Below are 57,671 nucleotides of genomic sequence, written 5' to 3' on the forward strand. Positions count from 1 at the left end.
GCTTGCAGACTCTCGAAGCCGGCGGCATTACTACAGAATATGTCACTCTGGAATATCAGGGCGGCGCTAAACTTTATGTTCCCGTGGCATCCCTGCATCTCATCAGCCGCTATTCGGGTGGCGCAGAAGAAGCCGCGCCAATCCATAAACTAGGCAGCGAAAGCTGGCAGAAAGCCCGCAAAAAAGCCGCCGAAAAAGTGCGTGATGTGGCAGCGGAGCTGTTGGATGTTTACGCCAAGCGTGAGCTCAAACCTGGCTTTAAATTCAAGCTCGATCGCGAAGCCTATGCCGATTTCTGTACCGGCTTCCCGTTCGAAGAAACCCATGATCAGGCGATGGCCATTAATGCCGTGCTGTCGGACATGTGTCAGGCCAAAGCCATGGACAGACTGGTGTGTGGTGACGTGGGTTTCGGTAAAACCGAAGTCGCTATGCGAGCGGCCTTCGTTTCGGTAGATAACAACAAGCAAGTGACAGTGCTGGTACCAACCACGTTGCTCGCTCAGCAGCATTTTGAAAATTTCCGCGACCGCTTTGCCAATACCCCGGTGCGGGTTGAAGTGCTGTCACGCTTCAAAACCGCAAAAGAACAAAAAGCAATTATGCAAGATGTCGCCGAAGGCAAAATTGATATCCTGATCGGCACGCACAAACTGCTCAACGCCGAAGTGAAGTATCAGGATCTCGGCCTGCTGATTGTCGATGAAGAGCACAGATTCGGTGTCCGCCAGAAAGAAAAACTGAAATCGCTGCGCGCCGACGTCGACATTCTCACACTCACTGCCACTCCGATCCCGCGGACACTGAATATGGCCATGAGTGGCATGCGCGATCTGTCGATTATTGCCACCCCGCCTGCCCGCCGTCTGGCGATCAAAACTTTCGTGCGCGAGCGTGAAGACCTGATTATCCGTGAAGCGGTATTACGGGAAATTATGCGCGGCGGGCAAGTGTATTTCCTGCACAACGACGTAGAAAGCATTGAAAAAACGGCGCAGGATCTGGCCACGCTGATCCCGGAAGCACGTATCACGACGGCGCATGGGCAGATGCGTGAACGTGAGCTGGAAAGAGTCATGAGCGACTTTTACCATCAGCGATTTAACCTGCTTGTCTGTACAACCATCATCGAAACCGGGATTGACGTCCCGACAGCAAACACCATTGTCATCAACCGGGCTGATCATCTTGGCCTGGCACAGTTACATCAGTTGCGTGGCCGTGTTGGCCGTTCACACCACCAGGCGTATGCGTATCTGCTGACGCCGCATCCCAAGCGGATGACCAAAGACGCCGTGAAGCGCCTGGAGGCCATTGCGTCACTGGAAGATCTGGGCGCCGGCTTTACACTGGCGACACACGATCTCGAAATTCGTGGCGCCGGTGAACTGCTGGGAGATGAACAATCGGGCCAGATCCAGTCGGTCGGCTTCACGCTGTTCATGGAAATGCTGGAACAGGCGGTCGAGGCACTCAAAGCAGGTAAAGAGCCGTCGCTGGACGACCTGCTGCGCGAGCAGACTGAAGTTGAGCTGCGCTTACCCGCGCTGCTGCCGGAAGATTATATCCCGGATATCAATACGCGCCTGTCCCTGTACAAACGTATTGCCAGTGCCGGCAATGAAGATGCGCTCAATGAAATCAAAGTGGAGCTGATTGACCGTTTTGGCCTGCTGCCGGATGCCGCCACGAACCTGCTCACCCTGAATATGCTGAAACTCAAAGCAGCAACCCTGGGGCTTCGTCGCATTGAGGCCGGAGAAAAAGGCGGCTATTTTGAATTTACTGAAAATGCTGCCATTGATCCCGGTTTTCTGGTTGGTCTGTTACAATCGCAGCCACAGCAGTTCAGAATGGATGGTCCGACTAAGCTGAAGGTCACGGCAACACTGACGGACCGCCGTGAACGCATTCAGTATGTTGACGGCTTCCTAACACAATTGGCTGAAAACACCCTATAATGGCTGGATACCAGTGCGGAGTATAACATTGAAAAATCTGATTTATTTACTGCTGCTTGTCATCAGCCTGCCAAGTTTTGCAGCACGACAATTTGACATTGAAGTCATTATCTTCAAGCGAAATATAGATCCGGAACAAACGGCTGAATCCTGGCCGGATCAGACGGAGCAAATCAATTACAGCGGCACAGTGCGACTGAACAATATGGCGCAACTGGCCAACAGAGGCATTACGCCCATGCCGGCCAGTCAGTTTAAACTGAGTGAACAGTATCAGCGCCTCAAGAGTCATGCCGGTTTTACCCCGCTGGCTCACTTTGGCTGGCGGCAGGGTGATCTCAGTAAGGCACAAGCCCCAACTTTCCGTTTAACAGCAGGCCGGGACTTTTCTGGTCAGTTTCTGCAAGACGGAACCTCTAAAGCAGAAGCGGCGCGCCGTGGGCTGAACAGCAGCGACATGACAGCCCCACCCAGCTTTGATCTTGCTTCCGGTGAGGAAACGCCGACAGAGCCTTCTCAAGAAGCGGCTAAACCTCTGTATGAGTTGGAAGGGAAAATTCAGGTCTATGTGAATCACTTTCTGTTCACCAATACCCAGCTGGATTTACGTGAACCAGGCCGCCGTGAAGTGGTTGTCGGTACTGAGCCACTAGACAGCCTGGATCCCAGCCAGAGCGGGACGGTTCAGTACGGACAGTTGCAGGAAGTGAAAAAGAAAATCGAAGTTGAAGAATTCCTCAAAGCATTCCGCTTTGATCAACAACGTAAAATGCGCAGCGGTGAAACCCATTATCTTGATCACCCGCTGATGGGAATGGTGGTACAAATCCGCCGACTCGATTCAGAATAACAACGTTTACGAGGGGCCATCTGGCCCCTTTTCCGTTTACTGTCTGCAGGAATCACTGATGAAGCTGGACTTCATGCTCACTACTCCCCGTCTTTACCTGCGGCCATACAAGATTGCAGATGTCGATGACAACCTGGCCGCGGTTCTGGAATCGCAGCCGGATTTATCGCCCTGGGTCGAGTGGTGCCATGATGGTTATGACCAACAGGATGCGCACGCCTGGCTGTCGGCTTCTCAGATGAACTGGAAAATCGACAGTGGCTATGAGCTGGCAGTTTTTACAAGCCGTGACGACAAGTTTGTCGGGACTGTGTGCCTGAATAACCTGTCTCAGCTGACCAATTCTGCTGAGCTAGGCTACTGGATACGAAGCAGTTGCCATCGTCAGGGCTATGCAACAGAAGCAATTATTGCTCTGGCCCGTTTTGCGTTTGACACGCTGGCACTGACCCGGCTGGAAATTGTGGTACACATCCGTAATACCCCCAGCCAGAAAACAGCTGAAAGCACAGGCGCGTTGTTTGAATCTCTGAGCCGAAACCGAATTTACACCCATGGCAAAGCCTGCGATGGCATGGTCTACTCACTGATTCCGCAGGACTTGTCACTCAAACGCAACAGGTTCGGCTAACAGACTCAGGTAACCACGAGATACCTGGCTATATTCAATATGAACAATACAAAAAAGGTAGGAATATCAGTGTTTAAAATTATTCTCGCGATCATTATTATCGGCTTGGTAGTTTTCTTCTTTCAACGCAGCCAAAGCAATAAACAGCTTTTAGTGCAGAATGCTGAAGAAGGCAAAGCGTTTCTTGAAGCCAATAAAAACCAGGAAGGGGTCAAAACGACAGCCTCTGGCCTGCAGTATACCGTGCTGAAATCAGGGACAGGCACGGTTCACCCTAAAGCCTCGGACAAGGTGACTGTCCACTACCACGGTACCCTGATTGACGGCACTGTATTCGATAGCTCTGTTGAGCGTGGCGAGCCAATCGCTTTCAACCTCAATCAGGTGATCAAAGGCTGGACCGAAGGGCTTCAGTTGATGGTTGAAGGGGAAAAAGTGCGTTTGTTTATTCCGGCCGAACTGGCGTATGGTAACCGCTCTATGGGTAAAATCGGTCCCGGATCGGTGCTGATTTTCGATGTTGAGCTATTAAAAATTAATTGATCCCCAAACCATCACCACCGCCCGCAGCATACGGGAATTGAGCGTAGCAATAAAAAACCGCCTGAACCGGCGGTTTTTTTGTTGAATCACTCAGTCCCCTGTTAATGAAGCTTGAGATTGGGACGGAGCACTCGGTTTATACGTCCCACCAGCATCATCAGGCTGGTTTTGAAGAAACCGTGCAGCGCGATATGGTGCATGCGATACAACGAAATATACATTACGCGGGCAATCCGGCCTTCAATCATCATCGACCCTTTGGTGAGATTTCCCATCAGGCTTCCGACGGTAGAAAAGCGGCTCAGGGAGACCAGCGAGCCATGATCAACAAAAACATAAGGCTTCTGCGCACGATCCGTCAGCTTAGCGACAATGTTCGAGAAACAACGACTGGCCATCTGATGCGCTGACTGCGCACGTGGCGGCACCAGAGTGCCATCCTTTTGCGTACAGGCAGCCAGATCCCCAATCACATAAATATCGTCGTCACGGGTGGTCTGCAGGGTATCTTTAACGACCAACTGGTTGATACGGTTGGTTTCCAGCCCTGCAATATCTTTCATGAAATCAGGAGCTTTAATGCCCGCCGCCCACACCATGAGTTTGGCCGGAATATGCTGACCGTCTTTGGTTGTCAGGCCGGTTTCGTCCGCTTTAATCACCATGGTTGCCGTGTGTACCTTGACTCCCAGCTTAGTCAGCTCGGTATGCGCAGCCGCTGAAATGCGTGGCGGCAGCGCAGGCAGTATACGCTCACCCGCTTCAATCAGATTCACATTCAGTCTTGAACTGTCCAGATCACCAAAACCATACAAACGCAGCTCTTTCACGGCATTATGCAGTTCCGCGGACAATTCCACCCCGGTCGCACCCGCACCGACAATCGCAATATCAACCGTTTTCTGCTCTTTGTTCGCATGCAGCTTCAGGAACTGATTGTTCATTTCAGTTCTGAATTTATGTGCCTGCGCCGGGCTGTCCAGGAAAATACAATGCTCTCGCACCCCGGGCGTATTGAAATCATTACATTTCGAGCCGATCGCCAGAACCAGAATATCGTACTCAAGCTCACGTTCAGGGAGCAGTAACTCATCGTGTTCATCAAACAGCGGATGCAAAGAAATGCACTTGCGCTCGCGGTCAATGTCTTTCAATGAACCCAATTGAAAATCGAAGTGATGGTTTTTAGCGTGCGCACGGTAACTCAGTGCGTCAACGCCTTCATCCAGCGAGCCGGTCGCCACTTCATGTAACAGTGGTTTCCACAAATGACTGCTGTTTTTATCGACCAGGGTAACGTTTGCCTTTCGTTTACGGCCTAAGGTTCGCCCTAGTTTGGTGGCCAATTCCAGGCCCCCGGCACCGCCTCCAACTACGATGATTCTCGTCACAGTCTTTTTCCTCTAGTTTTTATAAATCTTGCACAAACCGGCAGGAACCTTGTCCTGCCAGGTAAAAATTCTGACTGACGTAGAGTTGGGCAGCGGATCATTTCAATCCGTCTGCGGAGGGAGAGGCATATACTCAATGGGTTGCTTTAAATTGCTTTATTGCTTGTAAGTGCTGGGAGATTTTCTTGAATTTATGTGTTTGTGTATCGTCCCAGATCACTTGGTAATATGCGTCCAATGTTCTATTTATGGCTTGATTATCTAACACTTCATCATGAGTTGAAAGTATACAGAGGCACTTCCCGATATTTTTTTCTCTGAAATCAGACACGCATTTTGTTGCTATATCTGCGTACTCTTCCGGCCGATCAATTTTACCCTGCATATTTGTTTCAGGATGTAAATTTGGGTTAAAAATCGCTTGCTTTATACCGCAGATAAACCCGATTCGCTCAGCCCAATAACCGCCAAGCCCGACCCCGCAGATCAGCGGATGCAGGTCCTCACTGGCAGCAATGAGCTTATCCACTTCTTTCAGTAAGTGTTGCATATCGTGTTTGGGATGAAATGTACTATAAGTCACTGCGCGCACATCGGGATCGATAAATTGCAGCTGAAGTACTTTTTCGTGATTACCAGGGCTTGTGGAATCAAAGCCATGCAGATAGATGATCATAGTCACTCCTGATAAATGTCCGTAAAAAGATAAATCACTACACGGTATAGTGCATTATCCACAAATTTTAAGTGGTTAATTCGCTCACAGATATGCTTACTGCTGGATCAACACGGCTATCTCTTTACGGGTTTCGGTTAATTGATTCATCAGATACTGACGTTGAGAGGAAGATAAACTCTGATTCAGTTGTGCCATTAATGCGAATCGGCGCTGAAGGTATTGATCTAATTGAGACTGTACCGGCGCATAGCGAAGACCGACGACATCTTTTAATAATGTCTCGAATCTCGCATCAAATTCCGGCCGGTGACGTTGCGACAATAATGTTTGCCACTGCTGATAAAGACCGCTTCGCACAGAAAAAAAGACAGGTTCCATATCAAGCTGATGTTTTGCCAGCTCTCCGATCATGGCTTGTTGTTCTTTTGTGAGTGATCCAACCCATTCTTTGCTGAACTTTTCAAATCTGGCGGTGTACCGCTGAAGTTTTTCTTCCTGGCTTAACTTCTCTCTCTTGGTCCGAAGTTCATCCAAATCCTTATTGATCTTGCTGTTAATCTGGTCAATCTGGATATTACTCAGATACCGGAGCAGATTGGCCACCGGTGGGGTGAAGACGGAAACACTCTGCTCTGCCAGTGCCGTAAAGCTATCGTGGTAGCGCGCTATCTGGGCTGAAGTCAGCGGACGTTGCAGATCCTGCTGAAACTCGAGAATCTGCTGATGCAGCTTAGGTAACTCTTGCCGGCGGTGCACAGCCTGAGCCTGTAACAGCTCGCTTTCAAACCGGGATGCCTGCGCTGGCGTCAGACTGACATAATCATCCAGATACCAGGGAACCCAATAGTTCATGGTGTTATAGGCAAGACGGGCGGCACACCCCGAGAGAAAAACCAACAAACACAGGAACAGTAACGGACGATGCCAACGAGCACAGGCTAGACTCACGCGCACTTCCTCCAGAAAAACTGTCTGACAGATTTACCCTGCGATAGCAATCAGGCCGCAGCCAATTTTGCTAACAATGCTTTTGCCTCAATACGATAGGTGTCATCCTGCCACAAATTTGCGCCAGCATAATACCAAAGCATAGCCAAGAAATCGCACCAGGGGAGCCACCGTTGCACTGCTTCTGAGACAAGGTCCGGGTCACCTCCCTGATAACGGCAGTAGTGCTGCGCAGCAGTTACAACATCAAGGTGGTTGGCCTGAACCGTGAATGCCAGATCCAACATAGGGTCACCAGCTGCCGCATACTCCCAGTCAATCACGGCCAACTCTCCACACGGGCGCTGAATGAGATTGTAAAATCCCAAATCATGATGGCAACAGGTGTCAGGAAAGCCACTGTGAGGAATATGGCTGAAATAATGTGCACATACTGATGCCAGTTCCTCCCCGTGATCCTCCGGTGAGATGACAGCGAGATAGTGTTCAGCCCGCTGACGCACGGCTAAACGCCAACCGGGCAAAGGTAACCGGTGAATCCTGGCCTGCAAGGCCATCAGCACAGCTGATGATGGGGCGTGAACACAAACCTCCCCTGTTATCCATTCAACGAGTATACCGGCTGATGTTTTTGCAATAGGACGGGGAGCAAACGGACAAGGCTGCATCGCTGACAACAACCGGTACTCATATTCACGGTCAACACCGAATGCCTGACTGGCAGCGCTGACAGGACGCCAGACCGCTTGTCTGACAGAAGATGACGGGGATTGCAGCTCAAGCTGCCAGCATCGGTTACTGAGCCCGCCGCCTAAGGGACGGGCACGCAGTACATCGAAACCCGCGATGCGGGAGAATGGCCATTCTCCCGGCTCAAGCCACGATGAGTCAGGCACTTACCAGCCCAGCAAGCGTTTGGCTTCCTGCTTACGGATTTCAGTTTCATCCGCCCACTCAATCAGACCGGTTTCCAGATCCATCAGACGCATGGTCATTTTGTAATAGACGTCTTTATCGCTGCCGGATTGCTTCACGATACTGGCAAGGTTACCGTACATCATGTATTCCGCGCCAACCATCTTGCCAAACTGAATCGCCGTACTTTGATTGACCAGTTCATCGTTGTTCTGGAAGTTCAGTTGCTTACGCACTGCTTCTACTCGTGTCATATCGACAAAACGGAACTTGCCTGAGTTCAGCATGCGTGTGCTGATTGAATCGGTAATCGATTCAGTATCAATGTGCTCGCTGGTTTTATTTTTGATGCTGTCCACCACGATGATTGGACGCTTACCGGCTGTGATCGCGCCCACTGAACCCGATGCCAGCATGCTGTCTGTCATGTTTTCCGCAATCTTTTGCAGGTCAGTCGAGCCGAATTCAGAGGTCGTGGTTTCGACTCCCTGGGCATCTCCATAGGTTACCTGTTTTGCACAACCACCCATCAGGGCAGCAATTCCCACTAAAGCTATGACGCGTTTTTTCATTTCTAACCCTTAATCGGTTTTTATCATTCTCGGTATTATGGGATGATATCAGTCAGCCCACTAAACTTGCTTACCAGGTACTGGTCGCTTCACGGATATAAATACGGTAATTGGTAACATCCGCGCTTTTTGCCATGGCTTTGATGGTCATAGTGTCTTTACCGTGCAGAACAAACTGCCGCCATGGGCTTTCACTGCCGCTGACTTCCAAACCTTTGGCATCGTACCAGTAAAAACGGTACTGCAGCTTAATATCCGTATCTGACTTGCTGTTTACCGGCACACCCGCCTGAAGCAGGCCATTCTGACGCGAGACGATGGCTTTTTCGATACCAATCTGATTGGCCAGATAAGGATTTGCAATCACCACATACTGGTTACTGCTATCAATACTGATACCAGAGGTTGTGTTATCCGCGCAGGCGGCCAGCATCACAGTGAACAGTATTACCGCAAAATATTTCATTAGTTTTCTCCTAATAACACCGACCAGCCACGCATGGTCTGGCCCTGTCGGGAAATCCAGACCATAGTGGTACGGCCTGGTTGAACCTCAGCTTCCACCGAGCTGCCCTGCCATTGAACCTGATGGCGCCCGGGTAGCAAGTCTTCCTGGTATAAAGCAACCTGAGCGGGCAGCGTTTGCCAGCTTCTTGTATCCGGCTGCTCTGTTAATGCATTGAATATATTCGCCAACACATTACCAACTTCATCACCGTTTCGCGCTGCCGACTGTCTGACCTGCTCTTTGGCAATCACTCGCAGGCTCTGGCGCAATACCCGTACCGGCAAGGTTTCACTCAAACTCTGTTTGGCCATTTGATCAACATTGACCAAAGGCGGTGCAGTCAACAAACGGTTATTCAGGCTGAGTTTGCCCGGCAATACTGCCGGACGCGGCGGGTAATATGGCAGTGCCAGATTGTAAAGCACACTCTGACCCTGGCTATCATAGAGCCAAAGCGGTAATCGCCAGCCTTCAGGCGCCTGTACCACACCCTGTTCATCTAAAATAATCAGGCGACCGGTTCCTGACTGAGGTGATTGCCAGGGACCATACTTTTTGGCCAGCAACTGCTGATCATCTGTCATGCCCAACCGCTCAGCCAGCCTTTGCACCGCCTCTGCCACATAAGGATTATCTGGAGCGACTGCTAACGCCCGTTTGAAATCAATATAGGCATCATTCAGATTACCATCCGCTTCAAACAACATACCTGACAGATAAAACAAATAGCCATTCTGCACCGCAGCCAGCGTTTGCCCGGCATTCGGATAACGCGCGAGTACCGAACCAATATTATCTGCCAGCCCCTCTTTTTGCAGTTGTCGTTCTGCTGAAGCTAATTCAGATTCACGTTGCTGTTTTGCTGCTTCCTGCACCTGATTGGCTCGACGCATTTCAACCAGCGCACCATCCAGGTCCCGATTATGAATGTAGTTCAGCGCCAGATATAAATGCAAAAATCCCAGTTCATAATCAGAGGCTTGGTAACTGATCATATTGTCATTGGTGAACAGTGATCCCGCCTGATTCAACCCTTCAGACACCTGAATCCGGGCAGCATCTTGCTGCTCTTTCACCGCGTTGTCCGATTTCTGCAGCGCAGCAAAGCTGGCGGTGTAATCGCCTGCCAGCAACGTCAGCCTGCCCCGTTCCATACCATCAAGAATCGCCCCTGCAGGCTCATCAGGCAGCTTGTCTAATGCGCCCTGAATCTGGCCTTGAGACAAAGCCTGTCTGCTCGATGTGGTGCTGGCACTGTAATGACTGAACAGGCTGTGCCCGGATAAATTGGCACAGCCAGAGAGAATAAAAGCGCAAAAGAAAACAACGGTTTTGTACCGGAAATGTTTTTTCATTCGATTCTGTTGATCATCTGGCCGTCAACGCAAATCACTGCTGTCGACAGGCCATGAAGATTCACCCGTCTTAACCAACCAGCATCGGGCCGAGCGGACGACCACCCAACAGGTGCATATGAACGTGATACACTTCCTGCCCGCCGTGAGGATTACAGTTCACAATCAGGCGGTAACCGTCTTCTGCAACCCCTTCCGCTTCTGCCAGTTTGCGGGCAACAGTAAACAAGCGCCCCATCATTGCCTCATCTTCCGCTTCAACATGATTCACTGTTGGGATCAGTTTGTTAGGAATGATCAGGATGTGGCTTGGCGCACGGGGGTTAATATCGCGAAACGCAGTCACCAGATCGTCCTGATACACCACATCTGCCGGGATTTCCTTACGGATTATTTTGCTGAAGATAGTTTCTTCTGCCATGACTTTCTCCATCTGTTGATTTCCACCCTTGCGAGTATGCGTGAGTCGCGTAATCAGAGCAATATTGAACGTCGTTTTAAACCAACTTTTCAGCGATTATTTCACTGCAAAATCTTCATTTTGTTACACCTGCCAAAGTATGTGCAAATCGTATCCGGTTATCCTCGTAAGCATGTCTGACTAGCAAAGTACGATGATATTTTGATGACACCGTCACGGCTTGGAGAACACTTATTTTACGTCGTAAAGCAAACGTTGTATGAGTGGACAAATAAAAATACCAATAAAAATAATCACACTGGCAAGTAAGGAAATGCCCGGGATGCGTCAGACCCGGGATGTTTTAGGGACGATAGTGCAATGAAAAAACAGACTTCTGTCATCCGGCGTATGTACGCAGGTTTCGCCGTGATGATCGGCCTCTTCGCAACCACCAGCACACTGACACTGATGGAAACCAAGACCATCTATGGTCAGTTGGAATCGGTCAACACCGAGTCCGTTCCGTTAGTCACCATTTCCAGTCAGGCCAATGTGGAACTTCTGGTTGCCGACAAAGTGTTTAAAGATTTCCTGACCACCAATGATCAAGATCGAATGCAGCAATATGAAAGCCAGTTTACTGAGTCTTACGATCATTTCAGACAGACTCTGGCCACGCTGATTGATACCGCGAAAGATTACCCAACACTGAGCAGCCAGTTAGAAGCCTTAAAAGCATTGGAAGACAGATACTTTACCCAGGCACAGGTTGCCATGAGCAACTACCGTGATCAGTTAGCCGCCAATGAAGCTCGTCAGCAATCCATCCGCCGCTTTCAGCAATTGCATCGTGACCTCAACGTACGTATGAAAGATGTCATTGCCGATCGCAGCCGGGTGTCTGAACTGATGCTGGCAAAAAGTTACTTCGACAAACTGGGCCAGACAGAATCCATCACCTCTGATGCGCTGGCATCCAGCGATGTTGAAACGATCAATGAAGCGATAAAAAACAATAAGCGTCTGGTGAACCATCTCAGCAATTCTTACCGCACTCTGACCTCGATGATCCCTGACCTCAAGCGGACGTTCGACTCTTCCATCGAGCAGTATAATCAAGACATCGGCCAGTCCGGCGGTGTGCTGGATGTGCATTTTAACTATATTCAGGCTCAGGAACGCCTCTATACCAGTATCAGTAATCTGGCGGCTGAAATTAACAATGCCAACGCTTTACTGGAAAGCTTCCGCAGCCAGGCTCGCGGAGACATGGATACGGCCATCGCTCAGGCCGGAACCTCTTACCAGACAGGGGTCAGAAATACCGTGTTATTAGGCAGCCTGGCCGCATTTCTGGCCGTTGTTATCGGCTGGTTTCTGGCACGAAACGTCAGACAACCGCTGGCTTCCACTCTGACCACCCTGGAAGCGCTGACCGCAGGTGATATGACAAAGCGCATTACAGACAACAAATTTGCTGAGTTCGGACAGTTGAGCCATCACATTAATACCCTGGCCGATCATCTGCAGCAACTCCTGAGCCAGCTCAGCGATGCCTCCGCCGAACTGACGGAAGTCGCAACCCAAAATCAGACCACCACAGCTGATGCGAAAGATCGTCTGAACGAACAGCGCCAGCAAACCGCGTCTGTCGCCACTGCAATGACAGAAATGGAGCACTCGGTCGCTCAGGTGACCCAAAGTGCCCAGCACACGCTGGATAAAGTGAAAAATGTTGAATCGGCCGCGGCAACCGGTCGCAATGTCATGGGTCGCAATATTTCCACCACCCATCAACTGTCCGAGCAATTGGACCAGTCGGTGCAGGCGGTAAATCAGCTCCAGCAAATGAGCAGCAATATCGGCAGTATCCTGGATGTGATCCGGACGATTGCCGATCAGACCAACCTGCTGGCGCTGAACGCCGCGATTGAGGCCGCCCGCGCCGGTGAACAGGGACGCGGCTTTGCCGTGGTTGCTGATGAAGTGCGTATTCTTGCGCAGCGAACCACAGCCTCCACAGGTGAGATTGAATCCATGATTCAAGAGCTGCAATCCAGCTCAAGCCAGGCGGTTCAGGTGATTGAAAGCTGCGTGAACGAAATGGAAGACAGCGTCAACCAGACCTCAGAAGCCAGCAGCGCGATGGAAGAAATTGAAGCCATCATTATTGAAATCAGTGATATGAGCAGCCAGATCGTGCAAGCCACCGAAGAGCAGCGCAGCACCACAGCCAGTATTGCCCGTAGTCTGGAAGACATCAGTGAAATTGCCGACGCCAATCTGGCAGCGATGGAAAGCGTCACCAGCGCCAGCCTGAAGCTGGATCATCAGGCTAAAGAGCAAAACGCCCTGGTTCAACGCTTCACGCTCTGATCAACTCAGGATAATCCCTCATCAGGCCAGAATCCGTTTCTGGCCTTTTTATCGTGTCTGTCCGTTTATCTACCTATCTAATCACAGTTACTGATAATTTTATCTGCTTCGCAAATCCAACCGTTTGGTTTACTATGCGCCACCCAAAAATTTCAGCTGAGTCTATCAGGCATCTATGTCCGCCAACGCCCTATATACAGACCTTTCCGGCTATTACGACTTAATGTGTGTCGATATTGATTACCAGGCACAAAGCCATTGTATTCGCCGACTCCATCAATTGTTCGGTAACAAAGGCAACACCCATCTTGATCTGGCCTGCGGAACCGGTCCGCATGTTCGCCATTTCATTGATTATGGCTATCAATGCAGTGGATTGGATATCAATCAGCCGATGCTGGACATTGCCGCTACGCGTTGCCCAGAGGCCCAGTTCACCTTACAAAACATGAGTGATTTCAATATCACTTCCCAGGTCGACTTGATCACCTGTTTCCTGTATTCCATCCACTACAGCGATGGTATTGAAAAGTTAAAAGACTGCATCGCCAGCGTACACAGTGCATTAAGCGACCAGGGGATGTTCTGCTTTAATGTCGTTGATAAAGACAAAATCAATAACGACTTGTTTGTCAGGCACTCGGCCCAGCACGACGGTAGTCACTTCACCTTCCACTCCGGATGGCATTATTGCGGTCATGGCGAGAAACAGTCTTTAAAACTCAGTATCGAAAAGAGCACAGCTGACGAAACCCATCGATGGCATGACGAGCACCCTATGGTTGCTGTCACTATCAAGCAGCTCAAAGAGATACTGAAGCCATACTTTGAGGTTCACGTTTTTGAACATGACTACGAAAAAATCATCCCCTGGGATAACAACTCAGGCAATGCCCTTTTTGCTTGTGTAAAGATCTGACTCTGATGGGCATCATTCAGTGCGTTATCAATGATGCCCATACTGTCCATACTGTGGACCAAGAGAGAGTGTTACGGACAGACACCACATCAAGAGCATCAAGAGCATCAAGAGCATCAAGAGCATCAAGAGGACAGACATACGATGATGCAGGGACAGGCGCATAAAGAAAAAAACAACTTCATCAGTTTCATGAGGTTCCGACCTGGATCGCGGCTTCGGGATTTGCCCCTTTTATCATTGAGCACAACAAAATACTGTGTATTTATCCAGTTCAATAGTTGTGACTCCCAATAACGACAGCACGCAGCCAACTTATCAGTATAGAAGCGACACCCTACTACCATTGCGTTTCCCGCTGTGTTCGCCGCTCTTTTCTGTGCGGCTACGATGTTCTCACCCAGACCAGCTATGAACACCGGCGGGGATGGGTTGAGAAACGGTTGAAGCGGATTGCCAGTGTCTTCTGTGTGGATGTTTGCGCCTATGCCATTATGAGCAATCACTACCATGTCGTTCTTCATATCAACAAACCAAAAGCTCATCGCCTGTCGAACCATGACGTGATAGAGCGCTGGCTCACCTTACATCGCGCCCCTGTGCTGATTCAGCGTTTTTTAAAGCACGAGGCCTTATCCAAGGCCGAACATACTGCTTGCTTAACCATCATCAAAACCTGGCGCGAGCGGCTTTGTTCCATTAGCTGGTTCATGCGCCTGCTCAATCAATACATCGCCAGTAAAGCCAATCAGGAAGACGAGTGTACCGGCCACTTTTGGGAAGGCCGCTTCAAAAGCCAGGCATTATTGGATGATAAAGCCTTAGCCGCCGCCATGGCGTACGTCGATTTAAACCCGATCCGGGCCGGTATCGCAAAGACACCGGAAGCCTCCGACTACACATCCGTGAAAGCACGCATTGAATCGCTTCAAAAGAACGAAGCAACGGCGCCCTGTCTTTTCCCTTTCGCCGGTAACCCGCGAAATAATATGCCAGAAGGGCTGCCATTTCGCCTGTCAGATTATCTTGAACTGGTCCACTGGACCGGACGACAAATCAGGGAAGGGAAACATCACCATATCCACTCGACTCAATGCCCGATCCTTGAGCGACTCAGTTTTAGCACAGCCTGCTGGCTAAATATTTGCACCAGTATTGAAAAAGGACTCCTGATTGGTACCCCTTCATCTATTCAAGCCGTTTTACCGAAACTGAACCGAAAGCGGTGTATCGGTTTACGCATTCCATAACATTCTCGGCAAACAGTTCCTCAACAACAATCCATTCGCAAGCCGCCCCTCGCCTGAAAATCAGGACTGAGATCTAAAAACCTAGTACCAAGCCAAAAAATCACAGGAGATACATTTCTGAAAAATAATTTATGGCCTTGATAGCCTCTTGCGATACGCTTTTTCTAATATGCCTGTCCTTATAAAATATATGACTGTCCTCATTCAGTTGTGAGCCACCGCGTCTGCTTAGTGTGACTGTCCCCGTTAAGCCACCTTAAGCCGATGCAAACGATTGCGGTTTGAGAGGGCAAATGGGCAATACGGCTTTACTTAGTCACGCCATACTTTTAGAATCGGGCGAATTTTTTGGAGGGAGCTACTATGACGTCGATCACTATCACACGTCCGGACGACTGGCACGTACACCTGCGCGATGGCGATGTACTGAAGGATACGGTTCGGGACATCAGCCGCTATATGGGACGGGCTATCATCATGCCTAACCTGGTTCCTCCCGTGACAGATACCTCTGCCGCTCTTGCTTACCGTGATCGTATTCTGGCTGCTCAGCCAAGTGAAACATTCTCTCCTTTGATGGTGCTCTACCTCACCGATAACACAACCCCTGACGAGATTCGCAAAGCCAAGGCCAGTGGTCATGTATTTGCGGCCAAGCTCTACCCTGCCGGAGCAACCACGAACTCTGATTCAGGCGTCACTGACATCAACAAACTGCTGCCGACCATGGAAGCCATGCAGGAAGTGGGTATGCCGTTGTTGATTCATGGCGAAGTCACCAAGCACGATGTAGATATTTTCGACCGTGAGAAAGTCTTCCTGGACACTGTTCTGGCGCCTATCGTCGCAGCCATGCCAAACCTGAAAGTGGTCCTTGAGCACATCACCACTAAAGATGCGGTCGACTTCGTCAACAATGCCGGGCCGAACGTGGGCGCAACAATTACCGCCCACCATTTGCTGTATAACCGTAACCATATGCTGGCAGGTGGCATCCGTCCGCACTTCTACTGCCTGCCGATTTTGAAGCGCAACACGCATCAGGAAGCACTGATTGCAGCGGCCACCAGTGGCAGCAACAAATTCTTCCTGGGCACAGATTCCGCGCCGCATGCGAAGGGCAAAAAAGAAGCCGCCTGCGGTTGTGCCGGCTCTTATACAGCACATGCTGCTATTGAGCTGTACGCAGAAGTTTTCGAGCTGGCAGACGCACTCGACAAACTGGAAGGTTTTGCCAGCCATCATGGTCCCGATTTCTATGGCCTGCCTCGCAATCACGACACCATCACCCTGACCAAACAAAGCTGGGCGGTGCCGGATACCATGGAATTCGGTGCCGACCAAGTTGTGCCGATTCGGGCCGGCGAACAAATCAGCTGGAAAGTGACAGATTAATCCGCTTTGCCATCATGAGAAGGCTCCTGTTGTGGAGCCTTCTTTCTATCTGTGTCCCTATTTCACACAATCTGCTTGCTTCATCCTCCAGCACGATTAAAGTATAAAAAACAATCACTTTTAAAGAGGTGTCTGTGACTGGTTATGAATCAATTCCCTCACTTGTCATTTTCGCCGTACTGGGCTGGGTTGCCCTGAACACCATTTTTTTCTTCTCTCACCGCTGGCGGCTGTTTTCAGACATTACCTGGATCCTCTTGCTGGGACTGACCTACGGCGCAGTTTCCGCAATGCCAGATTCCAACTTGCCGGATCTGGTGCTGGAGCCCCATGTTGTGCTGTATCTTTTCGTGCCGCTGCTGGTGTTTTCATCCACCCAATGTATTTGCCTGTTTCATTTCAGACATGTGCTGCTCCCAGCGTCACTGGCCGGCTCTCTAGGGATATTGATCAGCATGCTGGTGATCGCGACCGCCATTCACTGGCTGCTCGAAGTTCCCCTTATGCCGGCTCTGCTGTTTGGGGTCATCATCTCTGCCACAGACCCACTGGCAATCAGCGCCTTATTCAAAGATAACCAAAGCGTGACCGAAAATCAGAAACTGCTGATTGAGGGAGAATCCATACTGAACGATGGCTTTGTGGTCACTGTGGCCAGTATTCTTTCATTGGTCATTTTCAGCGGTGTGGAATTTGATTTGGCAAGCAGCAGCCTGAGCTTGGTGTCACATGTCGTGGGGGCTTTGGTGGTCGGTGTCGTCCTGGGACGCGGGGCTCGCTGGCTGCTGACGTTGCTTCATGAGCGGCATTACACCTTAACAACCAATATCACGCTGGCTTTGGCGTATGGCAGTTTTGTGTTGGCGGAAGAGTTGCATTTTTCAGGGATTCTTGCCGTATTTGCCGCGGCACTGGCATACGGTTACAAGCCCTATCAGGATGATGCCAATCACCTGGCACACCAGGAGATCTGGGAATATCTGGATTATGTCGCCAACGCACTGCTTTTCTTTCTGCTGGGTTCCAGCGTGTTTACCCTCTTGTCTCTCGAGATGCTGTCCGCCGTGAACATCCTGTTATCCATACTACTGCTTTTTTCAGCACGGCTTATTTCGCTTTGGCTGATATTGCCAGCCCTGCGTATCGAGTCGGAAAAGCTGTCGCGGCTTGACTTCTGGCTGCTGAATTTCTCGGGCGCACGTGGCGCAGTATCCATTGCCCTGATCCTGATGCTGCCGGCAGATTTCAGTTACAAGCCTTTGTTTCTGACGATGGCAATCAGTATGGTTCTGTTTTCCCTGATTGTTTATCCGGTCATCACCAAGCGCATACTGGCACAAACGAATAGCACCAAAGAGTCGGCTTCTTAACACCTTTTCCGTGGAATCGTCCTCCCTGCATCGGTGCGGGGAGGACGGAAAGTATGATTTTCAGAGCATGAAATTCAGTGGCATCAAGCTACATCTGGCGGCCCGGTATCGGAACGCTGTGGAAGAGCCGGTACAGCACAGGGACCACAATCAGGGTCAGTATGGTCGCAAAACCCAGGCCGAACATAATGGTCACTGCCATTGGCTTAAAGAACACATCCGGCAGTAGCGGAATCATGCCCAGAATCGTCGTGATTGCTGCCATACAGACAGGACGAACCCGGCTGACTGCGGCATCCACCACCGCCTGATATTTTTCTTTACCACTGCTGATTTCAATTTCGATCTGATCCAACAGCACAATGCCGTTTTTCACCAGCATGCCAGACAAGCTCAAAAAGCCCAGTAAAGCCATAAAGCCAAACGGGGTGTTCAGCAACAGCAAGCCGGATGCTACCCCGATCACCGCCAGAGGGACAGTCGCCCACACGATCAGCGCCTCTTTCACCTTGTTAAACAGGAAGATGGTGATCAGGAACATCATCAGATAACCCATTGGCATTGAGCTGAACAACGACGCTTTCGCATCGCCGGATGACTCGTACTCGCCGCCCCATTCCAACGCATAACCTGGCGGCAGGTCCAGTGCCTCAATTGCCGGCTGGATTCGCTTTTGCACCGTGGCGGCAGTTTCATCGCCCAACGGATCAGGGTCAGCCATCACTGTCAGCACCCGCTTTCTGTCTTTGCGTGCGATGAGCGGATCTTCCCAGCGCAGATTGACGGCTGAGATCACTTGCTGCAATGGCACATATCCCTGAACAGCCGGACTCCAGATTTTCATCCCTTCAATGGTGTTGATATCAACACGCTCCTGCTCCGGCAGTCTGGCAACAATCGGCATCAGAGTAGTGCCCTCGCGGTAAATCCCCACAGAGAGACCAGAAAATGCCATTTGCAGCAGATCATCGACATCTTTTTTGGTAATACCGTAACGACGGGCCTGGCTCTCGTTGAACACCGGCTCAAGCACTTTCGTCCGTTCACGCCAGTCGTGACGTATGTTGGCTGTGCCTGCGTCAGCCCTCATGATATCAGTGACGTCTTTGGCCAGGCCGCGCAGTACCGTCGGATCGGGGCCGATCAGCCGGGCTTCGATTTTCGCGCCCGAAGACGGACCAAGCATGATTTGCTTGAGCTTGTATTCCACATTCGGGAAGCCCTGAACAATGATCGCCTGCACCTGAGACATAGCCGGCAGCACATCATCAAACTGCTTCACCCGAATAATCAGCTCGCCATAAGCGGCATAACTTTTTTCGGGTGAATAAGTCAGCATAAAGCGTTGTGAGCCTTTACCCGCACTGGTGCTCACATAATCAATGCTGTCATTTTGCTCAATTTGCTGCTGCATCTGTTTCAGCACATCATTGGTTGCCCGGATATCGGTGCCTTCAGGCAACCAGATATCCACCATGAACATAGGCGAGGTGGAGGCAGGGAAGAAAGATTGCTTAATCAGTGTAAAACCGTACAGGCTCACACCCAGCATGACCACCAGCGATATCACAGTCAGCCAGGCGCGTCGCATACAAAGCTCAAGGAACTGCCGGTACAACACAAAAAACTTGCCTTTGTAAGGGTCGTCATTCTCTTCTGCACTTTCAGCCACTTTTTGCGATTTAAAGAACAAATCGGCGAAGAAAGGCGTCAGGGAAATGGCGGTAAACCAGCTCAGCATTAAAGAAATCAGTAGCACGGTAAACAAAGTACGGGTGTATTCCCCGGTCGAGTCCTGCGATAAGCCAATAGGCGCAAACGCCATGACAGCAATCACAGTCGCGCCCAGGAGCGGCCATTTGGTTTGTGTGACGATGTCAGACGCCGCCTGCAGCCGTGTACGCCCTTTCTGCAAACCAATCAGTATGCCTTCAACCACCACTATGGCATTGTCAACCAGCATCCCCAAAGCAATTACCAGTGCCCCCAATGAAATGCGCTGCAGGTCGATAGCCATCCATTTCATAAACACAAAAGTGGCAAGTACGGTTAACAGCAGAATCAGTCCAATAAGAAGACCGGAACGCAATCCCATGAAGAACAGCAGGACAACAATTACAATCGCAACGGCCTGGCCCAGGCTCACTACAAAGCCGCTGACCGATTTATCCACTTCTGTCGGCTGGCTGTATACTACGCCGATATCGATGCCCACCGGCTGCTGCCCTTTCAGTTCAGCAAGACGCTTCATAACGCGCTTACCGCCTTCAACCACATTGATACCGGAAACAAAAGAGATACCCAGATTCAGGGCTTGCTTGCCGTTATAACTGACCAGATTATCCGGAACTTCCTTAAACCCGCGTTCGATCGTGGCGACATCTCTGAGGTAAATCAGCCCCTGAGAGCCGGAATCTTTAATGATCAGATCGCCCAGCGCATCCGCATTCTGAAATTCACCTGTGGTCTGAACGCGAATATACTCATCCCCGACGCGAATAGCGCCAGAACTGGTCACCAGATTTTGCTGCTGCAAGGTGCCGTAAATTGTATCCGGTGAGATACCCAGGTTACTCAGCCGCTGCATAGATATTTCAATAAATACCTGCTCTTGCTGCGTACCCGTGACCTGTACTTTGCCCACACCATTAACCAGTTCGAGCTCCCGGCGAAGATAATCAACATAATCGTTGAGTTCACGATAGGTATAACCATCGCCGGTCACAGCCAGTAAAATGCCGTATACATCACCAAAGTCATCCACTACTTTGGGCACCCCGACACCGGGTGGCAGGCTGGGTTTCAGGTCATTCACCTTACGGCGCAGTTCATCCCAGATCTGCGGCAGATCGTCCGGTCCATAATTGTTTTTCATGGTCACTGTGATCTGAGACAAATCGCGGCTTGAAATAGAGTTAACTTCATCGACATAAGGAAGCTGACCGATAGCCTTCTCGATCGGATAGGTTACCTCTTCTTCAACCTGCTGCGCTGTCGCACCAGGGTAAGAGGTCACCACCATGGCGTCTTTGATCGTAAACTCAGGATCTTCCAGCCGGCCTAATTCCAGAAATGCCATTGTCCCGCCGATCAGAAAGATCAGAGTCAGCATCCAACTGATGACTTTGTTTTTAATAAAGTATGTGGCTATATCTTGTTTCATTATTTCGCAGCCTCCTGATCCACAACAGTCACATGCTGACCATCACGGAGGCGGTTGACGCCTTCAGTCACAATCACGTCGCCTTCCTGCAACCCTGACATAATACGCACACCATCCGGGACGACTTTATCTGTCACAATCTGGCGCTTGGTCACTGTATTATCGTCATTGACTACCCACACGAATTTATTGGCAGGGTTGATAGCATCGCCATCTTCATTGAACACGGCACTCAGAGGAATCACCGCTTCATCCGAGCGATAAACCTGTATTTTTTGTCCGTCCACTTTTACCTCGACCGAAGTGCCATCAAGAATGAACTGCTCTTGAGGCATTGGCATGGTGAGTGTGACTTTGAATGAGCCGAGCTCAGGATCCGGCTCTGTCGTAAACTCTTTCAGATACGCGGTATATTCTGTCCCGTCATCCAGTATCACTTTTGTTCCCGGCCGCTTATTTTGTACTTGGCTGGCGGTGCTTTTTGAGTAAATCATGTCCGGGGCCTGGATCAGGATATCCACATCAGTCGCGCTATGGATATTCATCACAGCCTCGCCCACCTGCACGTTTTCAAACTGTTCAACAGGTACACGAGAGATCACCCCGCTGAAAGGGGCGTGCAATGCAGTGAATGTCAGACGTAACTTGGCAAGGTTAAGCCTCGCCAGCGCAATTTGCCGTTGTGCAGCCAATTCATCGAACTGCGACTGAGCCAGATAGCCTTGCTTAACCAGTGTTGCCGAGCGGCGATACTGGCTGTCCGCCAGACTGAATTTCGCCTGCGCATCATTGACCGTCAACTGGTAATCGGTCGGATCAAGTTGCGCCAGCAGCTGGCCTTTTTTCACAAACTCACCGGGCTTGACGTTGACCTTGATCACTTCACCGGCAAGACGAAAAGACAGCACAGATTTATCAGCCGCCGCCGCGACGGCCGGAAAAGATAAAATCGGGGAGCTTTGCTCCAGTCCCACCCGATAGACGCTTACAGACGGCGGCGCCTTTAACTCAGACGGCAGCTCCTGGCCACACCCGGTCAGCAGTAACGGCAATCCCCAGAAAGCCGAACGTAATAAGGTACTTATCATCTCAGAGACCCCGCTCCTTCACCCATTCACGAACAATCTGACCTTCTTTCAGCTCAGTGACACCAGAGGCGGCAATCACCGCACCGTCTTCCAATCCACTCACCACACGGGATTGTTCATCCAGCACCACTTCAACTTTGCTGATCTTGCCTTCCTCATTCACTCGCCACACATAAGTGCTGCCGTTTTCCCTGACAATCGTCCGCGCAGGCAATACGCCTGTCCCTGTTTGCGGCAACGCTACTTTGACTTGCGCCGCCATACCGGGGAGTAAGTTTTGGTCAACCGGTTTTTCCATGGTGAGTGTGACCTGATAACTGGAGGTTTTGGTATCGGCTTCGGTGTCAATTTCCTTCAGGTTCGCCTGAAACACCTGATCCGGAATGGTATCGAAAGTCACCTGAGCAGAGGTCTGATCGCCAGAACGCATCCGATTCAGCAATTGCTGTGGCAACTGGAAGCTGACGTTGAGTAGCCCTTCACTCTGAATATGCATAATGGGCTGTTTCGCCGTGACATACTCATAATTGTTGGCCATGGAAATTGAGACCACCCCATCATAAGGCGCAATCAGAGTCGCGTATTTCAGGTTAGCTTCCTGTTTATCCAATTCTGCCTTCGCCTGATTTCTGGCCGCCGTTGACTGGTCAAAATCCAACTCAGACACGACATTGGTTTTCAGCAATTCAGCATTGCGTTTGTACTGTACCTGAGCAAGGTTGTAGTTGGCCTTGGCTTGTTCAACCAGTAACCTGAACTCATCGGTTTTCAGTTGCGCCAATCGCTGGCCTTTTTTCACTTCCTGCCCGTCCAGAACATCCACACTTTCCAGTACCCCCGAGACTCTGAATGCCAGTACGGCCTTATCGCCGGCTTCCACCTGGGCAGGAAATGTCCGGTAGCTCTGACTGTTACCGACTTCAACAGTAAGCAATTTAACCGGTCGGGATACGGGCTCGGGCACCAATTTTGTTTCCTCACTACAGCCAGTGAGTACGCTCACCGACAGCGTCAGGGCCAGCAAAGTGAACCTCATTCAATGCCTCTCCAATTGAGTACGTCTGATTTATGCAACATCATGCTCTCTGTGAAACGCTAACATAGCAAAAAAATGGCATTTTATTGCTTTCTTCCTTAATCAAAGGTTAAACCAGTTCAAAAAAAAGGAGCCATTTGGCTCCTTTTTATTTCAAATTATTTCAGCAGATAACACTTGAGCGTGTTACGCATCCATTTCAGCGATTTTGACTTTCCAGATATCCGGGCCGGTCTGGTGCGCATTCACACCGTCTGAATCGACAGCAACCGTGACAGGCATATCCTGCACTTCAAATTCATAGATAGCTTCCATACCCAGATCTTCAAAGGCCACAACGCGCGATTTCTTGATCGCTTTCGCGACCAGATACGCCGCACCACCCACAGCCATCAGGTAGACCGCTTTATGGTTTTTGATCGATTCAATCGCAACCGGACCACGCTCAGCTTTACCAATCATGCCAATCAGGCCGGTTTCCGCCAGCATCATGTCGGTAAATTTATCCATTCGCGTGGAGGTTGTCGGACCGGCTGGACCCACGGCTTCGTCACCCACAGCATCCACAGGGCCCACGTAGTAAATGAAGCGGTTGTTGAAATCGACGCCCTCCGGCAGGCCCTGGCCGCTGCTCAGCATTTCCTGAATCCGCTTATGGGCAGCATCACGACCTGTCAGGATCTTACCGGACAACAGAACGGTTTCACCGGACTTCCATTGCTGAATTTCCTCTCTGGTGATGTTGTCGACATTGACACGACGCACATTCTGGCCCACTTCCCAGGTCACTTCCGGCCAGTCTTCCAGCTTAGGCGGTGTCAGTTCTGCCGGGCCACTGCCGTCCAGGGTGAAATGCACGTGGCGGGTTGCCGCACAGTTTGGAATCATACAAACCGGTTTAGAGGCCGCATGCGTTGGCGCTGTCTTGATTTTGATATCCAGCACTGTGGTCATGCCGCCAAGGCCCTGAGCACCGATACCCAGCTTGTTGACACGATCATAGATATCCAGACGCAGTTTCTCTTCCGCATTTTGCGGGCCGCGCTCGATCAGCTCATGAATATCAACCGCTTCCATCAGCGACTCTTTGGCCAGTACCGCGGCTTTTTCAGCCGTCCCGCCGATACCGATACCCAGCATACCCGGTGGACACCAGCCTGCGCCCATCAGTGGCACCGTCTTTTCAACCCACTCCGCAATATCATCCGACGGGTTGAGCATCACCATTTTGGTTTTGTTCTCTGAGCCGCCACCCTTGGCTGCCAGCTGAATTTCCACTTCGTTACCCGGCACCATGTCGATATGGACAACCGCAGGGGCATTATCTTTGGTGTTGATACGCGCTCCGGCAGGATCCGCGACAACCGATGCCCGCAAAGGATTGATCGGGTTGTTGTACGCCTGACGCACGCCTTCATCGATCATTTCCTGAACGGTCAGATCGCTGTCCCACTGGACGTTCATACCAATTTTCACGAAACAGGTCACAATACCTGTGTCCTGGCAAATCGGACGATGGCCTTCGGCGGACATACGAGAGTTAATCAGAATCTGTGCCATGGCATCTTTCGCGGCCTGGCTCTGCTCTTTGTGGTAAGCCTTTTCAAGAGCCTGCACAAAATCCAGCGGATGGTAGTAGGAAATGTATTGCAGCGCGTCTGCCACACTGCTGATCACATCTTCTTTACGGATGACGGTCATAATTGCCCTCGTTGCTTATTGTCGTATACGCGCCTGCCAATTGACGGGCCTGGCCCAGACCTATTGATGGTAGGGTGTCAGAGGCAGACCGAAATCTTGAGCTGAATCATCAATACACCGGAAAAGTCGCGGTACAGACGTCGTATTTATTTCCGAGGTTATGATACTCTTGCCCGCAATCTCGCGCTATGCGCCAATCGAACACCTGTCACAAAAAAGAAAATGAAATATTCTGCTGCCTCTCAACTCCAGGTCATGCATCTGGACTATAGCCAGAATGCAATTCTGGACTGGTTCGGACCACTTTCGGCCGCCCCTTGGGCCATGTTACTGCGCTCAGCGGCCCATGGTCATCCTGATAATCGTTATGACATTCTGGTTGCCAAGCCTCTGGCAACCCTTGAAACCCGAGACGGTATCAGTGTGGTCACGGATCCAACCGGCCAGCAACAGAGCTCAGATCAAGACCCGTTTTCCTTACTGCACGCGCTGCAGTCCGAATTGTTACCGGCCTGCCCTGCCATTGACGATCTACCTTTTACCGGTGGTGCTGTGGGGTATTTTGCCTATGATCTGGGCCGGCAGGTCGAGAAAATCCCAACCCTGGCCATTCAGGATATCCAAGCACCGGACATGGCCGTAGGCTTATATGACTGGGCGCTGATTGCGGATCATCAGACCAGCCAGCTGACTCTGGTGGCGCCGGATACCTCAGCGCGATTGCAGTGGCTGCAGGCACAGCGGTCCACTCAATCTGATCAGCGCGAACCCTTCCGGCTGACCACTGAGTGGCAGGCCAATATGACACTCGACAGCTATACCCGGAAATTCAATCAGGTGCAGGATTATCTGACTGCGGGTGACTGCTATCAGATTAATCTCGCGCAGCGTTTCAACGCCGGTTATCAGGGAGATGAATGGCAGGCTTACCGGACACTGGAAAGCCAGAATGGTGCGCCCTTTTCAGCCTTCATTCGTCTTGACCAGGCCGCGGTCTTGTCTGTGTCGCCGGAGCGTTTTCTGAAACTCAAAGACAATAAGATTGAAACCAAGCCGATCAAAGGCACCCGCCCGCGTTCAGCTGATCCGGCCACCGATCAGGCCAATGCCGATGATCTGAAACACGCAGAGAAAGACAGAGCAGAGAATTTGATGATTGTCGATCTGCTGCGCAACGATATCGGCCGGGTCGCATCACCGGGCACGGTGCGTGTCCCCAGCCTGTTTGCTATAGAAAGCTTTCCGGCCGTCCATCACTTGGTCAGTACCGTCACAGCCGAACTGGACCCCAAACAATACGCAGCAACCGATCTGCTCAGAGCCTGCTTTCCTGGCGGCTCGATCACGGGCGCACCGAAAGTTCGCGCGATGGAGATTATCGAGGAACTGGAACCACACAGACGCAGCGTTTACTGCGGCAGCATTGGTTATATCAGCCGCTGCGGCCAGATGGATACCAGCATCACCATCCGGACGCTGATTACGTCAGAGACACAGATTTATGCCTGGGCCGGCGGCGGCGTGGTGGCCGACAGTGAGGTTCAGAGCGAATATCAGGAAACGCTGGACAAGCTGAGCAAAATTCTGCCAATCTTATAGCAGACCCTCAACAAACTGCCGGGAGGGGGCGCCATCAGAGAGTCCACATGTTAGTTCAGCATCACATGCTCAGTCGCTTCCTGCTTGCCCAGCCCGGTCAGTATGACCGAAGCCATCAGAGACGCATCCAGCAACTGCTGCCCAACAGCAGTCGATTGAAGCCGGCAGCCGTGATGATTCCTCTGGTGGCAAGACCTGACGGCTATCATGTAATCCTGACCCGGCGGGCAAACCATCTGAAACACCACCCGGGTCAAGTCGCATTTCCCGGTGGACGTTTCGAAACTGAAGACGGCGAACTGATGAATACCGCCATCCGGGAAACACAGGAAGAGATCGGTATCCTGTGTGACAAGAAAGACATTCTGGGCCAATTACCTGCCCTCCCGACCCTCAGCGGTTATATGGTGACGCCATTTTTATCGACTGTTGCGGCCAGCTACCAGCCCGTACTCGATCCCAATGAGGTCGACAGCCTATTCGAAGTGCCGGTCACCTTCTTGCTCAATCCCCGCAATATGCGCACTCAGCGTTTTACCTTCAAAGGGAAAGAACACACCATTTATGCCATCCCGTATCAGGAATACTCCATTTGGGGTGCGACGGCTCAGATAGTCAAAGCCCTGTCGCATCAGATCTGGGTCGACAATCGCTGAACCTTTCACCACCGGACACTCAAACGGCCTCACCTTTGGTGATCAAACTCTCATTTTCTTGCAACAAATGTTAAATAGTGAGCGAGTTTTTTCACAGATCATTTTTTCACGCTTTAAATAAGCGAAAATACCCAAGTTCCTGTTCCCTATTCAATGTTGGACTAACTTATGCAAACGAAAACTGCATCTGTATCTTCTGCTTCCGCTGCCCCCAAAAGCCGCTGGTCTGCACAGGATACAACCTGGGTGCTTTCCCTTTTTGGTACGGCAGTTGGTGCCGGTATCCTGTTTCTGCCAATCAACGCGGGTATGAACGGCTTCTGGCCACTGCTGGCGATGACACTGCTGATTGGCCCGATGACGTACTTAGCGCACCGCGGTCTGGCGCGTTTTGTCCTGTCTTCCGCGAAACCCGGCAGTGACATTACTGAAGTGGTGGAAGAACACTTTGGCGCCAGTGCCGGTAAATTAATCACCCTGCTCTACTTCTTTGCCATTTACCCGATTGTGCTGATTTATGGTGTCGGTATCACCAATACGGTCGATTCCTTCATGGTCAACCAGCTTGGCATGGTATCCATGCCGCGGGCTTTACTGTCTATCATTTTGATTCTGGGCATGATGTCCGTGATGATTGCCGGTGAAAAACTGATGCTGAAAGTCACTCAGTTTCTGGTTTACCCGCTGGTGGGCATACTGCTGTTTATGTCGGTATACCTGATCCCTGAGTGGAACTTGGCTTCCGTCAGCCTGGATACGCTGCCGTCATGGGGCGATTTCGCGGTTACTCTGTGGATTACCATCCCTGTGCTGGTCTTTTCGTTTAACCACAGCCCGATTATTTCCGCCTTCTCACAGGCGCAAGCGCGCGAGCATGGTGAGCAGGCAGAAGAAAAAGCGTCCCGTATCCTGGCGCGCTCTGCCATGATGCTGCTGGGCTTTGTGATGTTCTTCGTGTTCTCCTGCGTCCTGAGCCTGAGCCCTCAGGATCTGGCGCAGGCAAAAGCAGAAAACCTGGCTATTCTGTCTTACCTGGCCAACAAACACGACAGTCCATTTATTTCATATCTGGGTCCGGTTGTAGCATTTGTGGCTATCGTGTCCTCTTTCTTCGGCCACTATCTGGGCGCGCGCGAAGGTCTGAACGGTCTAGTTTCTAAACAATTAAAGTCGGCTGGTAAGCAAGTTAACGAAAAGAATATTGACAAATTTACCGTTGTCTTCATGATTGCTACTATCTGGTTGGTCGCGACAGTTAATCCTAGTATTCTTGGGATGATTGAAACATTAGGCGGCCCGATTATTGCGACAATCTTGTTCCTGATGCCGATGTATGCCGTACATAAAGTACCGGCAATGCAGAAGTACAAGGGCGCGGTAAGCAACGTATTTGTCACGCTCATGGGTCTGATCGCGATTTCAGCCATTCTGTACGGGCTATTTTTCTGACACTCGTCTGTACAGCATTACTGACAAAATACGTAAAAGAACCGATACTTAAGAGCAGGGGAGCTTTCAGCACCTGCTCTTTTGTTTTGACTATACTCGCCAAGGAAGGGGTGGGAGTTCATAAAAAGATAACAGTCCCGGGCTGAGGCAAGATCGCTTCCCCGACTGAGGTACTACGCATGATCAGTATTTTTGATATCTTCAAAATTGGTGTGGGCCCTTCCAGTTCGCACACTGTAGGTCCGATGAAAGCAGGTAAAGAGTTCGTTGATAACCTGCGTGAAATGGGAAAAATCAACGAGGTGACCAAAATCACCGTTGATGTGTACGGCTCTCTGTCTCTGACAGGTAAAGGTCACCACACAGACATCGCCATTATCATGGGACTGGCTGGTAACAGCCCTGAAACTGTTGATATCGACAGCATCCCTGGTTTTATCGCCAGCGTTGGCGAAACCGAACGTCTTCCTATTGCCGGTAACATGCACACCGTGGACTTCCCACGTGACGGCGGAATGAATTTTCACAATACCAACCTGCCACTGCACGAAAATGGCATGACCATTCACGCCTGGGCCGGTGACGAAAAAGTTCACAGCAAGACATACTACTCTATCGGCGGTGGTTTCATCGTTGATGAAGAGAACTTTGGCAAAGAAGAAGAATCCGACGTCAAAGTCCCGTTCTACTTCACATCTGCACAAGAGCTGGTTCAGCATTGTAAAGAACAAGGCCGTTCGATCAGCTCTGTCGTGATGGCAAACCAGCGCGCGATGCACTCTGAAGATGAGATTAAAGATTACTTCTCGCGCATCTGGAAAACCATGCAAGACTGTATGGATCGCGGCATGAACGAAGAAGGCATTCTGCCTGGCCCACTGCGGGTGCCTCGTCGTGCAGCGGCACTGCGCCAGCAACTGATTACTTCAGAGCGTACCAACAGCGACCCGATGACAGTTGTTGACTGGGTGAACATGTACGCCTTTGCCGTGAATGAAGAAAACGCAGCAGGTGGCCGTGTGGTCACCGCACCAACCAATGGCGCCTGCGGCATCATTCCTGCAGTGCTGGCTTACTATGACAAGTTCATCCAGCCGGTCGGCGAAAAAGAATACCTGCGTTATTTCGCCGCTTCCGGTGCTATTGGCGGCTTGTATAAACGCAATGCATCCATTTCCGGTGCAGAAGTCGGCTGTCAGGGTGAAGTGGGTGTTGCCTGTTCTATGGCAGCAGCAGGTCTGGCAGAGCTGATGGGCGGTAGCCCGGAGCAAGTCTGTATGGCCGCTGAAATCGCGATGGAGCACAACCTGGGTCTGACCTGTGACCCGGTTGCCGGCCAGGTGCAGGTGCCTTGTATCGAGCGAAACGGCATTGCCGCAGTAAAATCGATCAACGCATCGCGGATGGCACTTCGTCGTGCTTCTGAACCACGCGTCTCACTGGACAAAGTGATCGAGACCATGCTGGAAACCGGTAAAGACATGAATGCCAAATACCGTGAAACCTCTCAGGGCGGTCTGGCGATCAAAGTCATCTGCTAATCCCAGGGGACTATCCAGTCAATACATAAAAGGAGGCTTGGGCCTCCTTTTTTATTCTCTGCGCTTCCTGTGTCTTCTGGGCCTTGGCACACTTCCCTGCCCCATTATTTCTCTGCACGCTGAAATTCGCCATGGCCTTGGCCTGGCTACCGCCATTTACTGAATCTGGGGCTCTTTGCTGAGAACAGCCAGCAAGCGGCATAAAAAAACCCCGCACCTGACGGCACGGGGTAAGCAGTAAATATAGAATTGAAAAATTAAGCAGCCGCTTTCAAAGGCTCCACAGCCGCCACTTTGCGCTCACCAATTGGCAGAATCGTACGACCAAACTCATGGTTCAGTACCTGAGCCATCGCAAAATAAATCGCACTCGCACCGCAGATGATGCCTTCAAAGCCAGCAATGGTGCCAATCAGGGCGCTGCCAGTGAAATCGCGGGCTGCCAGCAGGAAGAACAGCACAGTCAGAGAAGCAAATACAAATTGCTTCGCGCGTGGGTAATTGAGTGAACCTACAAACATGAAAGCAGTAAATACGCCCCACAGCAGCAGATACCATGCCATGAAGGCTGCAGGTGCGGCAGGCAGCCCCATATACGGCATCACAATCAGGCCAACCAGCGTCAGCCAGAACAGGCCATAAGAGGTGAAAGATGTCGTACCGAATGTATCACCGCGTTTAAAACACATCATGCCGACAAGGATCTGGGCCAGACCACCATAGAAAATCCCCATCGCCAGAATCATTGAATTCAGTGGAAAAAAGCCTGCATTGTGGATGTTCAGCAAGATGGTTGTCATACCAAAGCCCATCAATCCCAACGGTGCCGGATTTGCAAAATTCGTAGACATTTTATTCCCCTACAGGAAAATTTAAATAAAAGTGACATTAATTAAAATAATTGCGCAATCTGGCGCGGCGCGAATTCTAATCTATGTCCTGAGGGAAAACAATGTCTCAGCGGTACAAAAACCAACCATCAGACAAAAAAGCATGATTATCCGAGAAAAAGTAAATATAAAAAATATATCAAAACCCACTTAAGGTGTAACAAAGTGCGTCAATTACCGGTATTTACTGGGAAAGGAAACAGAACGGATGTTATTAGACAAATTGTCGACGGAGCAGGATTCTCTGCTTTCAGAGCCTGAAACAGATGGCCAGGCATCAGCAGTCATCGTTATATCAAACAATTTTCGAAGATATTGTGTACAAAAAAACCGCTAGCCAGGCAGCGGTTTTTCACTCAGACAGGACCAGATCACACATTCGCTACTGTGTCACGGCAGCGCCTGTTTCACCAGCATCGTTCTGCGGTCCAGTTACCGCTGCGCTGGCATCTGATGACTCACTTGATGCAGGCAAGGAAGGCTGTGTCTCCTCGCTGACAGATAGCTTAGACTGCAGCAAGCTGATCTGACGCTGCTGGCTCATCACCAGAGCATTCAAGTCACGAATGTACTTGTCTTTATCCTTCAGTACCTCATCTGCCGGTGGGCGACTGGCCGTTGCTTCCCTGACATTGATTGCACCAGCAATGATTAATCTGGCCTGTTCCTGAATGGGCTGATCACGCAAATCTTCCTCTTTGAGGGCCTTGGAAATTCTCAGCAACTTATTTTCAAAATCCAGAATATACGACTCGTAATCATCTTTACTTAAATCCCGTAAGCGCCGTACTTCCAATGAAATATGCTGAGCATGGGCAAGCTCAAACTGTACGGTATTCGCCGCCTGCTGGATGGCGTCAAAATCACGGGGGGTACGCTCAATTAATGCTTTACCGGCTTCTATGCGCCGCTCAATTTGCGCATAACTGTTTGGCGCATAATCGTTCACATCCTGCCGGCGTAACTCAATCATCAAGGCTTCCAGCGGTGCAATGTAGATTTTTTTGATCGTTTTCACTTCCAGGCTGTGGCTGCGAGAAAGAAATTCATCCTGCTCTTCTCTCGCATCACTCAACTCATCATCTTCGACCAGGGTAAACAAACTGGCATACAGACGATGTAAGCGGGTGTACTCACTCCGGTAGTATTGTTTGGCGTCCAGAGAGTCCAGATACTGCATCTGGGTTATTGCTGGCGACAGCACATCATCGGCGACTTTCTGTAACTGCTTCAATTGATTAAAAGAAGAATCAACCTGGTTCAGCTCTAACTGTATCTGCTGTAAATAGGTGGTCGAAGAAAACAGAGAATAACTTTTGTATGCCGTCGAGGGTGTTGCTGTGATCTCTTGATAAATTTTTTCTGCGTTTTCCCAGCTGGAGATCATGCCTTGATAAACGTCCGGTGAATAAATGGCCAGTTCGCCGGTCTCTGGCATCAACTGCTGCCATTGCCGGTAAGCAGATAAGATCCGCTGAAATTCGCCCTGCTCAGAGATCGTTGAATCCGTCCCACTCACTTCAGGTGTACTGGAGCAGGCACCCAATAACACGGCAAAGAAGACCACCAGGGCTGAAAGGCCCGTTCTTTTCATAAAAAATTCCGTAATAATTTGTTTTTACAGCCAATATCGACACAATGATGGCAAGCTATGTCTGTAAAGCGGCAGAAGTCCTACCAGTATGAAATGACAATCTCTCCTGTATCTGCACAATCTATGCTTGCAGGGCCACTTTCTTCTTTTATTACAAGCAGAAAGTAGCCACAGATACAAATCGGTAAGATAAAAATGAGTGAATGCTCAAAGAGTTTAACTGATACCTACTTGGTACTAAAGCCTTTACTGGTAAGGAAATCCTTCATAAATGGCCGGGCTTCTTTGGTTAAAGTCGCCGTAATCTGCTCAGACCAACTCATGTCTTTATTACCACCAGTTCGCGACTGGTAATACTGACGCACTTTTTCGTCATACTCTGCCAGCTGATGGCGATCGAGTTCCTGCTGATAGCTGTCCTGATGGATGACCAACGACTGTGGCAGACGCGGCTTAGATTCAGGGTTTTGATCCGGATAACCCAGACACAAACCAAAAACAGGCATGACATGCTTCGGCATATCAAGCAAAGCTGAAACCTCTGCCGGATTATTTCGAATCCCGCCGATGTAAACACCGCCCAATCCCAGAGACTCCGCCGCTAACAGACAATTTTGTGCCATCAACGCAGCATCAACAGCACCAATCAGGGTCTGCTCAGTAAAGCCAAGCTGGGCTTCAGGGTGGATTTGCAAATGGCGATGGAAGTCCACACAAAACACCACAAACTCAGCAGCTGATGCAACATAAGGCTGATCACCTGCCAGGTGTGCTATCTGAGCACGTTTGTCTGCATCAACCACCCGTATCATGCTCACGCACTGGATAAAGCTGGAAGATGAAGCGGCAATCGCACAGTCAAACAGTGTCGAGAGCACATCAGCCTGAATGGGCTCAGCAGTAAAACGTCGTATAGAACGGTGCGCCAGTATTGTATCAATCGTCTGATTCATTGTTTCCTCATCCTGCAGTCCAGCTTAAAAAACCTCATTTTCTTTCCCATCGCAAAGATTATCGGGGGCAATTTATGCACTCTATCATAAACAACCTGATGGTCCAGATTGAACAAGATTAGGGCCCTGCCAACGTGAAAAGTTCATTAATTGATTGATAAATAAAAGCCACTTTCATCAAAGTGACTTTTGAACAACATTTTTTTGTCATATTCACCTTCTATCCTGCAGCCCATCAAAACAGCAATGAAGCACTTGATACCTACTTAGGGGAAAAAACAAATGAAAAAAACTGTTTTAGCATCGGCATTGATTACGGCTTTTGTTTCTGGCTCAGCTGCTGCTGCAAACGTTTATGACAAGGATGGGGCAACCGTTGATTTGTATGGCCGTGCAGTAGGTATGTACTACAGCTCGGATGATAACAGCGAAAAAGGCGATCAAAGCTACTTCCGCTTTGGCGCCAAAGCCAAGTCTGAGATCAACAACGACCTTTACGGTCTTGGCGTCTACGAAACTGAAGTGAACGCCTCCAGCAAAGACGAAGGTCTGGTAACACGTAAAGCTTATGCGGGTCTGGGCGGTAACTTCGGTGAAGTCACCTATGGTCGTCAGGAAGGTTCATTTACCCTGATTTCTGATTATACCGATACCCTGGAAGAGTTCGGTGCAGATGCCAGTGGTACAGGCACCGACCGTTTCGGTACAGGTAAAACCAGCTCAGTACTGAAATATGCCGGCGAATTCAGCGGCCTGACAGTTGAAGCCAGCTACCAGCTGGACAACAACGCTGTCGAGCAACTGGATGGCGATACATCAACCTCTTATGGTATTGCCGCTTCTTACGCACTGCCTGTTGGCGTGAAACTGGGTGCGGGTTATAACTCAGGTGAAGGCCTGGAAGGTACTGACGATGCAGAAGTGACTGCACTGTCTGTCGCGTACGATGCCAACAACATTTATGCCGCTCTGCTGTACAGCATGGGTGAAAACTGGAAAGACAAATCTGGTGCTGAAACCGGCACAGATTACGACGGCTACGAAGTCGTCCTGGGTTATAACTTCGGTAATGGTTTCTCTGCCCAGGCCGTCTATAACTATCTGGAAGCAGATGTGTCCGGCACCACAGCAGACACAGAAGACTACTTCGTCGTCGGCGCCTACTACAAGTTTAACAAAAACCTGCGTACCTACGCAGAGTACAAAGCGGACCAAATCGACGGCAACGAAGACATTCTGGCGATGGCTATCCGCTACGACTTCTAAGCACTTTATTCCACTGCCGCCCAAAGCCAGGCCTGTCCCGCCTGGCTTTTTTCATTGTTTTTACATCAGACATAACAGATTTCCTGCTGATGTAAATATCGCTAACCATCGAATTTTTCTATTGATGCTACTGATAATTCCGACTTTCACCGCCGACGGACTCACGTTATAGTAGCCCCACAAGACAAAGGAGAAGCTCTATGTTCGTAGTAATTTTTGGTCGCCCTGGCTGCCCATACTGTGTTCGCGCAAAAGACTTGGCAGACAAGCTGAAAGAAGAACGTGATGATTTCAATTACCGTTACGTCGATATTCACGCAGAAGGCATTTCCAAGGCAGATCTGGAAAAAACCGTCGGTAAACCCGTAGAAACGGTTCCGCAAATTTTCGTTGATCAACAGCACATTGGCGGCTGCACCGACTTCGAAGCGTACGCAAAAGACAATCTTGGGCTGTTTCAATAATCACGGCTCAATTTCGCAAATGTGACTCGTTGACAAAAAGGCTGTTTAATCAGCCTTTTTTTATGCCGCCAGCCCCGAATACCGGTATCGCATCACTGGAGATTAAGATAAAATTCCGACTTACATCTTTAGTATATTGCGCTGACTTCGGAAAAATTTGTTGTGAACATCGACGTTGCTGACCTGCTTCGCCAGAATGATATTCTGCTCCTCTTCGTAGTTCTTGCTGTGGGTCTTACGGTCGGAAAACTTCGTATTGCCAAGTTGCAGATTGGTAACTCCATTGGTGTACTCCTGACTGCGCTTCTTTTTGGGAACGCTGGTTTTACCTTTGACGCTGAAGCCCTCAATATTGGCTTTATGCTTTTCATTTTCTGCGTGGGCATTCAGGCTGGACCGAACTTCTTTGGTATCTTCTTCCGGGACGGTAAACATTATCTCCTGCTGGCCTTAGTGGTGCTGCTGTCGGCCATCACGATCACACTGACCATGTCGCACTATCTGAATCTGGATTTGGGTCTGGCGACCGGTCTTATGGCTGGCTCTCTGACCGCGACACCGGTTCTGGTCGGTGCAAAAGACGCCTTGAGTGGCGGCTTATCCAACCTGTCTGACCCCATGATAGTGCAGGATCTGATTGACAGTCTGAGTGTGGGATATGCCATGTCGTATCTGATTGGCCTGATCAGCCTGATACTGCTTGCGAAACTCATGCCCAAGCTACAAAAGCAAGATCTGGCTGAATCCTCACAACAGATTGCAAAAGAGCGTGGCATAGGAAGCGTCTCACAACGCAAAGTGTACTTACCCATCATACGGGCCTACCGTGTCGGACCTGAACTGATTGACTGGATTGATGGTCGTAACCTGCGTGAACTGGGCATCTACCGTCAGACGGGGTGCTACATTGAACGTATTCGCCGCCATGGCATTCTCGCCAACCCGGATGGTGATGCCATTCTGCAAGAAGGCGACGAGATTGCCTTAGTGGGTTACCCCGACAGCCACGCACGCCTTGACCCCAGTTTCCGCAACGGAAAAGAAGTGTTTGACCGCGATTTACTCGACCTGCGAATCGTCGAGGAAGAGATCGTGGTCAAGAACGACAACATTGCCGGTAAGCGCTTATCCGAACTGAATCTGGCGGAGTATGGCTGCTTTCTCAACCGTGTGGTACGTGCGCAGATTGAAATGCCAATGGACCACAGTACCCTGCTCAATAAAGGCGACATCCTCCAGGTCAGCGGTGAGAAAAGCCGGGTACTGGGGCTGGCCGAGCGCATTGGCTTTATCTCAATCCACAGCCAGATAGCCGACCTGCTTGCTTTTTGCTGCTTCTTTATCATGGGACTGCTGTTCGGTTCCATTACCATGACTTTCGGCCAGATTACCTTTGGTCTGGGTAATGCCGCAGGTCTGTTGCTCGCCGGAATCTCACTGGGTTTCCTGCGGGCCAATCACCCGACCTTCGGTTATGTCCCGCAAGGTGCACTCAATATGGCCAAAGATCTTGGTTTGATGGTGTTTATGGTGGGTATCGGCCTGAGCGCCGGTTCTAACCTGTTTGAATCGATTACGCAAATTGGTCCGAGCGTCTTTTTAGTCAGCATGATGGTGAGCGTGATCCCTGTCATGCTTGCCTACCTGTTCGGTGCTTACATTCTGAACATGAACCGTGCACTGCTGTTTGGTGCCATTATCGGTGCGCGTACCTGTGCGCCGGCGATGGACATGATCAATGAGCATGCCCGCAGTACCATACCCGCGCTGGGTTATGCCGGGACATACGCCATCGCGAACGTTCTGCTCACAATCGCTGGTACGCTAATTATCATTCTCAGCTGATGCTCTCCTAAGGCTGACCCTGGCATTTAGCAGAGTCAGCCATGATTCAGATGACAGATGGTATCATCTCTCACAATTAACCGGTGAAAATTGTACCCGCCAGCTCCCTTTGTTATAAAGCGTGCTTTCTGGTATTTGCAACTCTATTCCACAGCTTCAGGTAACTTTATTATGATGCGCATCCTGATAGTCGAAGACGATCCGATTCTGTGCCACCATCTGAAAACGCAGCTCAGTGAGCTGGGTAACCAAGTTCAGTGTGCCAATACGGCCGAAGAAGGCCTGTTCTATGCTGATAACTACCCCAATGATGTCGCCATCGTCGACATAGGCCTACCCGACCGTGACGGGATCTCCCTGATTCGTGAAATCCGGGATAAAGGCTTACGACTGCCGATTCTGATTCTGACAGCACGGTCAAACTGGCAGGATAAAGTCACAGGGCTGGAAGCCGGTGCCGATGATTATCTGGTTAAGCCTTTCCAGAGAGAAGAGCTGGTTGCGCGTCTGAGTGCGCTGGTTCGGCGCAGTGCAGGATTCATCAAACCTGAGATGACGGCCGGAGAAATCCGTGTTGATCTGCTGGCGAAACAAGTTTTTGTCAGTGAAAGTCTGCTTGACCTGACCGCTTTTGAGTACGAACTGCTGGAATATCTGATGCGCCACAGCCGCCAGGTGGTTTCCAAACAGCGACTGCTGGACGTCTTGTATGAAGATCAGGAAGGTGATCCCAATACCATTGAGGTGATGATCAGCCGGCTGCGCAAAAAAATCAGCCAGACAGGACAGGACAACCCCATTTCGACGATACGTGGTCAGGGATACATCTTTGAGCTGACCGCGCAATGAATCTGGCAATACTCCCGCGTTTACGCCATCGGGTAATGATCACATCCATCGCGATCATTGCCCTGATTACCTCGGCTCTGGCCTGGGTCATCAATGAACTCTACAGCCAAAGCTACATGGCTGCCTACTCCACCGATCTGGTTGCGCAGATGCCTTTGGTCGTCGCTCAGCTGAACCGGGCCGGATTGATCAAAGACGTTGATAAATGGATTGATTCTCTCGATCCTTCCGCGACGGATTACATGTCGGTGCTTTGCGATCTCAATGACAATACGATGTGGCTGTCAAATGAAGCAAAGGCTGCGGGACTGACAGGCATTTGCAGCAGCCTGCCGGATTCGATGCAGACACCCACACTGGTGAAGGCTGATAACACAAAAAGCTATATCGCTTACGATATCAGCCGGGATCGCGAAAATGGCAATGCTTACCAACTGGTGGTCCTGCGCTCAGGCACGGCCTATGAACAGTCTCTGAGCCGGCTGCACAACCGGACCGCACTCTATCTCGGTTTGTTTGTATTGATCGCCGTTGCCTTTCTCATCGCCGCCTTTCACTGGAGTTTTCAGCCGCTCCGTAAACTGGCCACTCAGCTCAATCAGGTCACGGATGCAAAGCGCGAACAGCTGGACAGTGACTTTCCGACCGAATTACAGGACGTGACACAGTCACTCAATCGCCTGATCAGGATCAGCAACGACAAGACCGCACGCTATCGCCACGCGATGGACGATCTGGCCCATAGCCTGAAAACCCGCCTTGCTGCCGCCAATGCCTTGCTGGATGATCATTCCCTGCCCCGCTGCGATCTCAATCACCGCATGCTGGAGCAAATCAGCCAGATGGACGATCTGGTTCAGTACCAGTTGAAACGCGCCTTAATGGGGCAACAAGGCCTGCAGAAAGACAAAACCCTGCTCAATCCTGTGGTCGAAAGCTTTGAACGGATGCTGAAAAAGATTTACAGCACCAAACAGGTCACCCTGAAACGCCAGTACAGTACCGGTTTGAACCTCCCGCTTAACCGCACCGATTTAATGGAACTGCTGGGCAACCTGCTTGAAAATGCATTCAGGTTCTGTATCAGTGAAATTCGGCTGAGTGCTGCCAGGCAGCAGGGAAAGCTGGTCATTCGTATTGAAGATGATGGACCCGGTGTCAGTGATGACATGCGAGAAGCCATCTTTCAACGGGGGATCAGAGCCGATCAGCGCAATCCGGGACAAGGGATTGGCCTGTCTGTGTGCCACGATATCGTCTCCTGTTACGGTGGCCGTATCTACGTAGAAAAAGCCAGTATTGAAGGGGCAGCCTTCGTGATTGAGCTGCCGGATGACAAGAACAACTGACACGCTTGAATCAATGCGCTGGCTCAGTGAGATATGTGAACCAGCAAGTATAAAAAAACCGCCGATATCGGCGGTTTTTTTATTACAGCAGCAGGATCAGACATCCTGAACGTCAAATTCAACGACAGGATTAACATCTGCATCATAGTCCACGCCGTTCAGGCCAAAGCCAAACAGTTTCATGAACTCGTCTTTGTACATCTGATAATCCGTCACTTCGAACAGATTCTCATTGGTCACCTGTGGCCACAGCGTTGTGCAATGCTCCTGGATATCGTCACGCAATTCCCAGTCATCCAGACGCAGGCGGTTGTCGCTGTCAAGCTCCGTGGCTGAGCCATCAGCTTTATACAGGCGCTGTGAGAACATGCGGAAGATTTGCTCCATGCAGCCCTCGTGCACACCTTCTTCACGCATTTTCTTGAAGACCATCGCAATATACAGCGGCATCACAGGGATCGCTGCACTGGCCTGCGTCACCACACTCTTGAGCACGGCCACATTTGCCGTCCCCTTGATATCAGCCAGTTTATTACTCAGCTCGCTGGCAGCGCGGTCCAGGTCCATTTTGGCTTTACCCAGTGCGCCATGCCAGTAGATTGGCCAGGTAATTTCGGTGCCAATGTAGCTGTATGCAACCGTCTTACAACCTTCTGCCAGCACACCGGCATCGGCCAGCGCATTGATCCACAGTTCCCAGTCCTGGCCGCCCATGACTTTGACTGTATCTTCAATTTCCTGCTCGGTAGCAGGCTCAATGCTCGCTTCAATCAGGACATCTTTGTTGGTATCAACGGCTGTCGCTGTGTAGGTCTCGCCCATCGGCTTGAGGCTGGAGCGAACCAGTTCACCTGAATCCGGCATTTTACGCACTGGAGAAGCCAGTGAGTAAACCACCATGTCAATCTGACCCAGATCTTCTTTGATCAGCTCAATCACTTTCTGCTTCATTTCATGCGAGAAAGCATCACCGTTCAGGCTCTTGGAATACAGGCCTTCTGCTTTCGCGAATTTGTCAAACGCCGCAGAATTATACCAGCCCGCTGAACCCGGCTTTTTCTCTGTGCCTTGCTTTTCCAGGAACACACCGATAGTCGCCGCGCCGGAGCCAAATGCTGCCGCGATACGAGAAGCCAGACCGTAGCCTGTGGAAGAGCCAACCACCAATACACGCTTAGGGCCATTTTCCAGCTTAGGCTGAGACTTGGTGTATTCGATTTGCTCTTTGACGTTTGCTTCACAACCCACAGGGTGAGTCGTTGTACAAATGAATCCACGAATTTTTGGTTTGATGATCATTTCGTTTTCTTCCTTTGTTCTGTTGCCCGTAGGATAAAAGGTTAGTCACTAATTCGCATCAGTTTTATGTTCGAAATCGCTAAAATCGACCAGTGGTTGGAGGTGTTAAGGCAGATTCTTTGATATTGAGCCATGAGTTGCTGAAGAAAACAGCAGCCAAAGGCAGCAAGGATAAGGCTTCAAAACCCGAACCATTTCAGGATAGCTGAGCGAATGAAAAAAATGCCGCGCAAATGCGCGGCATATTCAACCACCAGGTTTATTCTTCATTAAGCAATATCATTGCTTATCAGGCGGCTTTCCCTGGCTGTAAGGCGCCCTTTTTAAACGCTTCGGGTGCGAAGCTGTCCACTTGTATCGCACGCGATCTCAACTGATCAGCATTATGCACTTTCTCAACCTCAGCTTCTGTGATTACTCCCGCATCCAGGGCAATCTGTAGTTTTTCAGCCAGCGGGGCCTTGCGGGGCACAGTGCCAGCTTTCACCGCTTTGGCTAATTTACGCTCAATATCGCGCACACCATACATGGCAACGAAAGCGCGCTCCATGATCGCCACAGGATCATTGTCTTGCTCACCGATATAACAGTTGGTTGTCAGACGGTCACGCGCAACCCCTGGGGTCATCAGCAGTTTGGAAATCGCCAGTTTCAGCTCATCTTTCGGCGCTTCGTAGTGAATACCCAGCGGGAAAGTCAGTGTACGCAGTACCCGGCCAACCCCTTTGCGCGGGAAGTTGTTGAAGACTTCATCAAACGCAACACCGCACTTGTTCAGACAGTGCTGTAACGCGTAATGAACCAGAGGCAGATCTTCTTGCTGACGGCCTTCCATTTCATAACGCTTCAGCACAGCAGATGCCAGATACAGATGGCTTAATACATCTCCCAAACGCGCAGACACCATTTCACGGCGTTTCAGTTCACCACCCAGCGACAGCATAGAGAAGTCAGCTGCCACCGCCAGAGCACGGCTCATGCGCGACAGATGGCGATAATAATACGCGGTTTCACCCGATACCGGTGTCCGGTTGAGCTTGGAGCCTGTGAAAGCATTCAGCAAGGCTTTGCTGACATTACCCACCGCAAAACCAATGTGTTTGAACAGCAGTTGGTCGAAGTCTTTCGCTGCCTGATCAGCATCCGGATTTGCCGCGGCTTCCATCTCTTTCAGTACATAAGGATGACAACGGGTGGCACCCTGACCAAAGATCATCAGGTTACGGGTCAGAATGTTCGCCCCTTCCACCGTGATCGCGACAGGCATACCAATATACTGGTTCGCCAGATAATTCATCGGACCGGCCTGAATACCCCGTCCGGCATGAATATCCATGGCGTCGTTGAGGATAGTCCGGGCAATTTCCGTCATGTGGTACTTGGCAATTGCCGTCACTATGCCCGGTTTTTCTTTCATATCCAGCGAAGTGGTTGTCAGGGTACGGGCCGCCTCCAGCATGTAGGTCATGCCGCCAATGCGTCCCAGTGCTTCTGCCACCCCTTCAAAGTGACCAATTGACATACCAAACTGCTTACGCACATAAGAATAAGCACCGGTGCTGCGTGATGTCAGATGGCCGATCGCAGTGCCCAGTGCTGGCAGTGAGATACCACGGCCTGCAGACAGACATTCCACCAGCATACGCCAGCCACGTCCAACATAGTCCTGGCCACCGATCACCCAGTCCATCGGAATAAACACATCTTTACCACGGGTCGGACCATTCATGAACGCACCACCCAGCGGATCATGACGCTCACCAATTTCCACACCTTCATGGCTGGTTGGAATCAGAGCACAGGTAATGCCAATGTCTTTCTGATCGCCAATCAGACCTTGTGGGTCGCGCAGTTTAAAGGCCAGACCCAGCACAGTCGCAACAGGTGCCAGAGTAATATATCGCTTGTTCCAGCTGACACGGATACCCAGCACTTCCTTACCTTCATGCTCGCCATAGCAGACTTCACCCATATCCGGGATACCGCCTGCATCAGAGCCCGCCTCCGGGCCGGTCAGTGCAAAGCACGGGATATCTGTACCGTCAGCCAGACGAGGCAACCAGTAATTCTTCTGGGCTTCTGTACCATAGTGGCTCAGCAGCTCACCCGGGCCCAATGAGTTAGGGACCATGACAGACACGGCGGCGCTTTGGCTTCGGGTAGCAATGCGCGTCACAATGGTTGAGTTGGCATGTGCCGAGAACTCACGACCGCCGTACTCTTTACCAATGATCAATGAGAAGAATTTTTCTTTTCGCAGATACTCCCAGACCGCAGGAGGCAAATCGCGATCTTCACGGACAATTTGATTGTCATCCAGCATTTTCAGCAGAGTTTCAAGCTCATTGTCAATAAAAGACTGTTCGTCGTCACTCAGCTTCGGCTTCGGGTAATTCAGCAATGTATTCCAGTCTGGCTTGCCGGCGAAAAGCTGACCGTCCCACCAGACACTACCGGCTTCCATGGCTTCCCTTTCGGTATCTGACAGTGGCGGCAGCACTTTCTTAAATACCTTGAAAGCAGGATCACTGATGTAGCGTTGTCTCAGACTTTTATTACTCATGGGTCACGTCCTTTTGTCTTTCTGCCACGTCTTGGCGAGAGTTAACTGTTATCGTTTTTTTGTAGGGTTCAGTACGAGTTCTCGGTCGCTGCTGATACTGGCGCCGGCATGTCTATTGGCGCTGCAACACCCGCAGCAAGATACGGCACCATGCGATCAATCAGATCAGCCGTCGACACAGTGCACTTGAAATCATTTTCAGCAATTTCCCGCAGTGCGGTACTTGATGCCATCGTAAAAACAGACGCCCCTAGGGTGAAATGCAAACGCCAGAACAGGGTCTCCGGATCCAATGATGGATTGGCACGGCAAACTGCTTTCGTAAACAGGTTCAGCACCGGGCTATAACGCGTGACGATAAACCAGCGCAAGTGACCCTGAACGTCGGTATAACCACGACCAATCAGAGACATAAAGATGGTGGCGCCACCAGCACGGAAATTGCCCAGTTTCAGCAAAGGTTGCTTGGTACAACGGAAGACATCTTCCATGCTGAAATCATCGCGGGTCAGCAGCACTTCCAGCTCCTGCTGAAGCGCTGGCATAAATTCTTCCAGGTAGCGACTCAGCACTGCCCGGATAAGCGTTTTCTTATCACCATAGTGATAGTTCACAGAGGCCAGGTTGACTCCCGCTTTGCTGGTGATTGTTCGCAGTGACGTTTCTTTGAAACCATGTTCTGCAAACAAGAGTTCAGCGGCGTCCAGAATGCGGCTTTTTGTATCAGCTTTGACTACCATGTTAAGTCACCCGTATTAAACACATGTTTAAACTCTACACCTTGCTAACAGATTTAACAAGTGATGAACAGTATTGAAATGTAGAAGAAAAGAAAAAAATACAAATAATGCGAAGTGAGATGGGAACCAAGGCTAAATACCGGAGTCATACATAGTGCCACTGCTTTTTCTTAGAAGATTTTCTTCAAAGCCCGTTTTCATCTGGAAACGGGTTTTCTTTCATTTCCGCCCCATGACAAATAACTTGTCACTGCAGTGTCAACTGGTGTGCAGTTGTTTAAAAAAATCGTTACCTTTTGCCTTATAGATATCAATCGGTTAAAAAAAATCGAAAAAAAAGCGCGACGAAATCGGAACTAAGCGAAGTGCGCTCGGTCATAACTAGTGACATTAAGATTATCGAAGTGATTGATAACCGGCCGCCAATGAATGGTTCACTGAACAGCTTTAATCGACAATGCCACTGCTGCTAAACTCCTAATTGTGTTAAGGATTTATTCCTCCCGCTGACTTTTCAGCGGGATTTTTTTTGCCTGCAGGCCTCAAAGCTGATTCTAGTGCAGAACGGTTGGATGCTGCTTCAGAGTTCAGGCGCCAAAGCCATCAGATCCCCATAGCGCCAGTTCAGCCCCAAGATCTGAACCGTTGCAGATGCATTTACCCATTTCCCCTGCTCACCGCCCGGCTGAAACTCAGGCAGCGCGAGTCCTGCCAAACGGGCCATTTCCCGATAGTACACTTGCCTGCTGGGATGTTGTGGCGCCGATAAATGCAAGGTCGTTTTTGCCGGCCAACGCGCTATGATTGCTTCAACGGCAAAAATGACATCGTCCAGATGCACCAGATTGACAGGTGCTCCGCCATTGGTAATGCCTTGCCGACCAGCCAGAAACTTCACCGGATGCCGTTCGGGACCAATCAGACCCGCTAAACGCAATACCACAAGCTCATCGCCCCATACCTGGCGGAGTTGCTGCTCCAGTTCAACGTGCACGCGGCCGGATTCGGTTACAGGGTCAGGTATGGTCAGCTCGGTAATTTCCCCTTCCATATCTCCGTAAACCGAGGTGGTGCTGATAAAAATCAACCGCTGGCAACCGGCCGCTTTGGCTGCCTCTGATAATGAGATAATTTTTGCGCGATATTCATCCGCTGACGTTGTTTGTCTCCCGGGCGGTACATTCAGAACCATGACATCTGCCGTCAGAAATGCATTCAGCGCTGCTGAATGTCCTTCTTTTTGTAATGGCAAGCTGACCACCGCACCTTTGATGCCCTGCTTCTCCAAGCCATCAACACCCTCTTGGGTCTGCTTTGAGCCGAATGTTTCATAACCGGCTTGCTGCAGGTGCTTTGCCAAAGGTAAACCCAGCCAGCCGCAACCACAGATACTGACCCGCTTTGCTTTTTCCATTATTTTCTTCATGACTATATCCCTTGAAACTTATTCGTTGTATTTTTGTTGTACATTTAATTCAAACTGTAAATTAATTCCGAGCCTTGAAAATAAATAACACAAAGCAGCTGAATACTCGGCAATTCATTCGTTTTTCCCCTTTAAAATCATTTCAAAACTGAAAGGGAAAGTAGATCGTGATCAAACTATAATAAAAAGGAAAAGTGATTTTCAGAGATTTGCTAGGAGGCATGAAAAGAAAAGTAGTATAGTTTCATCATATTTGGCAGCGTCGCAACGATCTCGCCTATTCTGAAATTCAGCAACGAATCGCGGTTATCGTATGAATACCCTTGAAAAAATCCAAAACAATTTAGAAAACTTTAGTAAGTCTGAGCGTAAGGTTGCTGAAGTTATCATTGCTTCCCCGCAAACCGCCATTCACTCGAGCATTGCTACTCTGGCTAAAATGGCCGATGTCAGCGAACCAACGGTCAACCGTTTCTGCCGACGCCTTGATACCAAAGGCTTCCCGGATTTTAAACTCCATCTTGCGCAAAGCCTGGCGAACGGGACGCCCTATGTCAACCGTAACGTTGAAGAAGACGACAGCGCAGAAGCTTACACAGCAAAAATCTTCGAGTCTACAATGGCTTGCCTGGATGTCGCGAAAAGCAGTCTCGACCCGATGCAAGTGAACAGAGCCGTCGACCTGCTGACTCAGGCGAAACGCATTTCCTTCTTTGGCCTGGGGGCATCCGCCTCGGTGGCCCATGATGCGATGAATAAATTCTTCCGCTTCAACATTCCAATCGTCTGCTTTGACGACGTGGTGATGCAGCGTATGAGTGTGATCAACTGCACTGACAATGATGTTGTGGTGCTGATTTCTCACACCGGCCGTACCAAAAATCTGGTCGAGATTGCTGAGATGGCACGTGAAAACGGAGCAACTGTCATTGGTATTACCGCCAAAGACTCACCGCTGGATCGCGAATGCTCCCTGTCTATCTGCCTGGATGTGCCAGAAGATACCGACATCTACATGCCGATGGCCAGCCGCGTGGTCCAGATGACTGTGATTGATGTGCTCGCAACCGGCTTTACGTTGCGTCGTGGTCCGGGGTTCAGAGAGAACCTGAAACGTGTGAAAGAGACGATCAAAGATTCACGCATCGCAAAAGAAGGGTTATTTTAAACGCGCATGGGTTTAAGATTCCCGGAATGAAAAACATCAAAGCATGGCAATATGACCATGCTTTTTTATGCCTTCAGTATTCCCTCAGCGTTTAAAACGGACAATAATAGCCGCTTAGGTGAGAATGAAAACGACCAACACGGATGACAAAATCGTCAATTCATTGTCCTATGTCGCCTTTTTACGACAAGCACCTGTAATATAATTACAGATAATGCTAACACTATATACCCAAGTTAGAACCCATCCCATCGTATCCTTTCGACTATATGGAGAGCTTCATGTCTCAAAGGTTAAGACGTACCAAAATCGTAACGACTCTCGGCCCTGCTACCGATCGCGACAACAACCTCGAAGCCATTATTGCGGCCGGCGCCAACGTGGTACGCATGAACTTTTCGCACGGCAGCCCTGACGATCACATTCAGCGCACCAAACAAGTCCGTGAAATCGCAGCCAGACTTGGCCGCCACGTCGCTATCCTTGGCGACCTGCAAGGCCCGAAAATCCGAATTTCTACATTTAAAGACAGCAAAATCAAGCTGGCGATAGGAGACTCTTTCACCCTCGACAGCGACTTGCCGAAAGGTGAAGGCAATCAGCAGGCGGTTGGTCTGGACTATAAAGAATTGCCGAAAGATGTCAGCCCTGGCGACTTGCTGCTGCTTGATGATGGCCGCGTGCAGCTTGAAGTGACCCATGTTGAAGGCAACAAAGTCCACACGAAAGTAACGGTTGGCGGCCCGTTATCCAATAATAAAGGTATCAACAAAAAAGGCGGCGGTCTGTCTGCCGAAGCCCTGACGGAAAAAGACAAAGCCGATATCATCACGGCAGCGGCCATGAATGTGGATTATCTGGCGGTTTCATTTCCCCGCAACGGCGAAGACATGCACTATGCGCGCCGCCTGGCGACCGATGCCGGCCTGAATGCCCGCCTGGTCGCTAAAGTGGAGCGTGCAGAAGCCGTTGCCAGCGAAGAAGCCATGGACGATATTATTATGGCCTCAGATGCTGTGATGGTGGCCCGTGGGGATCTGGGTGTGGAAATTGGTGACCCGGAACTGATTGGCGTTCAGAAGAAACTGATCCGCCGTGCCCGCAGCCTGAACCGCACCGTTATCACGGCCACTCAGATGATGGAATCTATGATCACCAGCCCGATGCCAACCCGTGCTGAGGTCATGGATGTGGCGAACGCCGTCCTCGACGGTACGGATGCAGTCATGCTTTCTGCTGAGACAGCAGCAGGTGATTATCCGATTGAGACCGTCAAAGCGATGGCCAGCGTGTGCCTGGGTGCAGAGAAAGAACACAGCGTGAACGTGTCTTCTCACCGCATGGACCGCACCTTTGATACCCCGGAAGAAACCATTGCGATGTCCACCATGTATGCCGCCAACCACATGGTCGGCGTGACGGCCATGATCACACTGACTGAATCCGGTCGTACACCGCTGATGATGTCGCGTATTTCATCCGGCCTGCCCATCTTTGCGTTGTCTCGCAATGAGCAGACACTCAATCGTGCTGCACTGTATCGTGGGGTCACCCCTGTGTATTTCGACCGTGCCGGTGATGCGGGTCTGGATGTTGCCAAACATGCAATTCACGATCTGAAAGAGCTGAATCTGTTGAAATCCGGCGACTTGGTGATTATCACCCAAGGTGACATCATGGACACTGTCGGCAGCACCAACAACATGCGTATCCTGACAGTCGACTGATACATCAGCGTGACGCACTGAAACGGCGACGCACTAAAACGAAAAAAGCTTGCGGTCCTGAGCATACAGTAACCGCAAGCTTTTTTATTTTCGCTTGACCAGCCCCACCAAGCGTCAATACCCGAGAGCAACTCAGCCTCTTTGACGCACCGCCTGTGACCAAAAACCGTTACTGCGACGGTTGAGACCAGTCCGGGTTAATCCGGGCCGTCAGGATATGATCTTCCCAGCGCCCATTGATCAACAGGTACTCACGGGCAACCCCTTCCTGTTCAAAACCTGCCGATTTCAGAACGGCTGCACTGCGCTTGTTGCGGGGTATGTAAGCTGCCATCACCCGATGAAATTGCTGCACATCGAACATCCAGCGTATCGCGGCATTGAGCGCCCGCCGCATGATGCCTTTACCCTGACATTTTTCATCGAGCGAATAACCCACATGGCAGGCGTAAAAAGGGTGACGCACCAGGTTACTGAAATTAATGACACCACAGACTTCTTCAGAGCCTTCAGTGAAGATAACAAAATAATACGCCAATTGGTGTTTATGAAGTTCTGCCAGTTGGGTCAAACGGCGCTCCCAGCCTTCCACAGTAAAGAAAGCCGGATCCCGGAGCGGTTCCCAGGGCTGAAGAAACTGTTTATTGCGCTGATAATAGGACGCAATTTGACGCGCATCTTTATTTGTCACCAGACGCACTGTCAGTCCATCAACTTTCAATGTTGATGAACGCTGCATGATTGAATGAAACAAGCTGACCTCTGCATACTATACTTTCACTTTAGCGCTACCGGCATGAGGTGCCCCCCTGTGCCTGACTAAAGGTAGCCGTTAAAACTCTCTGACCGGTGAAGGCAATGATGTACTACGACCTGATCAACACTGAGCTTGGTCTGATTTATCTGCAAGCCGACAATCAGGGGCTCAAACTGCTCACCATTGCCAGTGGCGGTTATCAGCCTCCCCCCTGCTGGATTCATGACCCGAAAAAATTGCAAGCGTACACCCTTCAGCTTCAGCAATACCTCGAAGGCCAGCGTCAGCAATTTTCACTGCCCTTAGCGCCCGATGGGACCGCCTTTCAGCATCAGGTCTGGCAAGCGATTCAGGCCATCCCTTACGGTGAAACACGCACTTGCCAGGAACTGGCTGCCCAGCTCGGTAACAAACACGCTCACCAGGCTGTGGCACTGGCAAAGAATGTGAATCCTATTCCGATCCTCATCCCCTGCCATCGCGTGCTCTGCCAAAATCCGAGGATCAGCTGTCGGTTCGGGCTGGATTTAATCAACCTTTTACGTGCGTTAGAACAAGGCCACATCCAGCCCCAACTCCAGCCACTCAGTGGTCACCCAGTGTGATTCACATGGCACAGGACGGACACAGGTCAGGGTTTGCTGATACCGTATTCCCGTAATTTATTTGCCACCGCGGTATGAGACACCCCTAATCGTTTTGCTAATTTACGCGTAGAAGGGTAACTCCGGTACAGGTTTGTCAGAATACCGGTTTCATAACGCTTCATAATGTCATCCAGTGAGCCATCCAGTGTCTCTTCACTGATCACACTGGCCGATTCATTTTCTGGCAACTGAATATCGTCCACCGTCATTTCAGTGCTTTCAAGTTGCGTCATGGCGCGAAACAGAACATTGCGCAGCTGGCGGATGTTGCCGGGCCATGCATACTGACTCAGCATCTGAGACAGTTTGTCTGACATCACAGGTTTTGCCTGCTGCAGCTCTTGGGCAAACTGAGACACGAAGAGCTCAGCCAGTGGCACAATATCTGCCGCCCGCTCCCGCAACGGCGGAACCACCAGCGAAAGCACATTCAGACGGTAATACAAATCTTCACGAAATTGCCCCGCAGCGACCAGATCCGGCAATCGCTTCTGCGTTGAGCAGATCACCCGGACATCAACCCGCACTTCTTTCTCTTCTCCCACCCGGCGGAAAGTGCCGTCCTGCAGAAAACGTAACAGCTTCACCTGCAAATGAGCGGACATCTCGCCAATCTCATACAGGAACACCGTACCACCATTGGCCTGCTCGAAAATACCTTTCTTACCGGGTTCGCCACCGGTTCCGGCGACCCCGAACAGTTCCGTTTCTGCGGCGTTGTCCGGCATGGATACGCAGTTGACCAACAGGAAAGGGTTTTCCCGACGCAGAGAGCGTTGATGGCAGGCTCTGGCCAGCATTTCTTTACCTGTGCCGGTTTCCCCCTGAATCAGCAAAGGTGCATCGAGCAGGGCCAGTTTTTTCGCCTGCGCAATCAAATGGCGGAAACGGGAGGACTGCCCGACCAGGTGTTCAAAGCCATTGTCACCGCTGATCTTGCGCATCGCCAGCGGCATTTTGGCCTCCGACAGGGATTTCAGCAAAATCACCGCACTGGCCAGCACTTCATTATCGGATTCATCGGCCACATAGACCGGCATGACTTCCATCAGATAATCCAGGCCCGACAAGACCACCATTTCGCTATAATGCTTGGCGCTGTCTTTTTCCAGCCAGCGATGGAAGTTGAATCCCAAAACACTGTGGACGGTTTCACCCAGAACAGCTTCTCGGGTTTTGCCTAACAACTGCTCTGCCGGCTGATTAGCCAGATCGATTTTGCCCTGCAGATTCACAGAGAAAAAAGGATCGGGCAGAGCTTCCAGCAGCGCTTTCAACTCTTTATGTTCACGCTCACTTGGCATGAACTGTATTTTACGAACATCCGTCACGCCGTCTAACTGACGGATTTGAAACATCAACTGACGAAATTCTTCAAATTCGATTTCCGGACAATTGAGATAGATAATACCGCTGCGGTCGATTTCGATCCCCCGCAGATCCAGTTCCCGGCTCGCCAGAATATCCAGCAGTTCACGGGTCATCCCAAGCCGATCGACACAAAAGACTTGTAGTCTCATAGGGGTTGCCTTTTCGCTCCAGACAAAACTGTCAACAATTCGTGACACGAAAAGAAGTGTGCGCGGAAGTCGGTGTGTCGTCAAGACGGCAATGCATGAAGGTGAGAGCTATATCGTGATGAAATGGCAGCAGAAAATACTTTTTGTTCCTGAGTGCCGTGAATCGGATAAAAAACGACCAGCGTTTTATGGCTGGTCGTTGTATTTCCGGGTATCAGTCTGCGGGTTTTTCTGCTTTATCACCGCCCAACCGGCTGAGCAAATCACGGCGAATATCGCTCAGCGCTGGCGCTTGATCCGGCTGCCAGGGCAAAGGGCGCATCAGATTGATCGCTTTCAGGCCCAGACGGCCCGTCAACAGGCCCACACCCAGGCCTTGCGCCGCCCTGGCCGACAATCGACCGGCAAGATGCACAGACAAGATATCCATGCTGCTGTCGGTGATCAGCTCGCTGGCACCGGCGATGGCCATATTTTTCAATACCAGCTTGAACAACTGAATCCGCGACCAGTAACCCAGCTCAATGCCATAGACCGCCGCTATTTGATCAATCAGACGAAAATTCCGCCAGGCGACCAGTAAAACATCCGCAAGCGCTAACGGGCTGACCGCGACCATCAGAGCGGCTTCCCGCGCATATTTCACCACCAGCTTTTTGGCCTGTTTGTCCTGCTGACTGAGCACCAGCTGGTCATACATGGCCAACACTTCCGCATCATTGTGCGTGGCCGCCAAAGACGCCTGCCAGCGGCTGTAACCCGGGTTCTCGGCCGAGATCCCGCCTTGCTTGGCCAGCCGGATACAAAACGCTTTCCCCTGCCCGATCCCCTCGGCAGCCAGTAACAGTTCGGCTTGCTCGCGTTCTGTCTGACGATCTTTGAGGCGGCGCAACCTGAGCCATTCCCGGCCAATTACACCAATACCGGTTGCAGCCACCGAGGCCACCAGCACACTCCAGCCCAGCGACAGCCAGTCGCCGCTCTGATAGGCAGTAACAAGATAGTCAACGCTCTGCCACACCGTCAGACCGATGCCGCCCAGCACTAATGTTTTCAGCCAGCGCCGCCGGGAAGACGATTTGCCCAGGGTTTGCTCCAATTGTGCTTCTGCTTGACTGTCTGATTCTTCTTCAGGCGCTGCAGGCAAAAAACTCTCCTGATCGGCAAATTCCAGCCGGCTTTTCAGATCCGGACCTGACGGCTTGGTTTCTTTCTCATCAAATACGATTTTGCTTTGATATGGCTTGGTCATCGCAGCTTATCTCCCAGCAAAAATGATAAGGTTTTATCCATACGAATGTGCGGCAGCGGTTCGTCGCTCTGTTGTGGCAGCGGGCGGAAGCTGACAAAGTCGAAGCCCTGCGCCTGCCAGAAGGCATCATCCGGCAACCTGCGAGGGACTTCGCCGGGAAACACTGTTTGTGCCTGTCCTGACAAGGTGTGCCCCCGCAGTGCCGGCACCTGTTTGCCCTGATGATCCACAAAGCCCGGCTCGGTGGCCTGAATGGCGGCCAGGCTGGTACAGCTCATGTGAATGCCCTCAAAGGAAGCCGTTTGCCAGGCTTCATTAACCATTTGCTGTAACAGACTGACCAGATTCGGATGTTGCTCCGGCGTAATGTGATCAGCCTTGGTCGCCGCAAACAGCACTTTATCGATACGGGGTGAAAACAAGCGGCGCAGCAAGGAGCTTCTGCCGTAATGAAAGCTCTGCATCAGTTGATTAAGTGCATGGCGCATATCATTAAATGATTCACGACCGGCATTGAGTGGCTGCAGGCAATCGACCAGAATGATCTGTCGGTCGAAACGGGAAAAGTGCTCCCGGTAAAAGCCTTTCACTACGTGCTGCTGATAATACTTGTAACGGCGTTTCAGCATGCCGATATTGGTGTCGTCACCTGCTTCGTTTAACTGTGCTTCGGTGTATTTGTCCAGCCACAGAAACGGAAAAAACTGCAACACAGGTGCCCCGGCCAGTTCACCGGGTAAGACAAAGCGTCCCGGCTGAACCCAGTGCAACCCGGCTTCCGCTTTACACTTGAACAAATAATCGGTGAAAGCAGCCGCCAGGCGAGCCAGTGCTTGTTCATCAGCCGGCGCGAAGGGGTCCAGCGTCTCGCCCGCGGCCAGCCAGTCACTGGCCAATTGTTGGCGGCGGCCGGTCATCAAACGGGCCTGCTGTTTTGACCAGACCAGGTAATCCATTTCCAGCAGCGGCAAATCTAACAACCACTCACCGGGATAATCGATGATATCCAGATACAGGGTCGCAGTATCCTGCAGCAGTTTTAACGGACCTTTCTGCGGTTTGAAACGCAGTGCCATACGGATCTGGCTGACATCCCGGGTCGGTTCCGGCCAATGCGGGGGCGATTGCAGTAAAGCCTGCATGCCTTCTTCGTAACCAAAAGCCGGCACGTGCATATCAACCTGCGGGACACGACGGGCCCCGAGCAGATAACCGTCACTGACGGCCGGGAACAGCGGCAGCCGGGGATTGGTACTGACATGCTGCAGCTGATTCACCAGCGAGGTAATAAATGCCGTTTTACCGGCCCGGGACAATCCTGTCACCGCCAGACGCACATGCCTGTCCAGGCCACGGTTTACCAGTTTGTTGAGCTCTTGCCCCAAATGAATCATATCCTGCCCTTTTCGTTGTTATTGGCTGATACGCAACAGAAAAGCAGGCCACCGCCTGCTTTTCGTAACACTTGACCGATCAATTAAAGCTGTTTGAACGCTTTTTCTACATTGAATGCCGATGAGGTGACATAGGCTTCCATGTCGCGGAGCTTGCCTTCCATCTCATCAAATTCATGTTCGATATTATCCAGGAGCTGCGAAGGCGACTGTCCCGACTGCCAGGGTTTCTGTTTCACCGTGTGCTCTTTATAAGCATGCTGCTGAATCTGGCGCTCTTCCGGCATCTTGTCGAGAAACAGACAAGCTGCGATATAAGCCAGCGTCACAAAAAAACCAATCCCCAGCAGAAAGGCAGAGACAGTCAGAATACGCACGACCCAGGCCTCCACCCCGAAGTATTCGGCAATCCCGGCGCAGACCCCGCCCAGCTTCCCGTTCTTCGGATCACGGTATAAGGTTTTCGTCATGGCTTCTGCCTCCAGTGCGGCGCTTCTGCATCGAGTATTTTTTCCAGGGTCACAATGCGCTGCTGCATTTGCTCAGCGCGGACCACCAGCCCTTGTAATTTGTCAGTCTCTTCACCTGACAGCCCCTGCGCCGTCTGACGCTTACTGCGGTAGTGCAAAATCAGCCACAGTGGCGCAACAAACACCAGAAAGACAATCAACGGCCCTACAATGAATCCCATGGACATGCACATTCTCCTTCTGAGACGTTATTCTTTGTCTTTCATACCGGCTTTCAGACGCGCCAGCTCTTTTTCAATGTCATCCTGCGCCTGCAGATCCGCGAATTCCTGCTCCAGGCTTTTGCCCCGGCCTATATTATAGCTGTCTGCTTCCGCTTCCATTTCATCGATCCGGCGTTCGTACTGCTCGAACTTAGACATGGCTTCTTCCACTTTACCGGTATCGAGCTGACGGCGAACTTCACGACGATTGTCAGCCGCCTGATGACGAACGACCAGACTTTGCTGACGGGCGCGGGTTTCCTGCAGCTTACGCTCCAGTTCAGCCACTTCGGTGGCCAGTTTTTCGATGGTCTCATCCACCAGCTTATATTCTTCCTGCAACGTCAGGACGACATCGCTGATTTTTTGTTTTTCAATCAGTGCCGCGCGTGCCAGATCTTCACGATTCTTCTGCAGCGCCAGTGTGGCTTTGTTCTGCCAGTCTTCAGACTGTGACTGCAGACTGTTAATCCGGCGATGCAGCTCTTTTTTATCTGCCATCGCTTTGGCCGAAGAGGTACGGACTTCAACCAGCGTGTCTTCCATTTCCTGAATGATCAGGCGGATCATTTTTTGCGGGTCTTCAGCTTTGTCCAACAGTGAATTCACGTTGGCGTTTACAATGTCCGCAAAGCGAGAAAAAATACCCATGATGTCTCTCCTTTCATGGCTGCAACCACACCTGTCGGGTTGCAAGCATTGTGTTATGTCAATGACCAGATAGCAATCTGCCTGTAACGTTCATTACAAGAGCCGTGCCAACTTTTAAAAAGCCGTAATTTCAGACATTTACCTTTGCAGACACAGATACTCGCTGCTATCTTATAAGTGTTTACACCAAGAGTTGGTGAAATTCACCACACCAGTATTGTGCTTCTCGGCCAACTCGCGCCCGTTGGGCATAATCATTCTCTACACAGAAACGGGTAACCTGATGCAAAAAACAGACAATCTGATCGGTGAATCTGAACCCTTTCTTGCGGCCTTGGATCATGCATCCCGTCTGGCGCCGCTTGAGCGCCCTTTACTGATTCTTGGTGAACGCGGGACAGGCAAAGAGCTGATAGCTCAGCGAATCCACTATCTGTCAAAACGCTGGGACCAGCCCCTGGTGTCGTTAAACTGTGCTGCACTGAGTGAAGGCATCATAGACTCTGAGTTATTCGGCCATGAAGCCGGCGCCTTTACTGGCGCCAAAGGCCGCCACCAGGGCAGGTTCGAGCGGGCGGAAGGCGGCACACTGTTTCTCGATGAACTGGCCACCTCGCCGATGGGGATTCAGGAAAAACTGCTGCGGGTGATTGAATACGGGGAATACGAACGGGTGGGAGGCAGCAAAACCTGTCAGGCCAATGTCCGTTTGATTTGCGCCACCAATGCGGATCTGCCGGCAATGGCTGCAGCAGGTAAGTTCAGAGCCGATCTGCTGGACAGACTGGCCTTCGATATCATCCATCTGCCGCCGCTTCGTGAACGCCAGGAAGACATTTTACCACTGGCTGAATACTATGCCGTGCGCATGTGCCGGGAGATGGGATTTGGCTATTTTGCCGGATTCAGTTCGCAGGCCCAGCGTACTTTGATGACTTATCAATGGCCCGGTAACGTCAGAGAGCTGAAAAATACCGTCGAGCGATCTGTGTTCCGCCAGTCAAATGAAGATCTTCCAATCCAGAATATTGTGCTGGACCCATTTGAGTCCCCCTGGTCGGGTCATGCCCGAAACCAAGAAAACAGCGATACAGAAAGCAATGCTCAGTCAATGAATACCCAGCCTGAGCTACCACTGGATTTGCGTCAGTATCAAACCGAGCAGGAAATTGCGCTCATCAATCATGCCCTGGCACAAGCCAAATACAACCAGCGAAAAGCCGCACAACTGTTGGGATTAAGCTACCATCAACTCAGGGGCTTACTGCGCAAACATCATATGGTCGGCAGTAGCCAGGAAGAATAGAAAAAGGACCTTCGGATAAAAACACACTGGATATTGAAGGAGATACCTTGGTGCTTGGCACGGAAAGTGGTAAATTTAGCCACTTGTTTTTTCTCGACACCATTTAGATAAGAGCGTTGTTATGAACGCCTGTTTCCGATTGCTGCTCACCTGTGCCGGATTGCTGGGTTTGACGGCCTGTTCACAGCCACAACACGATAACACCATTCGCCAATGGGGGTTTATTTATTGTGGTCAGGATACTCCCTGGACCTTTAACCCGCAGTTAACCGATGGCGGACATACCGCAGACAGTCTGGCCGCTCAGGTTTTCGACCGTTTGCTTCAGCTTGATCCGATCAGTCATCTGCCACAACCTGCACTTGCCAGCAGTTGGCGTGTCAGTGAGGACGGGCTTGAGTACACCTTCACGCTCAGAAAAGATGTACGCTTTCAGCAAACCGCGAATTTCACCCCCACCCGGCACTTTAATGCCGAAGACGTGGTCTTCAGCTTTAAGCGGGTCATCGATCCCAAACATCCTTATCATTCTGTCTCTGGGGGACATTATCCCTGGTTTGAAAGCCAGTCATTTGACCAGCTGATTGACAGCATTGATATCCTGGATGCCCACACAGTGAAATTCACGCTTTCGCGGCCCGACAATGCCTTTTTATCAACCCTGTCGAGTTCGTATACGGCCATTCATTCGGCAGAATATGCTGATCAACTGCTGCGGGAAGGGCATCCTGATGACATTGATACCAAACCGGTCGGCACCGGTCCCTTCTATCTGGCTGAATACCATCCGCATGATTTGATCCGGCTGAAACGCCATGCTTTTTACTGGCGTGGCGCACCTTTTATGAATCAGGTGGTGTTTGACATTTCGTCCCGTGGTACCGGCTCACTGGCCAAGCTGCTCAATCATGAGTGTGATGTGCTCTCCTCTCCGGTTGCCAGCCAGTTGCCTGTGATTAAAAGTAACCCGGACTTTGAA

Annotated in this window: 49 protein-coding genes (2 of these 49 cut by a window edge); 23 read left to right on the forward strand and 26 right to left on the reverse strand. The window is 50.7% G+C overall.

Going from position 1 to position 57,671, the window contains the following annotated elements:
* The 4 genes from mfd to LN341_RS09385 all read left to right on the forward strand — a co-directional run.
* Positions 1–1,961 carry the 3' portion of a transcription-repair coupling factor gene (gene mfd, locus LN341_RS09370; protein ID WP_234203150.1) on the forward strand. Its footprint begins 1,495 nt before the window's first position, so only the last 1,961 of its 3,456 coding nucleotides appear in the window; its start codon lies off the left edge, out of view; the stop codon is at positions 1,959–1,961.
* 28 nt (positions 1,962–1,989) lie between these two features.
* Entirely contained in the window at positions 1,990–2,811 is an 822-nt protein-coding gene (locus LN341_RS09375) for a peptidoglycan binding protein CsiV (RefSeq protein ID WP_234203151.1), read from the forward strand.
* Between the two features lie 58 nt (positions 2,812–2,869).
* Positions 2,870–3,442: a GNAT family N-acetyltransferase gene (locus LN341_RS09380; protein ID WP_234203152.1), complete on the forward strand. Its 573-nt coding sequence runs from the start codon at positions 2,870–2,872 to the stop codon at positions 3,440–3,442.
* Between the two features lie 69 nt (positions 3,443–3,511).
* A complete protein-coding gene (locus tag LN341_RS09385) occupies positions 3,512–3,985 on the forward strand; it encodes an FKBP-type peptidyl-prolyl cis-trans isomerase (RefSeq protein WP_235335428.1) in 474 nt (157 codons plus the stop codon).
* Between the two features lie 101 nt (positions 3,986–4,086).
* On the opposite strand, the gene LN341_RS09390 is transcribed toward LN341_RS09385, so the two are convergent.
* The 8 genes from LN341_RS09390 to hinT all read right to left on the reverse strand — a co-directional run bounded on the left by LN341_RS09390 (position 4,087) and on the right by hinT (position 10,774).
* On the reverse strand, positions 4,087–5,376 hold the full coding sequence (locus tag LN341_RS09390; RefSeq protein ID WP_046219741.1) for an NAD(P)/FAD-dependent oxidoreductase: 1,290 nt from the start codon (positions 5,374–5,376) through the stop codon (positions 4,087–4,089).
* A gap of 133 nt (positions 5,377–5,509) precedes the next feature.
* Positions 5,510–6,052 carry an alpha/beta hydrolase YcfP gene (gene ycfP / locus LN341_RS09395; protein WP_234203153.1) on the reverse strand — a complete coding sequence of 181 codons (543 nt, stop codon included), beginning with the start codon at positions 6,050–6,052 and terminating at the stop codon, positions 5,510–5,512.
* 96 nt (positions 6,053–6,148) lie between these two features.
* Entirely contained in the window at positions 6,149–7,003 is an 855-nt protein-coding gene (locus LN341_RS09400; RefSeq protein WP_234203154.1) for a DUF6279 family lipoprotein, read from the reverse strand.
* 50 nt (positions 7,004–7,053) lie between these two features.
* Positions 7,054–7,899 carry a phosphotransferase gene (locus LN341_RS09405; RefSeq protein ID WP_082095686.1) on the reverse strand — a complete coding sequence of 282 codons (846 nt, stop codon included), beginning with the start codon at positions 7,897–7,899 and terminating at the stop codon, positions 7,054–7,056.
* Positions 7,900–8,490 carry a penicillin-binding protein activator LpoB gene (gene lpoB, locus LN341_RS09410; protein ID WP_046219739.1) on the reverse strand — a complete coding sequence of 197 codons (591 nt, stop codon included), beginning with the start codon at positions 8,488–8,490 and terminating at the stop codon, positions 7,900–7,902.
* Between the two features lie 70 nt (positions 8,491–8,560).
* Positions 8,561–8,956, reverse strand: coding sequence for a YcfL family protein (locus LN341_RS09415; protein ID WP_046219738.1), 396 nt, complete (start codon positions 8,954–8,956; stop codon positions 8,561–8,563).
* Complete coding sequence (locus LN341_RS09420) at positions 8,956–10,353, reverse strand: COG3014 family protein (protein ID WP_046219737.1); 1,398 nt, start codon at positions 10,351–10,353, stop codon at positions 8,956–8,958. The genes LN341_RS09415 and LN341_RS09420 overlap by 1 nt, the downstream gene beginning before the upstream one ends.
* A gap of 70 nt (positions 10,354–10,423) precedes the next feature.
* Positions 10,424–10,774 carry a purine nucleoside phosphoramidase gene (gene hinT / locus LN341_RS09425; RefSeq protein ID WP_046219874.1) on the reverse strand — a complete coding sequence of 117 codons (351 nt, stop codon included), beginning with the start codon at positions 10,772–10,774 and terminating at the stop codon, positions 10,424–10,426.
* Positions 10,775–11,134: 360 nt separating this feature from the next.
* Between hinT and LN341_RS09430 the strand changes: the two genes are divergently transcribed.
* The 5 genes from LN341_RS09430 to LN341_RS09450 all read left to right on the forward strand — a co-directional run bounded on the left by LN341_RS09430 (position 11,135) and on the right by LN341_RS09450 (position 18,066).
* Positions 11,135–13,132: a methyl-accepting chemotaxis protein gene (locus LN341_RS09430; RefSeq protein ID WP_234203155.1), complete on the forward strand. Its 1,998-nt coding sequence runs from the start codon at positions 11,135–11,137 to the stop codon at positions 13,130–13,132.
* A gap of 175 nt (positions 13,133–13,307) precedes the next feature.
* A complete protein-coding gene (locus LN341_RS09435) occupies positions 13,308–14,051 on the forward strand; it encodes a class I SAM-dependent methyltransferase (RefSeq protein WP_234203156.1) in 744 nt (247 codons plus the stop codon).
* A 293-nt stretch (positions 14,052–14,344) separates the two neighbouring features.
* Positions 14,345–15,301 (forward strand): transposase, encoded by a 957-nt coding sequence (locus LN341_RS09440; RefSeq protein WP_234204997.1) that lies wholly within the window; start codon positions 14,345–14,347, stop codon positions 15,299–15,301.
* Between the two features lie 363 nt (positions 15,302–15,664).
* The gene (gene pyrC, locus LN341_RS09445) at positions 15,665–16,696 is read left to right on the forward strand and encodes a dihydroorotase (protein ID WP_234203157.1); all 1,032 of its coding nucleotides are present in this window, start codon (positions 15,665–15,667) and stop codon (positions 16,694–16,696) included.
* 134 nt (positions 16,697–16,830) lie between these two features.
* Positions 16,831–18,066, forward strand: coding sequence for a sodium:proton antiporter (locus LN341_RS09450; protein ID WP_046219733.1), 1,236 nt, complete (start codon positions 16,831–16,833; stop codon positions 18,064–18,066).
* A gap of 88 nt (positions 18,067–18,154) precedes the next feature.
* On the opposite strand, the gene LN341_RS09455 is transcribed toward LN341_RS09450, so the two are convergent.
* From LN341_RS09455 to LN341_RS09470, 4 genes are all read right to left on the reverse strand, one after another.
* Complete coding sequence (locus LN341_RS09455; RefSeq protein WP_234203158.1) at positions 18,155–21,229, reverse strand: efflux RND transporter permease subunit; 3,075 nt, start codon at positions 21,227–21,229, stop codon at positions 18,155–18,157.
* A complete protein-coding gene (locus LN341_RS09460) occupies positions 21,229–22,317 on the reverse strand; it encodes an efflux RND transporter periplasmic adaptor subunit (protein ID WP_234203159.1) in 1,089 nt (362 codons plus the stop codon). The genes LN341_RS09455 and LN341_RS09460 overlap by 1 nt, the downstream gene beginning before the upstream one ends.
* 1 nt (position 22,318) lies before the next feature.
* Positions 22,319–23,353, reverse strand: a complete 1,035-nt coding sequence (locus LN341_RS09465; RefSeq protein WP_234203160.1) for an efflux RND transporter periplasmic adaptor subunit — start codon at positions 23,351–23,353, stop codon at positions 22,319–22,321.
* Between the two features lie 186 nt (positions 23,354–23,539).
* Entirely contained in the window at positions 23,540–25,054 is a 1,515-nt protein-coding gene (locus LN341_RS09470; RefSeq protein WP_046219730.1) for a fumarate hydratase, read from the reverse strand.
* A 222-nt stretch (positions 25,055–25,276) separates the two neighbouring features.
* Here LN341_RS09470 and pabB point away from each other — a divergent pair, with 222 nt between their 5' ends.
* The 4 genes from pabB (at position 25,277) to LN341_RS09490 (ending at position 30,299) form a co-directional block, all read left to right on the forward strand.
* Positions 25,277–26,653: an aminodeoxychorismate synthase component 1 gene (gene pabB / locus LN341_RS09475; protein ID WP_234203161.1), complete on the forward strand. Its 1,377-nt coding sequence runs from the start codon at positions 25,277–25,279 to the stop codon at positions 26,651–26,653.
* Positions 26,654–26,700: 47 nt separating this feature from the next.
* Positions 26,701–27,309, forward strand: a complete 609-nt coding sequence (locus LN341_RS09480) for a CoA pyrophosphatase (protein ID WP_052729903.1) — start codon at positions 26,701–26,703, stop codon at positions 27,307–27,309.
* A gap of 168 nt (positions 27,310–27,477) precedes the next feature.
* On the forward strand, positions 27,478–28,758 hold the full coding sequence (locus LN341_RS09485) for an HAAAP family serine/threonine permease (RefSeq protein WP_234203162.1): 1,281 nt from the start codon (positions 27,478–27,480) through the stop codon (positions 28,756–28,758).
* A gap of 179 nt (positions 28,759–28,937) precedes the next feature.
* Positions 28,938–30,299, forward strand: a complete 1,362-nt coding sequence (locus LN341_RS09490; RefSeq protein WP_046219726.1) for an L-serine ammonia-lyase — start codon at positions 28,938–28,940, stop codon at positions 30,297–30,299.
* Between the two features lie 257 nt (positions 30,300–30,556).
* Here the strand turns inward: LN341_RS09490 and LN341_RS09495 are convergent, their stop codons facing one another.
* The 3 genes from LN341_RS09495 to nfsA form a co-directional block, all read right to left on the reverse strand.
* Positions 30,557–31,150, reverse strand: coding sequence for an acetate uptake transporter (locus LN341_RS09495; protein ID WP_234203163.1), 594 nt, complete (start codon positions 31,148–31,150; stop codon positions 30,557–30,559).
* Positions 31,151–31,571: 421 nt separating this feature from the next.
* A complete protein-coding gene (locus tag LN341_RS09500; RefSeq protein ID WP_234203164.1) occupies positions 31,572–32,783 on the reverse strand; it encodes a hypothetical protein in 1,212 nt (403 codons plus the stop codon).
* 227 nt (positions 32,784–33,010) lie between these two features.
* The gene (nfsA, locus tag LN341_RS09505; protein ID WP_234203165.1) at positions 33,011–33,736 is read right to left on the reverse strand and encodes an oxygen-insensitive NADPH nitroreductase; all 726 of its coding nucleotides are present in this window, start codon (positions 33,734–33,736) and stop codon (positions 33,011–33,013) included.
* Positions 33,737–34,018: 282 nt separating this feature from the next.
* On the opposite strand from nfsA, the gene LN341_RS09510 reads away from it, so the two are divergent.
* The 5 genes from LN341_RS09510 (at position 34,019) to LN341_RS09530 (ending at position 39,509) form a co-directional block, all read left to right on the forward strand.
* Positions 34,019–35,002 carry a porin gene (locus LN341_RS09510; protein WP_046219721.1) on the forward strand — a complete coding sequence of 328 codons (984 nt, stop codon included), beginning with the start codon at positions 34,019–34,021 and terminating at the stop codon, positions 35,000–35,002.
* A gap of 200 nt (positions 35,003–35,202) precedes the next feature.
* A complete protein-coding gene (locus LN341_RS09515; protein WP_046219720.1) occupies positions 35,203–35,466 on the forward strand; it encodes a GrxA family glutaredoxin in 264 nt (87 codons plus the stop codon).
* A gap of 162 nt (positions 35,467–35,628) precedes the next feature.
* Positions 35,629–37,311, forward strand: a complete 1,683-nt coding sequence (locus tag LN341_RS09520) for an aspartate:alanine antiporter (RefSeq protein ID WP_046219719.1) — start codon at positions 35,629–35,631, stop codon at positions 37,309–37,311.
* A gap of 174 nt (positions 37,312–37,485) precedes the next feature.
* Positions 37,486–38,160: a response regulator gene (locus tag LN341_RS09525; RefSeq protein WP_027253340.1), complete on the forward strand. Its 675-nt coding sequence runs from the start codon at positions 37,486–37,488 to the stop codon at positions 38,158–38,160.
* Positions 38,157–39,509 (forward strand): ATP-binding protein, encoded by a 1,353-nt coding sequence (locus LN341_RS09530; RefSeq protein ID WP_234203166.1) that lies wholly within the window; start codon positions 38,157–38,159, stop codon positions 39,507–39,509. Before LN341_RS09525 ends, LN341_RS09530 begins: the two co-directional genes overlap by 4 nt.
* A gap of 96 nt (positions 39,510–39,605) precedes the next feature.
* Here LN341_RS09530 and fabV read toward each other — a convergent pair whose 3' ends face one another.
* The 4 genes from fabV to LN341_RS09550 all read right to left on the reverse strand — a co-directional run bounded on the left by fabV (position 39,606) and on the right by LN341_RS09550 (position 45,537).
* Positions 39,606–40,808 carry an enoyl-ACP reductase FabV gene (gene fabV / locus LN341_RS09535; RefSeq protein WP_046219717.1) on the reverse strand — a complete coding sequence of 401 codons (1,203 nt, stop codon included), beginning with the start codon at positions 40,806–40,808 and terminating at the stop codon, positions 39,606–39,608.
* Positions 40,809–41,097: 289 nt separating this feature from the next.
* The gene (locus LN341_RS09540) at positions 41,098–43,371 is read right to left on the reverse strand and encodes an acyl-CoA dehydrogenase (protein ID WP_046219716.1); all 2,274 of its coding nucleotides are present in this window, start codon (positions 43,369–43,371) and stop codon (positions 41,098–41,100) included.
* Between the two features lie 68 nt (positions 43,372–43,439).
* The gene (locus LN341_RS09545) at positions 43,440–44,111 is read right to left on the reverse strand and encodes a TetR/AcrR family transcriptional regulator (protein WP_046219715.1); all 672 of its coding nucleotides are present in this window, start codon (positions 44,109–44,111) and stop codon (positions 43,440–43,442) included.
* Positions 44,112–44,691: 580 nt separating this feature from the next.
* On the reverse strand, positions 44,692–45,537 hold the full coding sequence (locus LN341_RS09550; protein ID WP_234203167.1) for an SDR family oxidoreductase: 846 nt from the start codon (positions 45,535–45,537) through the stop codon (positions 44,692–44,694).
* 313 nt (positions 45,538–45,850) lie between these two features.
* Here LN341_RS09550 and LN341_RS09555 point away from each other — a divergent pair, with 313 nt between their 5' ends.
* Entirely contained in the window at positions 45,851–46,705 is an 855-nt protein-coding gene (locus tag LN341_RS09555; RefSeq protein WP_046219713.1) for a MurR/RpiR family transcriptional regulator, read from the forward strand.
* Between the two features lie 281 nt (positions 46,706–46,986).
* The gene (pyk, locus tag LN341_RS09560) at positions 46,987–48,432 is read left to right on the forward strand and encodes a pyruvate kinase (RefSeq protein WP_046219712.1); all 1,446 of its coding nucleotides are present in this window, start codon (positions 46,987–46,989) and stop codon (positions 48,430–48,432) included.
* A gap of 169 nt (positions 48,433–48,601) precedes the next feature.
* On the opposite strand, the gene rimJ is transcribed toward pyk, so the two are convergent.
* Positions 48,602–49,186 carry a ribosomal protein S5-alanine N-acetyltransferase gene (gene rimJ, locus LN341_RS09565; protein ID WP_082095685.1) on the reverse strand — a complete coding sequence of 195 codons (585 nt, stop codon included), beginning with the start codon at positions 49,184–49,186 and terminating at the stop codon, positions 48,602–48,604.
* Positions 49,187–49,290: 104 nt separating this feature from the next.
* Here rimJ and LN341_RS09570 point away from each other — a divergent pair, with 104 nt between their 5' ends.
* A complete protein-coding gene (locus LN341_RS09570; RefSeq protein ID WP_234203168.1) occupies positions 49,291–49,794 on the forward strand; it encodes a methylated-DNA--[protein]-cysteine S-methyltransferase in 504 nt (167 codons plus the stop codon).
* Positions 49,795–49,820: 26 nt separating this feature from the next.
* On the opposite strand, the gene tyrR is transcribed toward LN341_RS09570, so the two are convergent.
* The 6 genes from tyrR to pspA form a co-directional block, all read right to left on the reverse strand.
* The gene (gene tyrR / locus LN341_RS09575; protein ID WP_046219709.1) at positions 49,821–51,356 is read right to left on the reverse strand and encodes a transcriptional regulator TyrR; all 1,536 of its coding nucleotides are present in this window, start codon (positions 51,354–51,356) and stop codon (positions 49,821–49,823) included.
* 214 nt (positions 51,357–51,570) lie between these two features.
* Entirely contained in the window at positions 51,571–52,608 is a 1,038-nt protein-coding gene (locus LN341_RS09580; RefSeq protein ID WP_234203169.1) for a YcjF family protein, read from the reverse strand.
* On the reverse strand, positions 52,605–54,002 hold the full coding sequence (locus LN341_RS09585) for a YcjX family protein (protein WP_234203170.1): 1,398 nt from the start codon (positions 54,000–54,002) through the stop codon (positions 52,605–52,607). The genes LN341_RS09580 and LN341_RS09585 overlap by 4 nt, the downstream gene beginning before the upstream one ends.
* An 83-nt stretch (positions 54,003–54,085) precedes the next feature.
* Positions 54,086–54,472 carry an envelope stress response membrane protein PspC gene (pspC, locus tag LN341_RS09590; protein WP_027253353.1) on the reverse strand — a complete coding sequence of 129 codons (387 nt, stop codon included), beginning with the start codon at positions 54,470–54,472 and terminating at the stop codon, positions 54,086–54,088.
* Positions 54,469–54,699 (reverse strand): envelope stress response membrane protein PspB, encoded by a 231-nt coding sequence (pspB, locus tag LN341_RS09595; protein ID WP_046219706.1) that lies wholly within the window; start codon positions 54,697–54,699, stop codon positions 54,469–54,471. The genes pspC and pspB overlap by 4 nt, the downstream gene beginning before the upstream one ends.
* A gap of 21 nt (positions 54,700–54,720) precedes the next feature.
* Positions 54,721–55,386, reverse strand: coding sequence for a phage shock protein PspA (pspA, locus tag LN341_RS09600; RefSeq protein ID WP_234203171.1), 666 nt, complete (start codon positions 55,384–55,386; stop codon positions 54,721–54,723).
* A gap of 283 nt (positions 55,387–55,669) precedes the next feature.
* On the opposite strand from pspA, the gene pspF reads away from it, so the two are divergent.
* Positions 55,670–56,692, forward strand: a complete 1,023-nt coding sequence (pspF, locus tag LN341_RS09605; RefSeq protein WP_234203172.1) for a phage shock protein operon transcriptional activator — start codon at positions 55,670–55,672, stop codon at positions 56,690–56,692.
* A 121-nt stretch (positions 56,693–56,813) separates the two neighbouring features.
* A protein-coding gene (sapA, locus tag LN341_RS09610) for an ABC transporter substrate-binding protein SapA (RefSeq protein WP_046219703.1) crosses the window boundary here: on the forward strand, positions 56,814–57,671 show its 5' portion. Its footprint extends 762 nt past the window's final position; 858 of the gene's 1,620 nt are visible here — the first part of the coding sequence; the start codon lies at positions 56,814–56,816; its stop codon lies beyond the right edge, outside the window.

It is taken from the genome of Photobacterium sp. TLY01 (genome assembly GCF_021432065.1).
In the GTDB taxonomy this organism is placed as follows: domain Bacteria; phylum Pseudomonadota; class Gammaproteobacteria; order Enterobacterales; family Vibrionaceae; genus Photobacterium; species Photobacterium halotolerans_A.

Bases quoted from the DNA above. Each gene is read 5' to 3' on its own strand.
- LN341_RS09380 (WP_234203152.1), top strand. From the start codon at position 2,870: ATGAAGCTGGACTTCATGCTCACTACTCCCCGTCTTTACCTGCGGCCA.
- ycfP (WP_234203153.1), bottom strand. From the start codon at position 6,052: ATGATCATCTATCTGCATGGCTTTGATTCCACAAGCCCTGGTAATCAC.
- lpoB (WP_046219739.1), bottom strand. From the start codon at position 8,490: ATGAAAAAACGCGTCATAGCTTTAGTGGGAATTGCTGCCCTGATGGGT.
- LN341_RS09415 (WP_046219738.1), bottom strand. From the start codon at position 8,956: ATGAAATATTTTGCGGTAATACTGTTCACTGTGATGCTGGCCGCCTGC.
- LN341_RS09420 (WP_046219737.1), bottom strand. From the start codon at position 10,353: ATGAAAAAACATTTCCGGTACAAAACCGTTGTTTTCTTTTGCGCTTTT.
- hinT (WP_046219874.1), bottom strand. From the start codon at position 10,774: ATGGCAGAAGAAACTATCTTCAGCAAAATAATCCGTAAGGAAATCCCG.
- LN341_RS09430 (WP_234203155.1), top strand. From the start codon at position 11,135: ATGAAAAAACAGACTTCTGTCATCCGGCGTATGTACGCAGGTTTCGCC.
- LN341_RS09435 (WP_234203156.1), top strand. From the start codon at position 13,308: ATGTCCGCCAACGCCCTATATACAGACCTTTCCGGCTATTACGACTTA.
- pyrC (WP_234203157.1), top strand. From the start codon at position 15,665: ATGACGTCGATCACTATCACACGTCCGGACGACTGGCACGTACACCTG.
- LN341_RS09455 (WP_234203158.1), bottom strand. From the start codon at position 21,229: ATGAAACAAGATATAGCCACATACTTTATTAAAAACAAAGTCATCAGT.
- LN341_RS09460 (WP_234203159.1), bottom strand. From the start codon at position 22,317: ATGATAAGTACCTTATTACGTTCGGCTTTCTGGGGATTGCCGTTACTG.
- LN341_RS09465 (WP_234203160.1), bottom strand. From the start codon at position 23,353: ATGAGGTTCACTTTGCTGGCCCTGACGCTGTCGGTGAGCGTACTCACT.
- LN341_RS09470 (WP_046219730.1), bottom strand. From the start codon at position 25,054: ATGACCGTCATCCGTAAAGAAGATGTGATCAGCAGTGTGGCAGACGCG.
- pabB (WP_234203161.1), top strand. From the start codon at position 25,277: ATGAAATATTCTGCTGCCTCTCAACTCCAGGTCATGCATCTGGACTAT.
- LN341_RS09480 (WP_052729903.1), top strand. From the start codon at position 26,701: ATGTTAGTTCAGCATCACATGCTCAGTCGCTTCCTGCTTGCCCAGCCC.
- LN341_RS09485 (WP_234203162.1), top strand. From the start codon at position 27,478: ATGCAAACGAAAACTGCATCTGTATCTTCTGCTTCCGCTGCCCCCAAA.
- LN341_RS09490 (WP_046219726.1), top strand. From the start codon at position 28,938: ATGATCAGTATTTTTGATATCTTCAAAATTGGTGTGGGCCCTTCCAGT.
- LN341_RS09495 (WP_234203163.1), bottom strand. From the start codon at position 31,150: ATGTCTACGAATTTTGCAAATCCGGCACCGTTGGGATTGATGGGCTTT.
- LN341_RS09500 (WP_234203164.1), bottom strand. From the start codon at position 32,783: ATGAAAAGAACGGGCCTTTCAGCCCTGGTGGTCTTCTTTGCCGTGTTA.
- nfsA (WP_234203165.1), bottom strand. From the start codon at position 33,736: ATGAATCAGACGATTGATACAATACTGGCGCACCGTTCTATACGACGT.
- LN341_RS09510 (WP_046219721.1), top strand. From the start codon at position 34,019: ATGAAAAAAACTGTTTTAGCATCGGCATTGATTACGGCTTTTGTTTCT.
- LN341_RS09515 (WP_046219720.1), top strand. From the start codon at position 35,203: ATGTTCGTAGTAATTTTTGGTCGCCCTGGCTGCCCATACTGTGTTCGC.
- LN341_RS09525 (WP_027253340.1), top strand. From the start codon at position 37,486: ATGCGCATCCTGATAGTCGAAGACGATCCGATTCTGTGCCACCATCTG.
- LN341_RS09530 (WP_234203166.1), top strand. From the start codon at position 38,157: ATGAATCTGGCAATACTCCCGCGTTTACGCCATCGGGTAATGATCACA.
- fabV (WP_046219717.1), bottom strand. From the start codon at position 40,808: ATGATCATCAAACCAAAAATTCGTGGATTCATTTGTACAACGACTCAC.
- LN341_RS09540 (WP_046219716.1), bottom strand. From the start codon at position 43,371: ATGAGTAATAAAAGTCTGAGACAACGCTACATCAGTGATCCTGCTTTC.
- LN341_RS09545 (WP_046219715.1), bottom strand. From the start codon at position 44,111: ATGGTAGTCAAAGCTGATACAAAAAGCCGCATTCTGGACGCCGCTGAA.
- LN341_RS09550 (WP_234203167.1), bottom strand. From the start codon at position 45,537: ATGAAGAAAATAATGGAAAAAGCAAAGCGGGTCAGTATCTGTGGTTGC.
- LN341_RS09555 (WP_046219713.1), top strand. From the start codon at position 45,851: ATGAATACCCTTGAAAAAATCCAAAACAATTTAGAAAACTTTAGTAAG.
- pyk (WP_046219712.1), top strand. From the start codon at position 46,987: ATGTCTCAAAGGTTAAGACGTACCAAAATCGTAACGACTCTCGGCCCT.
- LN341_RS09570 (WP_234203168.1), top strand. From the start codon at position 49,291: ATGATGTACTACGACCTGATCAACACTGAGCTTGGTCTGATTTATCTG.
- tyrR (WP_046219709.1), bottom strand. From the start codon at position 51,356: ATGAGACTACAAGTCTTTTGTGTCGATCGGCTTGGGATGACCCGTGAA.
- LN341_RS09580 (WP_234203169.1), bottom strand. From the start codon at position 52,608: ATGACCAAGCCATATCAAAGCAAAATCGTATTTGATGAGAAAGAAACC.
- LN341_RS09585 (WP_234203170.1), bottom strand. From the start codon at position 54,002: ATGATTCATTTGGGGCAAGAGCTCAACAAACTGGTAAACCGTGGCCTG.
- pspC (WP_027253353.1), bottom strand. From the start codon at position 54,472: ATGACGAAAACCTTATACCGTGATCCGAAGAACGGGAAGCTGGGCGGG.
- pspB (WP_046219706.1), bottom strand. From the start codon at position 54,699: ATGTCCATGGGATTCATTGTAGGGCCGTTGATTGTCTTTCTGGTGTTT.
- pspA (WP_234203171.1), bottom strand. From the start codon at position 55,386: ATGGGTATTTTTTCTCGCTTTGCGGACATTGTAAACGCCAACGTGAAT.
- pspF (WP_234203172.1), top strand. From the start codon at position 55,670: ATGCAAAAAACAGACAATCTGATCGGTGAATCTGAACCCTTTCTTGCG.